The organism is Bradyrhizobium sp. URHA0013 (genome assembly GCF_000518345.1).
Lineage (GTDB): Bacteria > Pseudomonadota > Alphaproteobacteria > Rhizobiales > Xanthobacteraceae > Bradyrhizobium.
The window spans coordinates 888,924-945,812 of sequence record NZ_KI912427.1 but is presented as its reverse complement, the minus strand read 5'-3'; the positions used below and the strand labels follow the sequence as shown (position 1 = coordinate 945,812).

General features: G+C 65.1%; 53 protein-coding genes and 1 other RNA gene (2 of these 54 running past the window's edge). 19 read left to right on the top strand and 35 right to left on the bottom strand.

Annotation, left to right across the window (positions count from 1 at the left end):
• The 11 genes from murB to rsmH form a co-directional block, all read right to left on the bottom strand.
• On the bottom strand, positions 1-193 hold the beginning of the coding sequence (gene murB, locus N551_RS0133915) for a UDP-N-acetylmuramate dehydrogenase (RefSeq protein WP_027570705.1). It extends 728 nt beyond the left edge of the window; 193 of the gene's 921 nt are visible here — the first part of the coding sequence; the start codon lies at positions 191-193; its stop codon lies off the left edge, out of view.
• Positions 194-197: 4 nt separating this feature from the next.
• Positions 198-1,601, bottom strand: a complete 1,404-nt coding sequence (gene murC / locus N551_RS0133910) for a UDP-N-acetylmuramate--L-alanine ligase (RefSeq protein ID WP_027570704.1) — start codon at positions 1,599-1,601, stop codon at positions 198-200.
• 137 nt (positions 1,602-1,738) lie between these two features.
• Positions 1,739-2,839, bottom strand: coding sequence for an undecaprenyldiphospho-muramoylpentapeptide beta-N-acetylglucosaminyltransferase (gene murG, locus N551_RS0133905; protein ID WP_027570703.1), 1,101 nt, complete (start codon positions 2,837-2,839; stop codon positions 1,739-1,741).
• A 109-nt stretch (positions 2,840-2,948) separates the two neighbouring features.
• Positions 2,949-4,100, bottom strand: coding sequence for a putative lipid II flippase FtsW (ftsW, locus tag N551_RS0133900; protein WP_027570702.1), 1,152 nt, complete (start codon positions 4,098-4,100; stop codon positions 2,949-2,951).
• 87 nt (positions 4,101-4,187) lie between these two features.
• On the bottom strand, positions 4,188-5,588 hold the full coding sequence (gene murD / locus N551_RS0133895; RefSeq protein ID WP_027570701.1) for a UDP-N-acetylmuramoyl-L-alanine--D-glutamate ligase: 1,401 nt from the start codon (positions 5,586-5,588) through the stop codon (positions 4,188-4,190).
• A gap of 7 nt (positions 5,589-5,595) precedes the next feature.
• Complete coding sequence (mraY, locus tag N551_RS0133890; RefSeq protein ID WP_027570700.1) at positions 5,596-6,699, bottom strand: phospho-N-acetylmuramoyl-pentapeptide-transferase; 1,104 nt, start codon at positions 6,697-6,699, stop codon at positions 5,596-5,598.
• A 163-nt stretch (positions 6,700-6,862) separates the two neighbouring features.
• Entirely contained in the window at positions 6,863-8,242 is a 1,380-nt protein-coding gene (gene murF, locus N551_RS0133885; RefSeq protein WP_027570699.1) for a UDP-N-acetylmuramoyl-tripeptide--D-alanyl-D-alanine ligase, read from the bottom strand.
• The gene (locus N551_RS0133880; RefSeq protein WP_027570698.1) at positions 8,239-9,711 is read right to left on the bottom strand and encodes a UDP-N-acetylmuramoyl-L-alanyl-D-glutamate--2,6-diaminopimelate ligase; all 1,473 of its coding nucleotides are present in this window, start codon (positions 9,709-9,711) and stop codon (positions 8,239-8,241) included. The genes murF and N551_RS0133880 overlap by 4 nt, the downstream gene beginning before the upstream one ends.
• Positions 9,712-9,795: 84 nt before the next feature.
• Positions 9,796-11,550: a penicillin-binding protein 2 gene (locus tag N551_RS0133875; protein ID WP_027570697.1), complete on the bottom strand. Its 1,755-nt coding sequence runs from the start codon at positions 11,548-11,550 to the stop codon at positions 9,796-9,798.
• A complete protein-coding gene (locus N551_RS0133870) occupies positions 11,547-11,939 on the bottom strand; it encodes a hypothetical protein (protein ID WP_027570696.1) in 393 nt (130 codons plus the stop codon). Before N551_RS0133870 ends, N551_RS0133875 begins: the two co-directional genes overlap by 4 nt.
• A gap of 3 nt (positions 11,940-11,942) precedes the next feature.
• Positions 11,943-12,932: a 16S rRNA (cytosine(1402)-N(4))-methyltransferase RsmH gene (gene rsmH, locus N551_RS0133865; protein ID WP_027570695.1), complete on the bottom strand. Its 990-nt coding sequence runs from the start codon at positions 12,930-12,932 to the stop codon at positions 11,943-11,945.
• A 523-nt stretch (positions 12,933-13,455) separates the two neighbouring features.
• On the opposite strand from rsmH, the gene N551_RS0133860 reads away from it, so the two are divergent.
• Positions 13,456-14,238 carry an N-acetylmuramoyl-L-alanine amidase gene (locus tag N551_RS0133860; RefSeq protein ID WP_035963407.1) on the top strand — a complete coding sequence of 261 codons (783 nt, stop codon included), beginning with the start codon at positions 13,456-13,458 and terminating at the stop codon, positions 14,236-14,238.
• A gap of 122 nt (positions 14,239-14,360) precedes the next feature.
• Here N551_RS0133860 and N551_RS0133855 read toward each other — a convergent pair whose 3' ends face one another.
• Positions 14,361-15,593, bottom strand: a complete 1,233-nt coding sequence (locus tag N551_RS0133855; protein ID WP_027570693.1) for an RNA polymerase sigma factor — start codon at positions 15,591-15,593, stop codon at positions 14,361-14,363.
• A gap of 22 nt (positions 15,594-15,615) precedes the next feature.
• A complete protein-coding gene (locus tag N551_RS0133850) occupies positions 15,616-15,969 on the bottom strand; it encodes a YciI family protein (protein WP_007600836.1) in 354 nt (117 codons plus the stop codon).
• Between the two features lie 149 nt (positions 15,970-16,118).
• Between N551_RS0133850 and rnpB the strand changes: the two genes are divergently transcribed.
• An RNA gene (gene rnpB / locus N551_RS36725) (RNase P RNA component class A) lies at positions 16,119-16,549 on the top strand.
• 114 nt (positions 16,550-16,663) lie between these two features.
• Here rnpB and N551_RS0133845 read toward each other — a convergent pair.
• A complete protein-coding gene (locus tag N551_RS0133845; RefSeq protein WP_027570692.1) occupies positions 16,664-17,377 on the bottom strand; it encodes an alpha/beta fold hydrolase in 714 nt (237 codons plus the stop codon).
• 72 nt (positions 17,378-17,449) lie between these two features.
• Complete coding sequence (locus N551_RS0133840; protein WP_081747981.1) at positions 17,450-17,914, bottom strand: DUF983 domain-containing protein; 465 nt, start codon at positions 17,912-17,914, stop codon at positions 17,450-17,452.
• A gap of 49 nt (positions 17,915-17,963) precedes the next feature.
• Here N551_RS0133840 and N551_RS0133835 point away from each other — a divergent pair, with 49 nt between their 5' ends.
• Positions 17,964-19,334, top strand: a complete 1,371-nt coding sequence (locus tag N551_RS0133835) for a PLP-dependent aminotransferase family protein (RefSeq protein ID WP_027570690.1) — start codon at positions 17,964-17,966, stop codon at positions 19,332-19,334.
• Between the two features lie 7 nt (positions 19,335-19,341).
• On the opposite strand, the gene N551_RS0133830 is transcribed toward N551_RS0133835, so the two are convergent.
• Entirely contained in the window at positions 19,342-19,602 is a 261-nt protein-coding gene (locus tag N551_RS0133830) for a hypothetical protein (RefSeq protein WP_027570689.1), read from the bottom strand.
• A 230-nt stretch (positions 19,603-19,832) separates the two neighbouring features.
• Between N551_RS0133830 and N551_RS0133825 the strand changes: the two genes are divergently transcribed.
• Complete coding sequence (locus N551_RS0133825; protein WP_027570688.1) at positions 19,833-20,576, top strand: sulfite exporter TauE/SafE family protein; 744 nt, start codon at positions 19,833-19,835, stop codon at positions 20,574-20,576.
• Here N551_RS0133825 and N551_RS0133820 read toward each other — a convergent pair.
• From N551_RS0133820 to N551_RS0133800, 5 genes are all read right to left on the bottom strand, one after another.
• Positions 20,573-21,841 carry an O-antigen ligase gene (locus N551_RS0133820; RefSeq protein WP_027570687.1) on the bottom strand — a complete coding sequence of 423 codons (1,269 nt, stop codon included), beginning with the start codon at positions 21,839-21,841 and terminating at the stop codon, positions 20,573-20,575. The two genes, N551_RS0133825 and N551_RS0133820, sit on opposite strands and share 4 nt — an antisense overlap.
• A 69-nt stretch (positions 21,842-21,910) precedes the next feature.
• Positions 21,911-23,317, bottom strand: coding sequence for an MATE family efflux transporter (locus N551_RS0133815; protein ID WP_027570686.1), 1,407 nt, complete (start codon positions 23,315-23,317; stop codon positions 21,911-21,913).
• A 64-nt stretch (positions 23,318-23,381) separates the two neighbouring features.
• A complete protein-coding gene (locus N551_RS0133810; RefSeq protein ID WP_027570685.1) occupies positions 23,382-25,181 on the bottom strand; it encodes an ABC transporter ATP-binding protein in 1,800 nt (599 codons plus the stop codon).
• A 473-nt stretch (positions 25,182-25,654) separates the two neighbouring features.
• On the bottom strand, positions 25,655-27,241 hold the full coding sequence (locus N551_RS0133805; RefSeq protein WP_027570684.1) for a DHA2 family efflux MFS transporter permease subunit: 1,587 nt from the start codon (positions 27,239-27,241) through the stop codon (positions 25,655-25,657).
• A 25-nt stretch (positions 27,242-27,266) separates the two neighbouring features.
• Complete coding sequence (locus N551_RS0133800; protein WP_027570683.1) at positions 27,267-28,577, bottom strand: HlyD family secretion protein; 1,311 nt, start codon at positions 28,575-28,577, stop codon at positions 27,267-27,269.
• Between the two features lie 195 nt (positions 28,578-28,772).
• Between N551_RS0133800 and N551_RS0133795 the strand changes: the two genes are divergently transcribed.
• From N551_RS0133795 to N551_RS0133780, 4 genes are all read left to right on the top strand, one after another.
• Positions 28,773-29,408 (top strand): TetR/AcrR family transcriptional regulator, encoded by a 636-nt coding sequence (locus tag N551_RS0133795; protein WP_027519641.1) that lies wholly within the window; start codon positions 28,773-28,775, stop codon positions 29,406-29,408.
• 52 nt (positions 29,409-29,460) lie between these two features.
• Positions 29,461-29,802: a DUF6665 family protein gene (locus N551_RS0133790; RefSeq protein WP_027570682.1), complete on the top strand. Its 342-nt coding sequence runs from the start codon at positions 29,461-29,463 to the stop codon at positions 29,800-29,802.
• Between the two features lie 342 nt (positions 29,803-30,144).
• Positions 30,145-30,543, top strand: coding sequence for a response regulator (locus tag N551_RS0133785; protein WP_027570681.1), 399 nt, complete (start codon positions 30,145-30,147; stop codon positions 30,541-30,543).
• 15 nt (positions 30,544-30,558) lie between these two features.
• On the top strand, positions 30,559-30,936 hold the full coding sequence (locus N551_RS0133780) for a response regulator (RefSeq protein ID WP_027570680.1): 378 nt from the start codon (positions 30,559-30,561) through the stop codon (positions 30,934-30,936).
• A 132-nt stretch (positions 30,937-31,068) separates the two neighbouring features.
• On the opposite strand, the gene N551_RS0133775 is transcribed toward N551_RS0133780, so the two are convergent.
• The 7 genes from N551_RS0133775 to N551_RS0133745 all read right to left on the bottom strand — a co-directional run bounded on the left by N551_RS0133775 (position 31,069) and on the right by N551_RS0133745 (position 39,122).
• On the bottom strand, positions 31,069-31,797 hold the full coding sequence (locus tag N551_RS0133775; protein WP_027570679.1) for a Crp/Fnr family transcriptional regulator: 729 nt from the start codon (positions 31,795-31,797) through the stop codon (positions 31,069-31,071).
• Positions 31,798-31,844: 47 nt separating this feature from the next.
• On the bottom strand, positions 31,845-33,224 hold the full coding sequence (locus N551_RS0133770) for an amidase family protein (protein WP_051462978.1): 1,380 nt from the start codon (positions 33,222-33,224) through the stop codon (positions 31,845-31,847).
• Between the two features lie 62 nt (positions 33,225-33,286).
• Positions 33,287-34,294, bottom strand: coding sequence for an ABC transporter substrate-binding protein (locus N551_RS0133765; RefSeq protein WP_027570677.1), 1,008 nt, complete (start codon positions 34,292-34,294; stop codon positions 33,287-33,289).
• Between the two features lie 29 nt (positions 34,295-34,323).
• On the bottom strand, positions 34,324-35,163 hold the full coding sequence (locus N551_RS0133760) for an ABC transporter permease (protein ID WP_027570676.1): 840 nt from the start codon (positions 35,161-35,163) through the stop codon (positions 34,324-34,326).
• Positions 35,160-36,458: a M20 family metallopeptidase gene (locus N551_RS0133755; protein ID WP_027570675.1), complete on the bottom strand. Its 1,299-nt coding sequence runs from the start codon at positions 36,456-36,458 to the stop codon at positions 35,160-35,162. The genes N551_RS0133760 and N551_RS0133755 overlap by 4 nt, the downstream gene beginning before the upstream one ends.
• Before the next feature lie 318 nt (positions 36,459-36,776).
• The gene (locus N551_RS0133750; RefSeq protein WP_027570674.1) at positions 36,777-37,967 is read right to left on the bottom strand and encodes an extensin family protein; all 1,191 of its coding nucleotides are present in this window, start codon (positions 37,965-37,967) and stop codon (positions 36,777-36,779) included.
• A gap of 306 nt (positions 37,968-38,273) precedes the next feature.
• A complete protein-coding gene (locus tag N551_RS0133745) occupies positions 38,274-39,122 on the bottom strand; it encodes a DUF2147 domain-containing protein (protein WP_027570673.1) in 849 nt (282 codons plus the stop codon).
• Positions 39,123-39,317: 195 nt separating this feature from the next.
• Here N551_RS0133745 and N551_RS0133740 point away from each other — a divergent pair, with 195 nt between their 5' ends.
• Together N551_RS0133740 and N551_RS0133735 are read left to right on the top strand one after the other, a co-directional pair.
• Positions 39,318-40,079 (top strand): DUF2147 domain-containing protein, encoded by a 762-nt coding sequence (locus tag N551_RS0133740; protein WP_027570672.1) that lies wholly within the window; start codon positions 39,318-39,320, stop codon positions 40,077-40,079.
• A gap of 317 nt (positions 40,080-40,396) precedes the next feature.
• Positions 40,397-41,860 (top strand): FecR domain-containing protein, encoded by a 1,464-nt coding sequence (locus N551_RS0133735; protein ID WP_027570671.1) that lies wholly within the window; start codon positions 40,397-40,399, stop codon positions 41,858-41,860.
• A 155-nt stretch (positions 41,861-42,015) separates the two neighbouring features.
• Here the strand turns inward: N551_RS0133735 and N551_RS0133730 are convergent, their stop codons facing one another.
• Positions 42,016-42,582, bottom strand: coding sequence for an NUDIX hydrolase (locus N551_RS0133730; protein ID WP_027570670.1), 567 nt, complete (start codon positions 42,580-42,582; stop codon positions 42,016-42,018).
• Between the two features lie 67 nt (positions 42,583-42,649).
• A complete protein-coding gene (gene asd / locus N551_RS0133725; RefSeq protein ID WP_027570669.1) occupies positions 42,650-43,513 on the bottom strand; it encodes an archaetidylserine decarboxylase in 864 nt (287 codons plus the stop codon).
• 35 nt (positions 43,514-43,548) lie between these two features.
• On the opposite strand from asd, the gene N551_RS0133720 reads away from it, so the two are divergent.
• Entirely contained in the window at positions 43,549-45,213 is a 1,665-nt protein-coding gene (locus N551_RS0133720; protein ID WP_027570668.1) for an aminotransferase class III-fold pyridoxal phosphate-dependent enzyme, read from the top strand.
• A gap of 146 nt (positions 45,214-45,359) precedes the next feature.
• On the opposite strand, the gene N551_RS0133715 is transcribed toward N551_RS0133720, so the two are convergent.
• The 3 genes from N551_RS0133715 to N551_RS0133705 form a co-directional block, all read right to left on the bottom strand.
• Complete coding sequence (locus N551_RS0133715) at positions 45,360-46,019, bottom strand: hypothetical protein (RefSeq protein ID WP_027570667.1); 660 nt, start codon at positions 46,017-46,019, stop codon at positions 45,360-45,362.
• Positions 46,020-46,138: 119 nt separating this feature from the next.
• The gene (locus tag N551_RS0133710) at positions 46,139-46,828 is read right to left on the bottom strand and encodes a methyltransferase domain-containing protein (protein WP_027570666.1); all 690 of its coding nucleotides are present in this window, start codon (positions 46,826-46,828) and stop codon (positions 46,139-46,141) included.
• 35 nt (positions 46,829-46,863) lie between these two features.
• Complete coding sequence (locus N551_RS0133705) at positions 46,864-47,916, bottom strand: glycosyltransferase family 1 protein (protein ID WP_027570665.1); 1,053 nt, start codon at positions 47,914-47,916, stop codon at positions 46,864-46,866.
• Between the two features lie 273 nt (positions 47,917-48,189).
• On the opposite strand from N551_RS0133705, the gene N551_RS0133700 reads away from it, so the two are divergent.
• Together N551_RS0133700 and N551_RS0133695 are read left to right on the top strand one after the other, a co-directional pair.
• Positions 48,190-48,897, top strand: coding sequence for a L,D-transpeptidase (locus N551_RS0133700; protein ID WP_027570664.1), 708 nt, complete (start codon positions 48,190-48,192; stop codon positions 48,895-48,897).
• 113 nt (positions 48,898-49,010) lie between these two features.
• The gene (locus N551_RS0133695; protein ID WP_035963502.1) at positions 49,011-49,421 is read left to right on the top strand and encodes a cytochrome c family protein; all 411 of its coding nucleotides are present in this window, start codon (positions 49,011-49,013) and stop codon (positions 49,419-49,421) included.
• Between the two features lie 11 nt (positions 49,422-49,432).
• Here N551_RS0133695 and N551_RS0133690 read toward each other — a convergent pair whose 3' ends face one another.
• Both N551_RS0133690 and N551_RS0133685 read right to left on the bottom strand, forming a co-directional pair.
• Complete coding sequence (locus tag N551_RS0133690) at positions 49,433-49,690, bottom strand: hypothetical protein (protein ID WP_027570662.1); 258 nt, start codon at positions 49,688-49,690, stop codon at positions 49,433-49,435.
• A complete protein-coding gene (locus N551_RS0133685) occupies positions 49,683-50,477 on the bottom strand; it encodes a DUF899 domain-containing protein (protein ID WP_027570661.1) in 795 nt (264 codons plus the stop codon). The genes N551_RS0133690 and N551_RS0133685 overlap by 8 nt, the downstream gene beginning before the upstream one ends.
• A gap of 147 nt (positions 50,478-50,624) precedes the next feature.
• Here N551_RS0133685 and N551_RS0133680 point away from each other — a divergent pair, with 147 nt between their 5' ends.
• The 6 genes from N551_RS0133680 to N551_RS0133655 form a co-directional block, all read left to right on the top strand.
• Positions 50,625-51,857, top strand: coding sequence for a hypothetical protein (locus N551_RS0133680; protein WP_027570660.1), 1,233 nt, complete (start codon positions 50,625-50,627; stop codon positions 51,855-51,857).
• Between the two features lie 30 nt (positions 51,858-51,887).
• Positions 51,888-52,526, top strand: a complete 639-nt coding sequence (locus tag N551_RS0133675) for a PQQ-binding-like beta-propeller repeat protein (protein ID WP_027570659.1) — start codon at positions 51,888-51,890, stop codon at positions 52,524-52,526.
• 216 nt (positions 52,527-52,742) lie between these two features.
• A complete protein-coding gene (locus N551_RS0133670; protein WP_027570658.1) occupies positions 52,743-53,393 on the top strand; it encodes a LysE family translocator in 651 nt (216 codons plus the stop codon).
• 57 nt (positions 53,394-53,450) lie between these two features.
• Positions 53,451-55,019, top strand: a complete 1,569-nt coding sequence (locus N551_RS0133665) for a DUF4403 family protein (protein WP_027570657.1) — start codon at positions 53,451-53,453, stop codon at positions 55,017-55,019.
• Positions 55,020-55,153: 134 nt separating this feature from the next.
• Complete coding sequence (locus tag N551_RS0133660; protein WP_027570656.1) at positions 55,154-56,278, top strand: ABC transporter ATP-binding protein; 1,125 nt, start codon at positions 55,154-55,156, stop codon at positions 56,276-56,278.
• Positions 56,279-56,365: 87 nt separating this feature from the next.
• Positions 56,366-56,889 carry the start of an ABC transporter substrate-binding protein gene (locus N551_RS0133655; RefSeq protein ID WP_027570655.1) on the top strand. 526 nt of this gene lie beyond the right edge of the window, so 524 of the gene's 1,050 nt are visible here — the first part of the coding sequence; the start codon lies at positions 56,366-56,368; its stop codon lies beyond the right edge, outside the window.

Genomic DNA, 56,889 nt, shown 5'->3' with positions numbered 1-56,889 from the left:
AGACGGGAATGTCGCTTGCGAGATGCGCGAGGAAATAAGCGAGATCGTCCTCGTCCGCCGGCGTGAACAGCACCTGCGCGGGCCCCCCGACGCGAAACCAGGTGAGCTCGGCGAGCGACTGGTTCGCCAGCAACCGGCCGCGAAGATCCGGCATCGCGGCTTGGAGGTCGGGTGTGATGTCGGGGAAGCTCACTGCCCTACCCCAGCGCCTTCAACTCATCCGGCAAGGCATACGCCCATTGCGTGATGTTGCCGGCGCCCAGGCACACGACGAGATCGCCCGACTTCGCCACGCCCTTGACGATGCCGGCGAGATCGGACGCCGCCGGCAGCGGGATCACTTCGCGGTGGCCGTGGGCGCGCAGGCCGGCGGCGAAATGGTCGCGGTCGATACCCTCGATCGGCGTCTCGCCTGCGGCATAGACCTCGGCGACGATCACCGCATCGGCATCGTTGAAACAGGTGCAGAATTCCTCGAACAGCGACTGCAGGCGGGTATAGCGATGCGGCTGCACGACCGCGACGATCTTGCCGCTGGTGGATTCCCGCGCCGCTTTCAGCACCGCCGCGATCTCGACCGGATGATGGCCGTAATCGTCGATGACGGTGACACCATTCCACTCGCCGGTCTTGGTGAAGCGGCGCTTGACGCCGCCGAAGCCGGCGATCGCCTTGCGGATCGCCTCGTCCGAGATGCCGAGCTCGCGCGCGACCGCAATCGCGGCCGTCGCGTTGGAGGCATTGTGGCGCCCCGGCATCGGCAGCATGAGATCGGCAATCTCGTGCACGGCGCCCGTCTTGCGATCGCGGAACGCAACCTTGAACTTCGATCCGCCGCCCGTCGGGGCCAGGTCGACGAAGCGCACATCGGCCTGCGGATTCTCGCCATAGGTGATGATGCGCCGATCCTCGATCTTGCCGACAAGAGTCTGCACCACGGGATGATCGATGCACATCACGGCGAAGCCATAGAACGGCAGGTTCTCGACGAAGTTTCGGAACGCGTCTTGCACCGCCTCGAAGGTCTTGAAGTGATCGAGGTGCTCGGGATCGACATTGGTGACGATCGCGACTTCGGTCGGCAGCTTCAGGAACGTGCCGTCGCTCTCGTCGGCTTCGACCACCATCCAGTCACCCGCACCGAGACGCGCATTCGAGCCATAGGCGTTGATGATGCCCCCGTTGATGACGGTGGGATCGAGGCCGCCGGCGTCGAGCAGCGTCGCGACCATCGTAGTCGTGGTGGTCTTGCCGTGGGTGCCGGCGATGGCGACGCAGCTCTTCAGCCGCATCAGCTCGGCCAGCATCTCGGCGCGGCGCACCACCGGGATACGCCGTTCGCGCGCCGCCGTCAGTTCCGGATTGTCACGCTTGATCGCGGTGGAGACCACGACGACGTCGGCGCCGTCGACGTTCTCCGCCTTGTGGCCGACCGAGACTTTCGCGCCGTTCTTGCGCAGACGGTCGAGATTGTAATTGTCGGAGGCGTCCGAGCCCTGCACGGAATAGCCGAGATTGAGCAGCACCTCGGCGATGCCGCTCATGCCGATCCCGCCGATCCCGACGAAGTGGATGGGTCCGATCTCGCGCGGCAGTCTCATGGCGTATCCCGCAGTTCCCTCGTCATGCCCGGGCTTGTCCCGGGCATCCACGAATCCTTACCACTTCTTGCAAGACGTGGATGGCCGGGACAAGCCCGGCCATGACGGCAAAAGTAGGAATTCTGGCTGATTTCGCGTCAGATTCCCGCGATTTTGGCCACCAGATCGGCCAGCCGCTCCGCTGCGTCGAGCCGGCCGGCGCCACGGGCGGCCTGCGCCATGGCGGCAAGACGCGCGGGCTCGGCGGCGAAGGCGGAGATCTCGGCGGCGAGGCGATCGGAGGAAAACTCGGTTTGCGGAATGCGGATCGCACCGTCGACCTTGGCCAGCACGCCGGCATTGGCGAACTGGTCCTGGTCGATCGCACCCGGCAGCGGCACCAGGATCGAGGGCCGCCCGATCGCGGCGAGCTCGGCCACGGTGCCGGCGCCTGAGCGCGACACCACCAGATGGTTGGAGGCGAGCCGCGCGGGCAGATCGGTGAAAAACGGCGCAAGCTCGGCCTTGATCTTCAGCCTGTCGTAGACCGCACGCACGCGCGCCATGTCCTCGTCGCGCACCTGCTGGGTAAGGACGAGCCGGCTCCACAGCGCGGGCTCGAGGCGCTCGATCGCGCCCGGCACGATGTCGGCCATGATGCGCGCGCCCTGGCTGCCGCCGACGACGAGCAGGCGCAGCGGGCCATTCATTTCAGGCGCAGCATAGGGCACGCCGGCTGCGGCGAGGATCGCCGGACGCATCGGCGTGCCGACCGTCGTGGTCTTGCCCGATAGCGCCGGATCGCGGTCGAGCACGCCGGGCAATGACGTCGCGATGGCGCGGACGCGGCTCGACAGAAACCGGTTGGCGCGGCCGAGCACGGCATTGGCGTCATGGATGATGCCGGGCACGCCCGCGAATTTTGCCGCGACCAGCGGCGGCAGCGTCGGATAACCGCCAAAGCCGACGACGGCGACCGGCTTCAATCGCTTGATCAGGCTGTAGGCGGACAACGTGCCGGCTGCGAGCGTCAGGCCGGCATAGGCGAGCTGCAGCGGATTGCGGCCACGCGCAGTCTCGCTCGAGACGACGTCGATCATGTCCTTGGTGAACAGGCCGCTGTAGCGCAGCGCGCGCTCGTCCGTGACAAGGCGGACGCGGAAGCCGCGCCGGATCAACTCGACGCCGAGCGCCTCGGCCGGAAACAGATGGCCGCCGGTGCCGCCCGCGGCGAGAAGAATCAGGGGAGAGGTGTCCATGGGCACGAGTTTTACAGTGTCTCCCACGTCATTGCGAGCGAAGCGAAGCAATCCAGACTGCCACCGCGGAGGGATTCTGGATTGCTTCGCTGCTCGCAGTGACGAAAAACTACGCGTAGCTGCGCATCGCCTCGGCGTGGCCGCTCGCCTCGACTTCGGTGCGCGGACGCAGCCGCGTCAGCGCCAGCATCATGCCGACACCATAGGCCAGCGACACGATCGAGGAACCGCCATAGGAGATGAAGGGCAGCGTCATGCCCTTGGCCGGGATGAGCTGGAGATTGACCGACATGTTGATCGCGGCCTGCACGCCGAACAGGATCGCAAGACCCGAGGCCGCGAAGCGCGAGAACATGTCCTCGTTGGCATAGGCGCGCGACAGCGTGCGGATGACGACGAAAGCAAACAGGGCCAGCATCGCGAGGCACAGGATGATGCCGAACTCTTCGGCGGCAACCGCGAACACGAAATCGGTGTGGCTGTCCGGCAAGCTGCGCTTGGCAATGCCCTCGCCCGGTCCGAGCCCGAACCAGCCGCCATTGTAGAAGGCCTCCATGGCGGTATCGACCTGGAAGGTGTCACCAGAGGCCGGATTCATGAAGCGCTTGATGCGACCAGCGACGTGCGGAACAAAAAGATAGGCGCTGAACAATCCGGCGGCGCCGAGGCCGGCGAGCCCGAACACCCAGATCATCCGCATCCCCGCGATGAAGAACAGCGAGCCCCACACCATCAGGATCAGCATGGTCTGGCCGAAGTCGGGCTCCATGACGAGAAGCGAGACCAGCATCAGGAGCAGCGCGAGCGCCATCGAGGTCGCCGGCATCTCCGGCCGCTTGGTCGATTCCGCGAACAGCCAGGCGGCGATGACGACGAACGACGGCTTTGCGATTTCGGAGGCCTGGATGTTGACGCCGAGTAGCGTGATCCAGCGCCGCGAGCCCTTCACCTCAGGACCGATCGCGAGCGTCAGCACGATCAGGACGATGCTGGCCGCGAAGATGATCAGCGCCGAGCGACGGATCGCCCGCGGCGACAGAAAGGACACCCCGAGCAGCACCAGGCCGGACGGCGCCAGGAACATCACGTGGCGGCTGAAAAAATGGAAGGGATCGAGCCCGATGCGGGTCGCAACCGGCGGGCTCGCTGCCAGCGACAGGATCACGCCGGTCAGCATCAGCGCCAGGATGGCTCCCATCAGCGGCTTGTCGACGGTCCACCACCACTCGGAAAAGGGGGTGCGTTCTTCACGGGAGAGCATGGCGGCCGCTTTCGGACAGAGGTCGGTCCATTGGTCGCCGAGGTTGGTTACCGGGAGGTTAAGAAATCGCGGATGATTGGAATTGCCTCACACCACCGGCTTCACACCCGGCAGCGCCTGCACCAGCTCGCGGAACCTGGTGCCGCGAATTTCGAAATTGCGGTACTGGTCGAAGGAGGCGCAGGCGGGTGACAGCAAGACGACCGCGTCGGTGATGCCCGACGCCTCCGCATCGCGTGCGGCTTGCTCGACCGCGACGTCGAGGGTCTGGCTGATCTCGTGCGGCACCTGCGTGCCGAGCGTGCCGGAAAACTCCTGCGCGGCCTCGCCGATCAGATAGGCTTTTCGGATGCGCGGGAAGTAGCCGGTGAGGCCAGTTATTCCGCCGGCCTTCGGCTTGCCGCCCGCGATCCAGAAGATGTCCGAAAAGGACGACAGTGCATGCGCGGTGGCGTCCGCATTGGTGCCCTTGGAATCGTTGACGAACAGCACGTTGCCGCGGCGGCCGACCTGCTCCATGCGATGCGCAAGGCCGGGAAAGCTGCGCAGGCCGTTCTGAAGCATATCGAGGCCGATGCCCATCGCGAGCGCGGCGGCTGCCGCGCACGCCGCGTTCTGCGCATTGTGCAGGCCACGCAGAGAACCGATGCCGCCGAGCGCCGCGATTTCACTGCGTGCGCCGCCGGAATTGCGCACGATATTGCCATGCTCGACATGGATGCCGCTGGCCAGCGGATTTTTGACGGAGATGCGCACCACATTCTTGCCGGCACGGTCGAGCCGGTCGGCGATGTCGCGACAAAAACCGTCGTCGACGCCGACGATCGCGGTACCGCCAGCCTGCACGCCGGCAACGAGGCGTTCCTTCACCGCAGCGTAATGCACGATGGTGCCGTGACGATCGATGTGGTCCTCGCTGACATTGAGCAGAATGCCGACGGAGGGATCGAGCGAGGGCGTGAGGTCGATCTGGTAGGACGACATCTCGATGACGTGGACGCGCCCCATGCCCGGCGGCTCCAGCGACAGGATCGCGGTGCCGATATTGCCGCCCATCTGGGTGTCGTATCCGGCGACCTTGGTCAGATGCGCGATCAAAGCCGTCGTTGTCGACTTGCCGTTGGTGCCGGTGATGGCGACGAACGGCGCATCCGGCGCGTGCCGGCGCCGCTCGCGGCAGAACAGCTCGATGTCGCCGATCACCTCGATAGCTGCCTCGCGCGCCTTCAACACGCTCCAATGCGGCACCGGGTGGGTCAGGGGAACGCCGGGCGCGAGCACCAGCGCGGCGAAATTGGCCCAGGAGACGTTGCGCAAATCAGCCGTGATGAAGCCGGCTTGCGCCGCCTTGGCGACGTTCTCGGCATTGTCGTCGGCGGCGATCACCTCGGCGCCGCCCGCTTTCAAGGCATGGCAGGACGCGAGCCCCGAGCCGCCGAGGCCGAATACCGCGACCGTCTTGCCGGCAAAGGACGTGACGGGGATCATCGACCGATCACCGCAGCTTCAGCGTGGACAGGCCGGCCAGCGCCAGCATCACCGAGATGATCCAGAAACGGATCACGATCTGCGGCTCGGTCCAGCCGAGCTGCTCGAAATGGTGATGGATCGGCGCCATCCGGAAGATGCGCTTTCCCGTCATCTTGAACGACACCACCTGCACGATGACGGAGACCGCCTCCAGCACGAACAGGCCACCGATCACCGCGAGCACGATCTCGTGCTTCACCGCGACCGCGATCGCACCCAGCATGCCGCCGAGCGCGAGCGAGCCGGTGTCGCCCATGAAGATCGAGGCCGGCGGCGCGTTGAACCAGAGGAAGCCGAGACCGGCGCCCAGCAGCGCGCCGCAGAGCACGGCGAGCTCGCCGGTTCCGGCGACATATTTGATCTGGAGATAATCGGCGAACACCGCGTTGCCGGCGAGATAGGCGATCATCGCAAAGCTCGCGGTCGCGATCATCACGGGCACGATGGCAAGACCGTCGAGACCGTCGGTCAGGTTCACCGCATTGCCGGCGCCGACGATGACGAAGGCGCCGAACCCGACGAAGAACCAGCCGAAATGCAGCACGGTGTCCTTCAGGAAAGGAATCGTCAGCGCGGTCGACGCAGGATCGCGGTTCAGCCGCACCAGCGCGTAGCAGGCAACCAGCGCAATCGCCGCCTCGATCAGCAGGCGAAGCTTGCTGCCGAACCCGGTCGTGGTCTGCTTGGTCACCTTGAGATAATCGTCATAGAAGCCCACGAAGCCGAAGCCGAGCGTCACCGCCAGCACGATCCAGACGTAAGGGTTGAGCGGATTGGCCCACAGCACCGTGCCCACCGTGAGCCCGGACAGGATCATCAGCCCGCCCATGGTGGGCGTGCCTTTCTTGGCGAGATGCGATTGCGGACCGTCGGCCCGGATCGGCTGGCCCTTGCCTTGCCGGATGCGCAGATGGTCGATGATCCAGGGGCCGAACAGGAACACGAACAGCGCGCCGGTGACGACGGCGCCGCCGGTGCGGAAGGTGATGTAGCGGAAGACGTTCAGGAAGGTGCGAACGGCACCGAAGCCCGGAAATGTGTTGGAGAGCTCGATCAGCCAGTAAAACATTCAGACGGTCCTATGGCGCCTTTGCACGCGCCTTGATCTTGGCCTTATCAACCTGTCTCACGCGCATTCGCTGGTCTTCATCCTGGGGTCGGGCGACCTCTAAGAAAACGAACGGCTTCGCGCCGGAAAGGGTGGGATTCGGGAACAGCGCCTTCCAAGCAGTTTACGCCCTTGCCTGCAAGGCGGCCACTAGGCCCGGCACAAACTTGTTGACCCAGAACATCTTCTTGCTGCCCTTGACAACCACGACATCGCCTGCCCTCAGCAGATTTGCGACCTCGCCCGGCTTCAGCGTGACGGGGTCGTCGTGCCAGCCGAGACCCTTGCCGGCTGGAAGCACTTCGAACAGGTGACGCATCAGGGGCCCGACGCAATAGACGCCGTCGATGCCGTCGAGATGCCTGGCGAGGTCGGTGTGATAGCCGGGCGCACCATCGCCCAGCTCCAGCATGTCGCCCAGCACGGCAATGCGGCGGCCGCCGGTCGTGTTGCGCGCCTGCAGGCTTTGCAGCGCGGCAGCCACGCTGGCCGGATTGCCGTTGAAGCTGTCGTCGATCACGGTGACGCCGCCGACCGCTTGCTCGACGCCACGGCCGGTCATGATGCCGACGCGGTCGAGCTTGATCGCAAGCGTCGCCGCATCGAGGTTCGCCGCACGGATCGATGCGAGCGCGGCGAGCGCATTCTGAACGCGGTGCGGCGCGCCCGGCGTCAGGCTGAACGCAATCTCCTTCTTACCAAGCGCGGCCACGACCTGCCAGCTGTCGCCGTGCGGCGCGTGCGCGACCTCGTGCACCTCGGCTTTGTCGCCGAAGCGTATGACCTTGCCCTTCCAGTCCGGCGCCTTGATCCCGGCGGGCAGCACCAGCACGCCTTCCGCGGGCAGGCCGAGTGCAATCGATACCTTCTCGCGGCGGATGGCTTCGAGCGAACCGAGCTTCTCCAGATGCACCGGCTGGACGTTGACGACCAGCGCGACCGTCGGCCGCGTCAGTTCGCTGAGCCGCGCGATTTCGCCGGTCTGGTTCATGCCCATCTCGACGACCCAGAGACTGGCATCGGGCCGCGCATTGCACAGCGTCAGCGGCACGCCCCAGAAATTGTTGAAGCTCGACGGGCTGGCATAGGCATTGGGGTAGGCCGCGAGGAATTCCTTGGTGCTGGTCTTGCCCGCGCTGCCGGTGAGCCCGATCACCGGCCCGTTGAAGCGCGCGCGTGCCGCGCGCGCTAGACCCCAGAGACCGTCGATCAGCGTGTCCTTGACGACGATCTGGGGAATGCGGACGCCCGCGATCTCGTGCGGCACGATCATCGCGACCGCGCCCGAGGCTTCCGCCTTGTCCGCGAACTCCCAACCGTCACGCGCGCTGGCGAAGGCCGAGATGAAGCCGCCGCTCGGGGTGCCGCTCAGCGCCACGAACAGGCTGCCCGGTTTCACCAGCCGGCTGTCCTGGGTGACGAAGTCGATCGGCGTGTCCGGGAACGATCCGGCAGCGCCCAGCGCGCGCGCCACTTCGGCCACCGTCCATATGGGCGCGCTCATGTAATCCTCGACGCTAATGCGGCGGCGACCGCCTCGTGATCACTGAAGGGCAAAACCTCTCCGCCGACGATCTGCCCGGTCTCGTGGCCCTTGCCGGCGATGAGCAGCGCATCGCCATCTTCCAATTCCGCGATCGCGGTGCGGATCGCAACGGCGCGGTCGCCGATTTCGCGGGCACCCTTGGCGGCAGCGAGGATTTCGGCGCGAATGGATTCCGGCTTCTCGCTTCGCGGATTGTCGTCGGTGACGATGATGCCGTCGGCATTGCCAGCCGCGATCTCGCCCATGATCGGACGCTTGCCGGCATCGCGGTCGCCACCGGCGCCGAACACGACGACCAGCCTGCGCCTGGCGTAGGGACGCAGCGCCTGCAGCGCCTTGGCCAGCGCGTCGGGCTTATGCGCATAGTCGACGAAGATCGGCGCACCGTTGCGCTCGCCGACGCGCTCCAACCGGCCTTTGGCGCCTTCGAGATGTTCGAGGCTCGCGAACACATTTGCGGCGTCGCTGCCGGTGCCGATGGCGAGGCCGGCCGACACCAGCGCATTCTCGATCTGGAATTCGCCGACCAGCGGCAGCCGGATCGCATATTGCTTGCCGCGATGTTCGAGCGCGAGCATTTGCGAAAACCCTTCGACCTCCGCACCGGCGAGACGAATGCCCTCGCCCGCCCCGTCGCCGTTGCGACCGACCGCCATCACGCGCAAGCCGCGCGATGTCGCAGCACTGATTGCCTCCGCCGAGCAATCATGATCGGCGGAGATCACGGCCGCGCCCCCCGGCGGGACCAGTTCGCGAAACAGCCTGAGCTTGGCCGCAAGATAATGCGCGACGGTCGGATGATAATCCATGTGGTCGCGCGAGAGATTGGTGAAGCCGCCGGCCGAGACGCGCACGCCGTCGAGGCGATACTGGTCGAGCCCGTGCGAGGAGGCCTCGAAGGCGAGATGCGTGACGCCCTCGCGCGCGATCTCGTCGAGCTGCCGGTGCAGCGCGACCGGGTCGGGCGTCGTCAGCGAGCCGTAGACGGTACGCTTCGGCGAGACCAGGCCGATGGTTCCGATGCTGGCGGAGGCGTGCCCGAGCCGCTCCCAGATCTGCCGGGTGAAAGCGGCGACCGAGGTCTTGCCGCTGGTGCCGGTCACCGCGGCAATTGTCGCGGGCTGAGCGGGGTAGAATCTTGCCGCGGCCAGCGCCAGCGCGCGGCGCGAATTGGCAACCGTAATGAACGGCACCTTGCAGCCATCAGGCGCATGGTCGCCGACAACCGCCACCGCGCCTGCGGCAATCGCGGCATCGATGAAGCGCGCACCGTCGGTCTTGCTGCCCGCAAGTGCGAAGAAGAGATCGCCTGGCTTGACCGCGCGGCTGTCGAGGGCAACGCCGCTCACGTCGAGCGCCGCGACCGCGGGCTCGATTGCGGCGTCATTGCCCTGAACGTCCTGATCGAGGAGGTCGCGCAGCTTCATGGTCTTCCAGTCGACATGCCGGACCGGATCGCCGAATCTTCAGGGAAATCCCGACTCAGCAGCGGCAACGGCCCACCCGGTTGATTACTGGGTTGTCCTGGATGCTGCAAGAATAAGGCGCTCGGACGGCGGCAGGTCGAACCGCGGCTCGACGCCCAGAAGCGGCGCGATCCGCTCGATCACCTTGCCGCCGGTCGGCACCGCGTTCCAGCCCGAGGTGATGAAACCCTTCGTTTCGGGAATCGCCTGGGGCTCGTCCAGCATGATCAGGATCTGATATTTCGGATCGTCGCAGGGCATGATCGCGGTGAAGGAGTTGAGCACGCGCTTTTTGGCATAGCGGCCGTTGATGACCTTCTCGGACGTGCCGGTCTTGCCGCCGACATAGTAACCCTTGACGTCGGCGGTCTTGGCGGTGCCGATTTCGGCATTGAGCCGCATCAGGAACCGCATCTTGTCGCTGGTCTCCGTCTTGATGACGCGCTTGGCCATGGACGCCGCTTCGGACTCGGTGCGCTTCATGAAGGTCGGCGGAATCAGATAGCCGCCGTTCACCAGCGCGTTGATGCCCATCACCGCCTGCAGCGGCGCCACCGACATGCCCTGGCCGAATGCGATGGTCACCGTATTCAGCTCGCCCCAGCGGCGCGGTATCAGCGGAGCCGCGCTTTCCGGCAGTTCGGTGCGCAGCCGCGTCAACTGGCCCATTTTGGCGAGGAACGCCTTGTGCGCCTCGACGCCCTGCCCGAGCGCGATCCGCGCGGCGCCGATGTTGGACGAGAAGGTGAACACTTCCTTGGTATTGATGAAACGTCCGAGCGCGTGGCTGTCATGGATGGTGAACTTGCCGTAGTGCAGGTTTCCCCGTGCATCCCACATCGAGTTCAGGTTGATCTTGCCGGAATCGAGCGCCATCGCCAGCGTGAACGCCTTGAACGTCGAGCCCATCTCGTAGACGCCGGTAGTCAGGCGATTGATGCGGTCGGGGTCGTGCGCTTCCTTCGGATTGTTGGGATCGAAGTCCGGCAGGGAGACCATCGCCACGATCTCGCCGGTCTTGACGTTGGAGACGATGCCGGAGGCGGCCTTGGTGTGGTATTTCTCCTTGGCCTTCAGAAGTTCGTCCCGCAGTGCGTGCTCGACGCGCAGATCGACCGAGAGCTCGATCGGCTTTTGCAGCCGGTCGGTGGCAAAGCCCGCGCGGTGGAGATCGGCGAGCCCTTGATTGTCGAGCCACTTCTCCATGCCGGCGATGCCCTGGTTGTCGATGTTGACCAGACCGATGAGGTGGGCGACCTCGTTGCCGGTCGGATAGACGCGCTTGTTCTCGCGCAGGAAGCCGATGCCGGGAATGCCGAGCTTGTGGATGTCCTGCTGCTGCTTCGCCGTAATCTCGCGCTTGAGCCAGACGAAGCCCTTGCGCGTCTTCAGGCGCTCGCGCACTTCGGCCTCGTCGAGGTCGGGCACGGTGGCGGTCAGAAGTTCGATTGCCTCGTCCTTGTCGATGATGCGGCGCGGCTCGCCGAACAGGCTCGACGCCTTGACGTCGGTCGCGAGGATCGCGCCGTTGCGATCGACGATGTCGGGCCGCGCGGTCGCGACCACCTCCTGCGCCGCGGCGCGACGCGCGCCGTGGGCGTCGGCGCCGATCGCGAACATCACGAGCCGGCCGCCGATCAGGGCGTAGACCGCGCCAAAGGCGAGCATCGCCAGGCCGACGCGCGCCCGCGCCTTGGCCGCGCGATCGACGTTGCGCCCGTACAGCAGGCTGCGGATCAACCGTTGGCGCCAAGGCTCGGTCGGCTTTTCTGTGGGTTTGGCCGGGGTCACAGCACTCATGGCTTGTCCTCGGGCTGAGGCACGGAGCCCGTCACATTATCGGGATCGCTCGCGGCTTCGATGGTGTTGAGCATGGCGCCGATCGGATCCGGCTCGCCCGGCCTGAACATCCGTGGCGGACGCTCGGGCAAATTCTTCAGTGAGTCATACTGCGTGCCGTTGACCGGCTTGAGCTGCAGATGCCGGTCGGACAGGCCTTGCAGGCGCAGGGGCGCATCGAGCTTGGCCCATTCGGAGCGCAGCGCCGCAATCGCATCGCGCTGCTCGCGGATCTCCGCATGCAAACGCAATACCTTTTCGGTGCGCGCCGTGGAGTCCATCTTGATCCGGTAGACATGAGCCGCCGCGAAGATCAGCGCGCCGATGACGAGGAGGTGGATGAAGCGCATGCGCTAGCCACCTCTCATGACGTCGGAGAGTTTTGGCCAGGACGATTGCTCGCGATCGTCCTGCGCAGGCGCCGAGGTGCGCTCGGCCGCGCGCAGTTTTGCCGACCGGGCGCGCGGGTTATGCGCGACTTCGTCCTCGCCTGCGACCACCGGCCGCCGCGTCAGCAGCTGAAAGCTCGGCACCGCCTGAGACACTTCCGGCAGATGGCGTGAGCCGCCACCCGTCTTGCTACGCTCAGCGAAGAAATTCTTGACGATGCGGTCTTCCAGCGAATGGAACGAGACGACCACGAGACGACCACCGGGCTTGAGCACACGCTCGGCAGCGATGAGCGCGCTCTGGAGTTCCTCGAGCTCTTCGTTGACGAAGATGCGCAGGGCCTGGAACGTCCGCGTCGCCGGGTGAATATCGCCAGGCTTGGAACGAACCACCCTGCCGACGAGATCGGCGAGCGCGCGCGTGGTCGTGAACGGCGTCTCCTGACGGTCCGCGACGATGGCGCGGGCAATCCGGCGCGACTGCCGCTCTTCGCCGAGGAGATAAACGATGTCGGCGAGATCGCCTTCCGACGCGCGCGCGACGATGTCGGCCGCAGTCGGGCCTGCCTGCCCCATCCGCATGTCGAGCGGACCATCGAGGCGGAACGAGAAGCCACGGCCGCCCTGGTCGAGTTGCATCGAGGACACCCCGACGTCCATCACGACGCCGTTGACGCCTGCGAGGCCTTGCGCCGCACAGACATCGGCGAGGTTGGAGAAACGATCTTCAACGAGGGTCAGCCTGCCTGCGGAGCGTTCGACCAGGTCGGCGCCGCCCTCGATCGCAGTACGGTCGCGATCAATGGCGATCACTCGGGTTCCCGGCACGTCGAGAATCGCGCGGCTGTAGCCGCCGGCACCAAAGGTCGCGTCGATATAAAGGCCGCCTTCGCGTGGGGCGAGGTGGTCGATGGCCTCGCGGCCAAGAACGGGGATGTGCGGAACCGAGCTCATGCACCAAGCCTGCCGATCGCCCCGCCGGACTCCCAAGTGAGATCGGGGACGAACAAGCTCATAACGCCTCGAATGATTCCGCGTCGCGGCGGTTCCACGACCCAACCCCCGTCCAACATAGTTACCGAGCCCGGTCGTCCCGGGCCACCAACCCAGTATTCCCCTTGGAATTTGTCGGGCAGCCATGGGATTTCGAGCCAAAATACGCTTTGGCCGCCTCCGGACGCGGGTCGGCTCTTCATCCCTCAGTAACGGCCCTTAGCGTTAAGAAAGCGTTGATCGGCTCGCGACAAGTCGAAAAGCTGACGCGGCGGTGATGCTTCATCCACACACATGCGCCAAAATGCATCCGTTAACCTCGTCGCGCGGTTGCGCACGGTGGAGGGTAAAGGAATAGTAAAGAGAAGGGCTTGGCCCACTCTCTGTCTGTCTCGAGCTGTTTATGTCGTCCGGTTCGTCCACGCCGTCTGGATCTGATTCGAAGCGTCAACGTGTTCTCCCGGTTCCCAAGGCCGCCGCGAACATGCGGACGTTCGAGCCGGATTCCTCGATCGTCTCCGACATCATCCCCTCACCGAACCATGGCGACCGTAACAAGGGCCGGCAGCCCGACATGATCGTGCTGCATTACACCGGCATGCCCGACGTCGAAGGTGCGCTGGCGCGGCTCTGCTCGGCGGGCACCGAGGTGTCGGCACATTATGTCGTGCTGGAAGACGGCCGCATCGTGCAATGCGTGCCCGAGGCCAGGCGCGCCTGGCATGCCGGCGTGTCCGCCTGGGCCGGCGAGGACGACATCAATTCCTGCTCGATCGGGATCGAGATCGTCAATCGCGGCCACGACTGGGGTTATCCGGAGTTTCCGCTGCGCCAGATCGCCGCCGTGATCGCGCTGTGCCGCGGCATCATGCTTCGCCGCAAGGTGCCCGCGCACCGGGTGCTCGGCCACTCCGACGTGGCGCCCGCGCGCAAGAAGGATCCCGGCGAAAAATTTCCGTGGCATTCGCTGGCCAATTCCGGCGTCGGCCATTGGGTCACGCCCGCGCCGGTCGTGCGCGGCGAGAGCCTGATGCTCGGCACCATCAGCGACGAGGTGCTGAGCCTGCAGCAGGCGCTCGCCAGATACGGCTACGGCGTTCCCCTCACCGGCAAATACGACGCCGCGACCATGGAAGTCGTCACCGCGTTCCAGCGCCATTTCCGCCCGGCGCGACTGGATGGGGTCGCGGATCACTCGACGCTGTCGACCTTGCAGGCGCTGTTGGGGAGTCTCCCTCAGGAGACAACGGCCGTCGCGACGAAGTGACGACGACTGCCACACACCCCGTCATTGCGAGCAAAGCGAAGCAATCCAGGCTGCCTCCGCAGAAGCAGTCTGGATTGCTTCGTCGCAAGTGCTCCCCGCAATGACGGAGTATGAGGCAGCAACTACTCCATCTCCCTCATCCTTCGCGCATAAAGTCGTCGCAGCGGCTTCAACTGCGTCGCCTCCGTCGCAGCGCGATAGGCCTCGCGCGCCTCCTCATTCCGGCCGAGCCGCCGCAATAGATCGGCCCGCACCGCCGGCAACAGCTCGTAGCCACGAAGCCCGCCGCGCGCAGTAGTCGCATCCACGAGATCGAGCGCACGTGCCGGCCCATCGACCATCGACACCGCCGCCGCATGGTTGAGCTCGATCACCGGCGACGGGTTGATGCGCAATAGTACTTCGTAGAGCCCGGCAATCTGCGGCCAGTCTGTCTGCTCATAGCTCGGTGCGCGCGCATGCAGCGCGGCGATCGCGGCTTGGACTGCATAGGGCTGCGGCCGGCCGGGCACGCGCAGTGCGTCGTCCACCAGACGGAGACCCTCCTCGATCTGTGCATGGTCCCACCGCGAACGATCCTGCTCTTCCAGCAGCACGATGTCGCCGGCGGCGGTCTGGCGCCCTGCGCGGCGCGCATCGTGCAGCAGCATCAGCGCCAGCAGGCCCTTGATCCCCGCGCGATCGGGTAACAGCCGGTCGAGCAAGCGGCCAAGCCGGATCGCCTCGGCCGCAAGATCGGGCCGCATCAAATCCGCACCTGACGTCGCCACATAGCCTTCGGTGAAGACCAGATAGATCACGGCAAGCACACCCTCGAGCCGCGGCACCAGCGTGTCGCGCTCGGGAACCTCATAGGGAATGCCGGCGAGCCGGATCTTCTGCTTGGCGCGGACGAGACGCTGCCCCATCGCCTCCTCAGTGACGAGGAAGGCGCGCGCAACCTGCGCCGTGGAGAGCCCGCAGACGGTGCGCAGCGTCAGCGCGACCTGGACTTCGGGCGCAAACGCCGGATGGCAGCAGGTGAAGATCAGCCGCAGCATGTCGTCGTCGACCATCGCCGGCGGCTCGACGGGCGCCTGCGCGTTCAGCTCGAGCTCGTGCACGAGCGCCTGCTCCTTGCCGCGGAAAACGGCCTGGCGCCTGATACGGTCGATCGCCTTGTGCCTGGCGACATTGACCAGCCAGGCACGCGCATTGTCGGGGACCTCGCACGCCGGCCAGCGCTCCAGTGCCACCGCAAAGGCGTCCTGGAGCGCGTCCTCGGCAAGATCGAAATCGCCGACGAGGCGGATCAGCGTGGCCAGCGCCCGCCCCGCCTCGTCGCGGAAGATCTTGTCGATCTCGGACAATGTCATATGTCGATGCGCGACTGCGCCTTCACTTGTCGTAGACCCAGATCGGCCGCACCTCGATCGAGCCGATGCGCGCCGACGGAATCCGCGACGCGATCTCGATCGCGGTATCGAGATCCTTGGCCTCCACGAGGTAATAGCCGCCGAGCTGCTCGCGCGTTTCGGCAAACGGGCCGTCGGTCGTCAGCGTCTTGCCATCGCGCACGCGCACGGTCGTCGCGGTCGTGGTCGGCTGCAGCCGGTCGCCGGCCTTGAAATTGCCGCTCTGGATGATGCCTTGCGTGAAGGTCTGATATTCCGCCGTCATCTGCTGGCCGGCCGCCGGACGCATATTCGCGTACTCGGCTTCGTTCTGGTAGATCATCAGCAAATATTGCATCGCTTAACTCCTGTTGCACGGCTGGATCGCCGACATCCAGTCGAACGGGACACGCACCCAACGACATCTTCAGGATAAATTATTTCGGGCGAACCGTGCATGGCGTTATCGGCTTGCGGAACCGACACAAATGCTTCATGCGTAAGCCGTCAGTCGGCCGGACGGCCGCTCCGGCAAGTGCCGAAAGGCCGCCGGGGAGGAAAGTCCGGGCTCCCTTGACATACGGTGCCGGATAACGTCCGGCGGGGGCGACCCCAGGGAAAGTGCCACAGAGAACGAACCGCCCGCCGTAGCAGCGCAAGCTGCGCAGGCAGGTAAGGGTGAAAAGGTGCGGTAAGAGCGCACCGCGGCTGCGGCAACGGAGCCGGCATGGTAAACCCCACCGGGAGCAAAACCGAATAGGGACGGCGTAGCGGGCTGTTCGCGAAAGCGATAACGCCGCGGGGCGATGTCAGGCCCGCCGTCCGGGTAGGTTGCTCGAGGCCCTGTGCAAACATGGTCCCAGAGGAATGGCCGTCACGTATCGTTCGCGCAAGCGGACGGTGCCTTACAGAACCCGGCTTACAGGCCGGCTGATATTCTAAAGCGTTTTCGAGCGAAGTGGTTTTCCGGTTCGCGTGAAGAAAACGTGTCTTACCAAGAAGTGACGAGGGGCTCGGTGTTAATGCATCGGGCCCCTCACCATTTTGGCTCTCTATCCGACGATCTTCTCCAGGACCGCCATCAACGCCTCCGGCGCCGTGACATTCGATGCATGGCTCGCGTCGAGTTCGAAAGTGCGCCAGCCATCCTCGCTCTTGGTGCGCTTCGCAAACTGCCCGAACACGTCGCCCGGCGGAATGCGCGTGCAATAGATGTAGCTGCGCGGCATCACCGGCTCGCCATGTTCGAGCTTCAGCTTCGTCTCGAAACATTTCATCGGCATGTTGATCCGGCGCGCATTGAGCCAGTCGAGATCGGCCTGCGGCGTGTCCGGCGGCGGCGGGTTCGGCGGGATGCGGTAGCCGTCGCCTGAGCTTGCAGCCTTGCGCATCGGCTCGCGCCCGCCCTCATGGAGATCGAACAGCGATTGGCCGTCACGCGGCACGAAGGCGTCGAGGTAGATCAATTGCGTCACCCGCTCGCGCGCGCGATCGGCGACGCCGGTGGCGACCATGCCGCCATAGCTGTGGCCGAGCAGCACGATGTCCTCGAGGTCCTCGAACCTGATGACATTGAGAATGTCCTGGATATGCGTATCGAGATCGATCGCGGGACTGGCCAGATGCGCGCGCTCGCCGAGGCCGGTATAGGTCGGCGCAATCAGGCGATGCCCGGCCTGCGCCATCAGCGGATGCATCTTCTTCCAGGCCCACCCGCCGGACCACGCGCCGTGACAAAGCAGGAAGGTTTTTGAGCGTGCGGCCATCGGCGTTTCCATCGTTCTTGTTTGTACGATGGAGTGTAGCGGCCGGTCTCGCGATGTAAACGCTACGGCCCCTTAAGCCGCGCGCGTGTTCACCTTGACGAAAACGGGTGCACCCTGACCAGCTTCGCGCCGCAGCTTGCCCGCCTCAAAACCGTGCATGCCGATCTGCCATTGCAGCCCGACGATGGCGCCCTTGGTCGGCTGCAGCAGCGCAAGCGAAGCGAACAAGGTCACCGGCAGCCACACCGCCAGTTGCAGCCAGACGGCCGGCGCATAGGCGGTCTCGACCGCGAGGATTGCCGGCACCACGAGATGGCCGACCACGACCATCACGAGATAGGCCGGGAAATCGTCGGCGCGCTGGTGAAACAGCTCCTCGCCGCAATGGTCGCAGGTATCCGCCACCTTCAGGAAACGGCCGAACGCGTGCCCCTCGCCGCAGTTGGGGCATTTGCCCAAGAAACCGCGCCACATCGCTTTCGTGAGAGAGACTGAAACGGTCGCCATGACCCCACCTCTTCCTTTTCTACGATCCATACAATAATATCTTGCATCCATACATTCAAAGGATATAGGCCTTAATTGCATGGATTGGACCCCTACAATCTCGGAGCTGAGCGGGCCGCGCTATCAGCGCATCGTCGAGGCCATGGAGGCCGACATCGCCGCCGGCCGGCTGGTGCGCGGCCAACAATTGCCGACGCAGCGGGCGCTGGCAAAGGCGCTCGGCATCGACCTCACCACGGTGACGCGCGCCTACACCGAGGCGCGGCGCCGCGGCATCATGGAGGCCCGGGTCGGCCAGGGCTCGTTCGTGTCGGAGACCAGCGCGCGCCGCGCGGTCGATCTGCCGCATCCCGTCGCGATCGACCTCTCGATGAACGTGCCGCCGCAACCTCTCGAAGCGCAGCTCGACGAGCGCATCATCGCCGGGATGGAAGCCATCCGCGCGCAATCGGGCCTGACGGCGCATCTCAACTACCAGCCGCCCGGCGGCAGCGCACACGAGCGCGAGGTCGCCGCGCGATGGATGCGCGCACGCGTGCCGCATGCGCATGCCGATAGGCTCATGATCTTTCCCGGCGCGCAGACGATCCTGTTCAACCTGCTCGCCCACTTCGCCCGGCCCGGCGACGTGGTGCTGACGGAGGCGCTCACCTTTCCCGGCATCAAGGCCGCCGCGGCGCGGCTCGGCGTCAAGCTCGTCGGCGTCGCCATGGACGACGGCGGCATCCTGCCCGACGCGCTGGCAAAGGCCTGTCGCACGCATAAGCCGAAAGCGGTCTATCTCATTCCGACGCTGCACAATCCGACCACTGCGACGCTTCTCCCCGAGCGCCGCAGCGCCATCGCAAGGATCATCAACGATTCCGATACGATTCTGATCGAGGACGACGCCTACGGGCTGCTCGATCGGTCGGCATCGCCGATCGCCAATCTCATTCCGGATCGGACATATCTCGCGACCACGCTGTCGAAATGCATCGCGCCCGCGCTGCGGGTCGCCTATCTGGTGACGCCCGACAGCAGCTCGCAGCGGGAGATGCGCAACTCTTTGCAGGCGACGGTGCAGATGCCGGCGCCGCTGATGGTCGCGCTGGTGACGCATTGGATCAAGACCGGCATCGCCGACCGCATCATCACCGCGATCAGGAGCGAGGCCGTCGGCCGGCAGCAGCTCGTGCAACGCGCGCTCAAAGGCTTCGAGTTCCAGGCCAAGTCCGCCGCTCACCATCTATGGCTGCGGCTGCCGGAGGACCGTCCCGACGTCGCGGCACATCTGCTGCGGAATGGACTGGCAGTCGTCGCCGGCGAGGCCTTCACCGTCGACGGGACCGCGCCACACGCGGCACGCGTTTCGCTAGGCGCGGCGCGCAACAGGGCGGAATTGACGGAGGCGCTGCGCATCCTGGTCGGCGCGCTGCACAGGCCCGCCGACACCAGACAGATCGTCTAGCAACAGCCTATTGATGCTGGCGGCGATGCCGCGAGCGCACGACCGGCGCGACGGGGGACGGATAGGCCGCATAGGCTTCGCTCGGCGCGAGGGACTCGCCGCGGGCCCCGCGCGCGGCGGGCGTGAGCTGGCCGCCATTCAGAACGTCGCGGTCCGGATGAGCAGCCTGATAGGCCGCAGGCTCGGAAAACTGGGCCTGCGCCATTGTCGGCATCAAGGCCGCCGCCGCCACTAGCGCGGCCGCGACGGCAATCTTCGTGCGGGTCATCGTCCTTCTCCATACGCTTATTCGGGAAATCACCGATCGAACCGCATGATGGCGTCGAGCGGCCCCCCAGGTTGAAGTACGAGCATCATCTAGGCCTGTCTTTCGCGAACGCCCGCCGCTGGGGATCACGCTTGCGTGCGGTTTTGAAATTGACCTGCACGGCCGCAGCTGTGCTATGCGAGCGACGGCGATCAACAGTTCGGGATCGCACAGGCGACAGGGACAATCTGTTGGAAATACTCACCTACGCGCTGCTGCTGCTCGGCGCACTGGCCGGGGGCTTCGTCTCGGGCCTTGCCGGATTCGGCACGGCGCTGATGGCACTCGGCATCTGGCTCTACGTGCTGCCGCCCTCGCTCGCGGTGCCGCTGGTGCTGATCTGCTCGGTGATCGCGCAGAGCTCGACGCTGCCCTCGATGTGGAAAAGTTTTGATCTCTCGCTGGTCTGGCCGTTCCTGATTGGAGGACTGATCGGCGTGCCGCTGGGCACCATGCTGGTCGCCTCCGCCGATCCGAAAGTGTTCAAGCTGAGCGTCGGCGTGCTGATCCTGGTGTTTTCAACCGCTCTCTATCTGAACAAGCAGCCGCTCGCCGTCACCTTCGGCGGCCGCATTGCCGACGGCGCGATCGGCCTTGCCGGCGGCGTATTAGGTGGCCTTGCCGGACTGTCGGGGCCGCTTCCGATCCTGTGGGCCAACATCCGCGGCTGGAACAAGCACGAGCGGCGCGGCATCTTCCAGCTGTTCAATTTCACCGTGCTGGCCGCCGCTTTGGTGTTGCAGACGGCCTCGGGCCTCGTCGCGTTCAAGGTGATCTGGCTCGCGGTGATCGCATTTCCGGGCACGCTGATCGGCGCATGGGCCGGCGCGCGCGTCTACCACGCATTGAGCGACAAGCATTTTGGCGATGTCGTGCTCGGGCTGTTGTTCCTGTCGGGCCTGGGCCTGGTCTGGAACAGTTTGGGCACGCACTAGCTCCGTATCGTCTTCGCGGCGAGCGCCATGCCGCCGGCAACGCCGACTCCAAGCACGTAGATCCAGCCCTCGGCGAAATCGAACAGATGCGAGTTGAGCAGCGAGGACAGCATGTTCTGCACCACGACCAGGAGGCCGACCCAGCAAGCCAGCCCCTCGCCGCGAAACAGCGAGAGGTGCGCGAACCAGAGCGCGTAGAGGACCACGACGCCCAACGCGCCCCATTGCACGGCGACATTGAGCGTCTGGTTGTGGGGATCACCGACGATTTCCGCCCGAACCCCGCTCTCGCCGACAGCCGCGCGCGCGAACAGGCCGCGGATCGCGCCGGTGCCGTGACCGAGCAGCGGCGCGTCCGCGGTGAATGCCAGCGATTTGCGCCAGAACTCCAGTCGCGATCCCATGCCGCTGACGTCGTTGCCGACGATGCTGACCTCGTAGTCTCCGCTGAATTTGGCGACGGTCGTGCGCAGATGCGGCGAGGCGCTCCACAACGTCAAGGCCAACAGCCCCATCGCACCGACGGCGAGCAGCGCGGTGCGGCGGCGCAAATGCAAGAGCGCGAAGACCACGATCAGGATCGGCAGCGTCACCAGCGCCGTGCGCGAGACCACGACGAACATCATGTTGGCGAGGAATCCAATCGCGAGCGCCACGAACAGCGCCGCGCTACGGTAGCGGCCTCGTCGTAGCAGCGACACGGTGGGATAAACCAGCGCGATCGCACAGAGCGCGAATTCCTGGCTCTGGTCGATATAATTGCGCACCGCGATCCCGCTTTCGACCTTGTAAGGCCCGCGCGACAGATAGAGTTTCAGCGACAGTGCGGGATCGGCGGCGACGGCAAAGGAATAGAGCATCAGCGCCGTGCAGGACACCAGGAACGCGGAAAACACCCAGTTGCCATAGGGCCAGCGCTCGAACTGGTAGATCAGGAGCGGAATCACCAGCAGCTTCGCTGCCGGGCCGATCGCATGGATTCGGTCCGGCCACGGCGCATCCGACCAGAGCGTGCCGATGGCGGCGAGTGCGACCAGCGCAATCGGCAGCAGGCACATCGGCCGAAGCAGCGAACGCGGAAATTCGCGAAGGTCGAGGAACGCGAACGCGATCAGCCAGGGAATGAGCGCGAAAATGAGCCCGGTCGTGGTCCATGGCAACAGCAACGCGATCAGCGCGACGAAGCGGGCTGGCGTGCGATAGCGTGCCGCCCAGATCGCGGAGAGCCAGGAATTGGGCCGCTGCTCGTACAACACTCCGGTCATTTGGCCCCTGCAGGCGATCCCCACGGCGCGGCAAGTTTGCCGGAGCCGTGGGGCTGGGACAAGCGCTCGCTACGCGGGCGCGCGTACAGGAGACGCCACGGGCTCGGGCGCAGCCTGCTCCGGGGACTCCTCATGTCGGAGCATGACAAGGCGCTTCCTGAATTCACGCCGTAGCAGCCACAAGCTCAGGGCCGCCTGCAGCGTGGTTGCCGCGATCGACAGGTACCAGACGTGCTCGATCCGGAAGCCCGGCCGCGTCGACAACCAGATCGCCGGCAGCGAATAGGTGAGTACGCGCGTTGCCGAACTCCACAGCACCGGCTTGGTATTGCCGAGGCCCTGGAACATGCTCGAGCAGGTGAAGATCACGCCCTGCGCCACCATGTTGATCGAGATGATCCGCAGGAACAGGAACGCGATCTCCATGGTTTCCCGGTCGTTCGAGAACCCCGCGAGCAGGAGCTGCGGCTTCGACTGCGCGAGGCACATGAAGCCGATCATCACGACACTGGTGATCAGCGCCGCCTTGACGAAGGTTTCGCGCACGCGCTCGCCTTTTCCGGCACCCATGTTCTGGCCGGCGATCGGCCCGGCGGCGAGCGCAACCGCAAGCGCCGGCATCTGGATCAGGCCCAGGACCCGTTGTCCGATCCCGAAACCCGCCTGCGCCGCCGCACCGAAATCGCGCAGCACGAAATAGACCACCGCCATCAAGATGAACATCATCGCGAACTCGCCGCCGGCAGGCAGACCGACATTGAGGATGCGCTTCAGATGCTGCGCCTGCGGACGCCACTGCGCCGGATTGAAGGCGACATAGCGTTCGACCTTGCGAAAATAGGCAAGCAGCATCACGACGCCGATCAACACCGCGATCGAGCTCGCCAGCCCCGCACCGGCAACGCCGAGCGCATGGCCCGTGCCCAAGCCCGCGATCAGAACCGGCGCCAGCGCGATGTTGATGGCCACCGCAAGCGCCTGCACCAGCATCGTGGGACGCACGATGCCGGTGGCGCGCAGCGCGGATCCCATCACCTGGCTCGCGAATTGCAACGCGAGCGCCGGCATGAACCACAGCAGATACGTGGTCCCCGCCTCGATCGTGGCTTCGTCCGCGGCGATCGCATGCATGTAGGCGCGCGACAGCGCCGCGCCTGCGACCAGCGTCAACAGTCCGAACAGCACCGACAGCACGATCGCCTGATTGAAGATCAAATTGGCATCCGGCCGATCCTTGCGTCCCACGGCATGCGCGATCAACGACACCGCGCCGACCCCGAGCACCTGCATCAGCGCGCTGATGAGAAAGCCGGCATTGCCGGCCGCCGCCACGCCCGCGACCGCGGCATCGCCCAAGCCCGAGACGAAGTACAGATCGACCAGCTGGCAAAGCATGATCGTGACCATACCGACCATGATCGGCGGCGCCATGCCCAGAATGTGCTTCGCGATAGAGCCGTTGGTCAGGTCTTTCATGTCACCCATCCTTGACCGATTCTTCGGCGACGCGGCCGACATTGGTCCATCGGCCGCGCGTCACTCATTCCGCTGCTGCGATCTGTCCGAGCTCCACCACCTGGCGCTCGAACAGCCCGCGATAGATGCCGCCGGGCTTGGCTGCGAGCTTGGCATGGGTGCCTTGCTCGACGATCTCGCCGCGGTCGAACACCAGGATGCGATCGAGGCTCTTCACCGTCGACAGCCGGTGCGCGATCACGATCGAGGTCCGGCCTCTCATCAGCCGCTCCATCGCCTGCTGGATCAGCGCCTCGGATTCCGAATCGAGGCTCGAGGTCGCTTCGTCCAGGATCAGCACCGGCGCATCGGCCAGGAAGGCGCGCGCCAGCGCCACGCGCTGCCGCTCGCCGCCGGAGAGCTTGACGCCGCGCTCGCCAACCAGCGTGCCGTAGCCCTTGGGCAGGCGCACGATGAAGTCGTGCGCGTTGGCCAGCCGTGCCGCCTGCTCGACCGCCTCGAGGCTGGCGCCGGGCCGGCCATAGGCGATGTTCTCGGCGAGCGAGCGGTGGAACAGGATCGGGTCCTGCTGCACGATCGCGATCTGGCTGCGCAGCGAATGCTGAGTGGCCTTGGCGATGTCTTGCCCATCGATCAGAACGCGGCCGCCGGTGACGTCGTAGAGCCGCTGCACCAGCTTGACGAACGTGGTCTTGCCGGAGCCGGAGCGGCCGACGAGACCGACGCGTTCGCCGGCGCGGATCGTGACCGACAGTCCGTCATAGAGCGGCGCGTGGTGGCCGCCGTAATGGAACGTGACATCGTCGAACACGAGCTCGCCGCGCTCGATCGTGATCGGCCGCGCGTCCGTCGCATCCGCAATCCCTATCGGCTCGTCGTGGATCGCCACCAGCTCTTCCATGTCGTTGACCGAGCGCTGCAGGTTGTTGATGTGCATTCCGACGTCGCGCAAATAGGCATGGATGACGTAGTAGCTCGTCAGCACATAGGTGACGTCGCCGGGCGAGGCCTGCCCCGACATCCACAGCAGCACGGCACCGCCGATCACGGAGGCGCGCAGGGCCAGCAACACCGAGAGCTGCGCCAGATTGGTGTAGTTGTAGCGCAGCCAGGTCCGCCGCACGCGCACGCGCCAGCGGTTGACGACACGGGCAAGCCGCGCATCCTCGCGCGCCTCCGCGCCGAAAGACTTCACCACGGCGTTGCAGGTCAGCGCATCCGCCAGTGTGCCGCCGACCTTGGTGTCCCAGGCATTGGAGACGCGCGCGGCCGGCGCGATGTAGCGCGTCGAGAACAGCACCGTCATCGTGACATAGGCCAGCGCGCCGAGCGCGATCACCGCGCCAAGCGAGGCCCAGTGCACGCCGAGCAGGATCATCGACCCGATCAGCACCAGCAGCGACGGCGCCAGCGCCATCAAGATGGTGTCGTTCAACAGGTCGAGCGCCCACATGCCGCGGGTGACCTTGCGCACCGTGGATCCCGCGAAGGAGTTGGCGTGCCAGTCGGTCGAGAACCGTTGCACGCGCATGAAGGCTTCCTGCGCGACCTCGGACATGATCTTCAGCGAGAACGGCACGATGGCCTGGAGGCCGGTCAGCCGCAGCACCATGGAGGCTGCGCCCAGCGCCACGATACCGCCCAATGCCATCAGCGCCGCGTGACGCGCGGCGGGATCGGATGGGCCGCGCGTCAGGGCGTCGACCAGATGTCCGGAGAAGACCGGCATGAACAGGTCGGCGATGGTCGCACCCAACAAGCCGCCGGCCACGACGAGCGTACGCCCCGGCTGCTTCAGCCAGTGCCGGAACACGAAGGGCAGCACCACGCGTATCGCCGCGGGCCTTTTTGACAGAGCGGTCATGGCATCATCCGGCCGCTTATGCCGCGGGCCGGCTCCATTGATGGACGCAGGTCGGCCGCGAGGGCCGAGACGGCGTCACTTGAAGTTGGTTTTGGACTTGGGGAGCGGAGCGATCGGGACTGGAAGCCCAATCGAAGCTGGCGGAAGAGGCCTCTAGGAGGCCGAGCAGATACCGAGCCAGAACATCATCGAGCGCGGGCGTGCGATCTGCGAATGCGACGAAATCATGCAAATCCTCCCGGTTCGATGGAATGAGGTGCGCTTTATAGATGTGTCATTGGTGATTTGCAACGGGGCTCGCGCGAGATCACGCACGAGTGTTGCAAATTAGTACGCGTCGCCGCGCTCTCCTCCGTCATGCCCCGCGAAGGCGGGGCATCCAGTACGCCGCGGCGCCTAGGCTCTATTATAGGCTTTTCGGAATACTGGATCGCCCGGTCAAGCCGGGCGATGACACCGAATGAGTGGCTGGCTTAGTGCGCGTCGCCGCTGGCGCCGAACGGCGAGGCCGGCCTCTTCAACAGTGTGACGAGCAGGGTGAGGCCGAGATAGAACAGCGTCAGGATGAAAAAGGCATCGCCGAAGCCCATCACCACGGCCTGGCGATGCACGAGCTGCGACAGCTGCTTCATCGCCATCAGCGTGGAATCGCCGAGCCCCTGGAACTTCTGCATGAACATGGTCAGGGTTTCGGTCGCGGTCGCGTTGCCCCAGGTGACGCGCTCCTGCAGGCGCCTGATGTGCAGGTCCGTGCGGTCGTTGAGCACGGTGTTGATGACGGCAAGACCGACCGCGCCGCCGAGATTGCGCATCAGGTTGAAGAGGCCCGAGGCGTTCTTCACCCGGTCAGGTGCGAGCGTGCCGAGCGCGATGTTGTTGGTCGGCACCATCGCGAACATCATGCCGATGCCGCGCAGGATCTGCGGAATCAACAGCTCGTAGAAATCGTAGTCGCGCGTGATCCAGGTCATCTGGTAGGAGCCGAGCGCGAACACGACGAGCCCGAACGCGATCATGTAGCGCATGTCGTACTTCGCCATGAGACGGCCGACCACCGGCGCGACCAGGAACATGGTGATGCCCGAGACGAACATGGTCTCGCCGATCATCAGCGCGCTATAGCCGCGCACTTCGGCGAGATAGCGCGGATAGATGTAGGTGAGGCCGTAGAGGCCGATGCCGATGCAGAACTGAAGGACGCAGCCGATCGCAAAATTGCGGTTGGAAAAGGTGCGTAGATTGACGATCGGCTCGGCCGCCGTGAAGACGCGCCAGAAGAAGGCAATCGCGGAGATGCCGCAGATCCAGGCGCAGATCGCGACCGAGGGGTCCTGCATCCATTCATATTGCGGGCCTTCCTCCAGCACGTATTCCAGCGTGCCGAGGAAGCCGGCCATGAACAGCAGCCCCCACCAGTCGAAGCGATCGAGCAATTCGAAATGCGGCTCGTCGAAATCGACCAGCGCCAGCACACCGATGGTGATCCCGATGCCGGGCACGATGTTGATGAAGAACAGCCAGTTCCAGGACATCAGGTCGGTGATGTAGCCGCCGACGGTCGGCCCGATGGTCGGAGCCAGCGTCGCGACGAGCCCGATGATGGGACCGACGATGTGGAATTTGGTGCGTGGGAAGACGGTGTAGGCCGAAGCGAACACCGTCGGGATCATGCCGGCGCCGAGAAAACCTTGCAGCGCGCGCCAGAGGATCATCTCCTCGATGGTGGTGGCGAAGCCGCAGAGCAGGCTCGATGCGGTAAAGCCGGCCGCCGAGATCGCAAACAACAGCCGCGTGCCGAAGGCGCGCGACAAGAATCCCGACAGCGGAATCGCGATCACTTCGGCGATCAGATAGGCGGTCTGGACCCAGGAGACTTCACTGGAGCTTGCCGACAGGCCGGCCTGGATTTCACTCAGGGACGCCGAGACGATCTGGATGTCCAGGATCGACATGAACATCCCGAACACCATGATGATGAAAGCGAACAGCCGCTTCGGCGCGATGCGCTCCGAAGCGGGGTCCGCCATCATGGCAGGTGAAGCGATCGTGGCGTTCGCCATGGTCTGACCTCGCGGCGCAGGCGCGCTACTGCGGATGGATCATGGTGGCGTCGTCGAGATCGACCTCGCTGTCGGCGTCGGCCGCGCCCTTGTTGGTGTCGACGGTCGCAGTGACCGACATGCCGGCGCGGAGCAGGTTTTGCTTTGCGACCGACTTCGGCACGCGGATGCGGACCGGCACGCGCTGCACGATCTTGGTGAAGTTGCCGGTGGCGTTGTCAGGCGGCAGCAGCGTGAACACCGAGCCCGACCCCGCCGCGATGCTGTCGACGACACCGGAGAACTTGCGCATGCCGTAGGCGTCGACCTTGATCGTCACCGGCTGGCCGGGGCGGATGCGCTTGAGCTGGGTCTCCTTGAAATTGGCGTCGATATAGACGTTGTCGAGCGGCACGACATTGCCGAGCCGCTGGCCCACCGCGACGAAGTCGCCGGCGCTGACGAGGCGGTTCGAGAACGTGCCGTCGACCGGCGCGCGCACCGCGGTGAAGGCGAGATCGCGCTCGGCCTTGGCCAGCGTGGTCTTGAGCTCGGCGAGCTGCGCCTGCGCTTCGGCCTGCTGCGCCTTGGCGACGTCGACATTGCTGAGTGCGACGTCGTAGGCGGCCTGCGCAGCCTTGACCGCGGCGGCGCCCTGGTCGCGTCCGGCTTCGGAGCTCTCGAAGGTGGCGCGCGAGGCAAACCCCTTGTTGCTCAGCGCCTGCTGGCGATCATAATCGAGGTCGGCGCGCTTGAGGCCGGCTTCGGCGGAGACGAGCTGCGCCTTGGCCTGCGCGACCTGGCTGTCGAGTGCCGCGACCTGGCGGCCGATGCGATCGATGGTGGCTTGCTGGGTCGCGATCCTGGTCGCGGCGGCGTCGACCGCGATCTTGTAGTCGCCGTCGTCGATGCGGAAGACGATGTCACCGGCGCGCACCGTCGTGTTGTCGCCGGCGAGGATCGAGGAGACGTGGCCGGCAACGCGCGCGCCCAGCATGGTGTTATTGGCGCGGACATAGGCGTCGTCGGTCGCGACGTAGAAGCGGCCGACCAGCGTGTAATAGCCGGCATAGCTCGCGGCCGCGAGCGCCAGCACCAGCCCTACTCCCATCATCACGAACTTGCGCTTGCCGGACTTCGGCGCGCCGGCGGCGTCGGGAGCTGCGGCCGGCTTGTCGGTCACGGGCGTCTCCGGCGCCTCGCTGGGGCGGCGCTTGGTTTCCTCGGCCACATGAGAGCGCAACTGCTCGGCGAGAGCTACAGACGTCTCGGTGGCAGCGTCACCACCCGCGGGCGTCGGCGTCTCCACGGCGTCCGGGCGAAGGACGCGCGCAGCATGGTCTCTCACTACGGCCATGGAGGCCTCCCCCAAAAAAGCGCAATGAGGGACGGCCGCCGTGCGGCCGGGTCCCTCTCGCCGATCCCAAATATCATTGACCGAACGGTTCGGTCAATATAGATAATATTCCCGGGCAGACCCTACTGGCCCGAATCCTTTATTTCGGTTTCATGACCCTCGACCGAAGCAAAAACTTTCCGAGACCCTGAACCAATGGTTGTAGCCGGCCGCGAACATCTGCACGTCATCCAAGAGGAGGACAGCTCCAAACGCCGCCAGATCCTGGACGGGGCCCGCAAGGTGTTCATGGATCTCGGGTTTGACGGTGCCAGCATGGGCGAAATCGCCCGCGCGGCGCAGGTCTCCAAAGGCACGCTTTACGTCTACTTCGCCGACAAATGCGCGCTGTTCGAAGCCATCCTCGAGCAGGAGGCGCTCCAGCACGGGCAGGTCGCGTTCAATTTCGATCCGGCACGCGATGTTGAAACCACGCTGAAGGATTTCGGCCGGGCCTACAATCGTTTGCTGTGCCGGCCCGGCGGCGGATCGGCGATCCGTACCGTGATGGCGATCGCCGAGCGCATGCCCGATCTCGGCCGCCGCTATTATGCGCGCGTGCTGGACAAATCCATCAACCGCCTCTCCGACTATCTCAACACCCATGTCGCCTCCGGCGATCTCGAGATCGACGATTGCGATCTGGCGGCGTCGCAGTTCATGGAACTGTGCAAGGCCTCGCTCTTCCTGCCCTTCGTCTTTCAGGCCGCGCCCGCACCGTCGGAAGAACGCATGAGCGAGGTCGTCGACAGCGCGACGCGGATGTTCCTGGCGGCTTATCGGGCGAAGTAGCGCCAGGCGGGCATGCGTTGCAGGCCGTTCCGGCGCTCCTATATTGGGCCTCATGTCCCGTGATCTTCGGCCGCCGGTCGATATCCTCCATTATGAGATCGTTCAGGAACAGGCCTCCGCGCTTGGACGGATGGGCCGCACGCTCGAGCAGGCGCTCGCGCGCTTGCGCGAGTTCGACGCCGCCCATGCCCTCCCCGAGGTGCCGGACTCGATGCAACCAGCAAGGCGCAAGCTGGTGATGGAAGCCGGTCACGCGCTCTGGATGTTCGTGGTGCAGCGTGAGGCATCCGGCTTGCGCGACAGCCGCCACATCATGCGGACCTACAATGTCCCGGCCGAGGTGCAGCTGTGTATGGGGCTGGTCCCAGCACCGTCGAAGTCGGCCCGAAAATGATTTGCTACGGCGCCCGGCGCTCGGGCCTGCACTCCTTTGACAAGAAGCGGTTGTGCTTCCCGATGTCAGCTCAATCGTCCGGGAAAAAGAGGCCCCAGCTCGCGGGGGGGCATTGAGCTGGGGCCATTGGGGTCACCCTTGGGGAAGGGTATCGGGAAAACTTGGCAATGGCAGGAATGTTCCTCCATTAATTTTGAAGAGGAATTGGCGCCGCGGGAGGAATGGCACGTACTGGTCTCTAAGTGCCCGGCGTAGCTTGAACTGCTTCGCTTTGTTCGTTCCACCGATGGAACAAAGAACCTTATGTGCACTTTGTAACGTTGGGCGAAGCAGGGGGAAGATGTGAATACGGCGGAACTTCCAACCATTCTGTTGATCGAAGACGAGGATGCGCTCCAGCTCATCGTCGAAGACGCTCTCTCGGAGGGAGGCTTTCAGATCGCGACCGTGAAGACGGGCGAGGAAGCCGTCACGCTCCTGAAGGGTGGTCAGCCCTACCGGGCGCTCGTCACTGACGTCAATCTGCTGGGGCGCCTCGACGGCTGGGAGGTCGCAAGGGCCGCCCGTGAGATCGATCCGCATTTTCCCGTGGTTTACATGACCGGCGGCGCGGCCGATAAATGGCCCATCTTCGGTGTACCGAACAGCGTTCTGCTTCAGAAACCATTTGCGCCCGCGCAAGTCGTTTCGGCTGTTTCCCAGCTCCTGAACGCGGCCTCGCAGCAGACGGGTCCCGCCTGAGAAACGGCGAGATCCGTGTCTGCATCAGTCCTCCTCATCGAAGATGAAGCGCTCATCCGAATGATGCTGGTCGAGATGATCGAGGAAGCGGGTCATTCAGTTGTTGCAGAAGCGGGAAACGTCACCAAGGGTGCCGTTCTTGCGACGGATGCCGAGTTCGATCTCGCGATCCTGGACATCAATCTCGGCGGCGACACCATCGAGCCAATCGCCACAGCAGTTGCGGGACGCGGCAAGCCCTTTTTCTTCGTGAGCGGCTACGGATCGTCGGGTGTGCCTGATGCCTTCAGGGGCACCCCGGTCGTGAGAAAGCCTTGCTTGCTGGCAGAGTTGCAAACCGCCATCGATGCCGCACTGGCGCAAGTGCCGAGTAAAAATCTTGGGCCGATCTAGCCGATTGCCTCGGCCTGGTATCGTAGTCGATGTGCATTGCTGCGATCGTCCGCAACGGGTCACAAGCCGTCCATCATGCTCAACGCGGAAGACTTCCGTTTGCAACGGTGGGCTGACCTTATAAGACCACACCTAGTCCGCCACCTGCTTCCTGAGCGCAGCGAGATCGTTGACGACCATCTTGGTCGGGCCAGTCCAGATGATGCCGTCGTCCTGGAGGCGGCTGAGGATCAGGCTGATCGACTGGCGCGTCGCACCGATCATGCGCGCGAGATTGGCCTGCGTGATGCGGCCGAGCGAGATCGGGCCGCTCTCGTCCTGGGCTGCGTTCTCGCACAGCTTGACCAGCAGCAGCACCAACCGTTCCGCCGCCTTCTGTCCCGCCAGCGTCTGCGCCAGCATCGAATAGGTCTCGCCCTTGAAGCCGAGACACTCGATCAGCGCGACTGCGAACGACGGCGACTGCGCGATCAACCGGCGGACCGCGTCCTGGTCGAGATGCAGTGCCTCGACGCGCCCAAGCGCGCGGGCCGACCAACTGTGGCGGTGATCGCCGAGGATATAGGGCGCCCCGACGAAGTCGCCTGCCTCCCAGGTCGACAGCATCAATTCGCGCCCCTGCGTGCCGGCATGGGTGCTTTCGACGATTCCGTTCAGGATGATGTGGACGCCGTTTGCGGGCTCGCCCTCCCGCAGCAGATATTCGCGGTTCTGGTAGGTCGCGAGCCGGCCGGTTCGCATCACCAGCTCCAGATCGGGCTTGTCCAACGCCTTCAGCACATAACGTCCGGTCCCGGGCCGTGACAGTTCGGCGCGCGGCTCAGCGGGATCGGCCACCTCATGCGCATCGCTGCGCTCCACGATCGGTCTCCCTTCGAGTGACGGCTCGAAGGCTAGGAGGTCTCCGCTCAGATTGCAACGCGGCGCAGATGGTCGGGCCCGACTGAAGCCTCCACGAAAGCGCAGGCCAGATCGGTGAGCAGACGCTCCCGGCCAGCCGGCGCCAGGAACGTGACGCCATAGGGCACGCCGGCTGCGGTGACGGCGTTCGGAACGGCGATGGCGGCCAGGCCCAGCGGGTTTGCGTAGTTGGTGTAATAGCCGTTGTTGAAGTTGGCCGTCAGCGGATCGCGCGCGACGTCGTCGATGCTCAGCACGGTGCCGACGGTCGGCACGACCAGCGCGTCGTGATCTTGCCAGAAATCGCGCAGCGATCGCTGGACCTCCTTGACCTTGTAGAGCGCGCGATAAGCGTCGGCCGCCGTGAACTTCCGGCTGCCGATGACGAGGTCGCGCACGATCTTCACGCCCGCGTCCGGGTTGGCGTCGAGGAATGCGCCGACCGAGACGTCCCGTTCGGCGAGGAAGGGTCCGAAGAACATCAGATCGTTGACCGAAATGAACGGCGAGAAATCGACCGACGCCACCGACAGATCGAGTTGCCGCAGCTTGCGCAGCCCATCGCCGAACAGCGCCTCCGTCTCCGCATTGCCGAAGAACCTGAGCTGATCCGGACGCGGCGTTGCGATGTTGAGCGGCCGCGCTGGAGGAGCCTGCTCCGTCCATCCGGCGAAAGCTTCCGGTGAAAAGCAGTCCCCGGCATCGCACCGCGCCAACACGCGATAGATCTCGTGGCCATCGCGGGCGTCGCGCGTATAGAGCGAGATGGTATCAAAACTACGGCACGCGTAGACCATGCCGCGCTGACTGAAGGCGCCGGGCGCCGGCTTGAAGCCGGTCACGCCACAATAGGACGCCGGCACCCTGCCCGATCCGCCAGTATCGGTGCCGAACGCAAAGGACGAGGTGCCCGTCGCGACCGACACCGCTGCGCCCGAGCTGGAGCCGCCGGGGATGTAGTCGGGGTTGTGCGGGTTGCGGGCGATGCCATAGGGCGAGCGCACGCCGACGAGGCCGGTCGCGAACTGATCCATATTGGTTTTGCCGAGATAGATCGCGCCGGCGGCGATGGCGTCGGCGACGACCGGGCTGGTGTCTTTCGCGGTGTAGGCGAATTCCGGGCAGGCCGAGGTGGTCTGCTCGCCGGCGACGTCGATACAATCCTTGACCGAGAACACGAGACCGTAGAGCGGCAGCTCGCCGATCTCGCCAATGCGCGCATCGAGCGCGCGGGCCCTTGCCATGATGCTGTCGGGATTCGCCGTCGAGATCCAGACGCCGCTCTGGTCGGCGTCCTCGAGGCGCGACAACACATGCGCGGCGACATCGGACGGCTTGAGCTCACCGCTGCGATAGGCGGCACGGAGATGGCCAGGTGCGAGATTCATATCGGTCACGTGCTTGCGGGAATTGGCAATGTGCCGGCGAGGCAGACACGCCGGCGCCGATCCTAGCGGCCGATCACCTTCTCCAGATAGGCGGGCTGGATGAAGGCTTCGAAGTCGGCGCGCGGCAGCAGCTTCGGCAGGCGCTCCTGCTTCACCAAGAAATCGGCGGTCGAGATCAGCGTGTCGACGAACTTACCCTTTTTCGCGGATGTGCCGAGATACTCCTCCGTGAGCTGCGTGCTGCAGGGAATCATCCCGGTGCCCTTCATCATTCGCTGCGCGTCCTCGATGGGCAGCGAAAGCTCTTCCGCGATGATTTCGGCGGTCTTCTCCGGGTTCTTCAGCCAGAAGTCGATGCCTTCGCATTCGGCCTTGATGAACTTGTCGACGTAGGACGGATACTTCTCCGCGAACGCGTTCATGACGACGCCGATGTCCCAGGTCGGGTAGCCGCGCTTGGCCATCTCGCCCGAGGTGACGAGGATCTTGCCGCCGTTCTTCACAGCCTTGCCGAGATTCGGCTCCCAGAACCAGGCCGCGTCGATGTCGCCGCGAAGCCAGGCCGCCGCGATGTCCGACGGCGCGAGGTCCAGAATCTTCATCGAGGCGGGATCGACACCCTCGTCCTTGAGCGCCTGGAGCAGGAGGTAGTGCGTCGTTGAGCCGAACGGCGCCGCCACGGCCTTGCCCTTGAGGTCCTTGAGCGAGGTGATGTTCTTGTCGGCGCGAACCACCATCGACTCGACGTAGTCGAGCATGTTGATCACCAGGATGCCCTTGATCGGCAGGGCGCGCGTCGCGCCGATGGCAGTCGGCGGGTTGCCGAGGCCGCCGAAATCGACGTCGTTGCCAGCGATCGCGCGCAGCATGTCGCCACCGCCGCCGATCTTGACGTATTTGATGTCGACGCCCGGCATCTCCTTGGCGAGCAGGCCAAGATGCTTGGTGACCAGCTGCGCGTTGACGAGGTTCAGATAGCCGACGGTCACCTTCGCCGGCTTGTCCTCGGCGCGGACTGCACCCGTGAGCGCCAACGTGGTAACCGCGAGCGTCGCAATCAGTCTCTTCATGGAGGTCTCCCCTACGATCAGAATTGGATTCAGGCCCACGGCATCAACAGTTTCGCGATGCCGCGCATCATGAGGTCGAGCACGACGCCGGTGAGACCGAGCACGATCAGCCCCATGATCACGACGTCGGACAGCAGGAATTTTGCGGCGTCCCAGATCATCCAGCCGATGCCGGCGGATGCCGCGACGATTTCGGCGGCGACGAGAACGGTGTAGGTGAATCCGAGCGAGATGCGCATGCCGGCCAGAATCAGCGGTCCCGCCGCCGGCAAATAGACGTGAAACAGCAGGTGTCGCCGGGTCGCGCCGAGCGACTGGGCGGCGCGCACATAGACCGGGTCCACGCTGGTGACGGCCTGGATCGTCGAGATGACGATGCCCGGAAGACCGGCAAGAAACAGCAGCGACAGCTTCGAGCTCTCACCGATGCCGAGCCACATCACCAGCAGCGTATAAAGTCCGAGCGGCGGCAATGGCCGGTAGAACTCGATCAACGGATTGAGCAGCGCGCGTGCGTTGCGCGACACGCCCATGAGGACACCGAGCGGAATGCCGATCAAGCAGGCCAGCGTGAAGGCGGTGAGGATGCGATAGAGGCTTGCGCCGAGATGCTGAAGCAGGGTCGCGCCCTGATATCCCTTCGTCATCGTCTTGACGAACGCGGCCCAAACCGCCTGCGGCTTCGGCAGGAACAGCTCGTTGGCCCAGCCTCTCTCCGTGACAATGGCCCAGCCGGCCAGCAGCACGGCGACGGTCAACGTCGAGAGCAGCACCGATCGCGAGACCTTCGGAAGCCGCAGCCGCAAGCTGCCGCGTCGCGTGCGATCCGGCGAGATTGGAATCGTCATGTGGGTCGCCTCGACGCTCATGTCCGCACTCCCAGGATCTGCATGATGGTCAGCGCGTAGATCCGCGTCGCCATCACCGACTTGGTGATCGAGATGTTCTCGTTGTCGACGGCCCAGCCGTCTTCTCCGGGACCGAACGTCACCGCATTGATGCCGGCTTCGCGGAAGCGGATCGTGTCGTTGAAGGCGTTCTTGCGGTTGACCCCGGGCTCGCGGCCCATCAGACGCCGGTAAACCGCGCGCAGGGAGCGGCAGGGCTCCTCCTCGACCGGCACCGGTTCGGTCGCGTTGACGAAGAGCGAGCCGGGCACCTGGCGCACCTCCACCTTGACGTCGTTCGCGCCGGCAAAAGTGTCCCGTCCGAGACGCTCGATGTCCGCAATCACGCTCGACAACGTCATGCCGGGGACGATGCCGACCACGGCGAGCGTGATGGTGCAGGCATCCGGCGAGAACTGCATCTCGCCAGGCAGGCCGGACCGAATGCGCACCACGGCGCAGCAGGGCGGCGTATGTCCCATGAACTTGCTGGGGACATGCGTGAACGCCATGTCCTTCAACTTAGGCAACAGCTTTGCCGCTTCCATAATGGCGTTGACGCTGATGTCCGGTCGCCAGATGTGCGACTTGATCCCGTGAACGGTGAGCTCGATCAGGCAGTGGCCGGAATTGGCCACCGACAGGTTCATGCCCCAATCCTTGTTGACGTCACCCCAGGCGGTCGGCTCGGCGGTGATCTCGTAGTCGGCGGTCAGGCCGACCTTGTTGAGCATGTAGATGGAGCCCTCGGTGCCGTTCCGCTCCTCATCGACGGTGTAGCAGCACATCAAGGTGCCATCGAACTTCACACCCGCTTCGGTCAAGGCCTGCACTGCGAGCAACGATGCAGCGAGATTTCCGCGCGTGTCGGACGTGCCGCGCGCGTAGAGCAGATCGCCGTGGCGCGTCGCCTTGAACGGATCGAAATTCGTCATGTGCCATTTCTCCGGCTCGACGGCTGGATAGGTGTCGAGATGGTCGTTGAGAATGAGCGAAGGCGCGCCGTCGCGTCCCTTGAGCACGCCGAGCACGTTCGGCCGATGCGGCTGCGCGCTGTGCTTGGTGACCTCCATGCCGAGCGCTTCGAGCTTGCCCGCGACCAGCATCGAGATCGCCTCTTCCTCGGCAGGCGGCAAATCGGGATCCAGCGGATTGCCGGAACGGGGCTGGCCGGTGCGGATCAGCTCGGACGCGAGCTCAAGCCAGCGCTCCTCCGTGATGCGCGACAGCACGCGCTGTTCGAGATCCGAATAAGGAGGGGTGACAGGCATCTGCATGACGGGATCCGCTGGCTCACGGCGCCGGCAGCGCCGCTTCGTGGCAGCTTCCTCATTGCAGCGACCGTGCCAACTGCTGGAAAACCCCGAGGCGGCAGAATTGTCTTCCTGACTTCAATGGCTTAGGCGAGATTTGCGCATGCGCAAATTTTTGCGCCCGAGATGCGCTCTGCCGAAGACGCGACGCCGGCTGAACAGGCTGGGGTCAGCGCGAAGCCGGCCGGCGTGGGGTCGTAGCCCGCATCCAGCGAAGCGGAATGCGGGAACACCTTCCCTATTGCGCTGCCCGTAATCCAGGCTACGGGCCACGCGCAATCCTCAGTCGTCGGCGTACTCGTCCTCTTCGTGCTTTCGCGCCATGCTCTTGCGCGTCCCCAGCGAGCCGGTCACGGAGGGATCGCGTGCATTCGCATAGGGATTGCGCCCGCCCGCTCGCGCGGCAACCTCTTCGCCGGAGACGGCGGCGGGCTGGCAGATCAGGCGGCGGCTGGCGCGGCGCATCAGATCGACGTGGATGTGATCGTAATGATAGACGTTCGAGCCCGGCGCCAGCACCGTGGTGAAATGCACGCAGGCGCCCGACTGCACGTCGCGCAGGAATCCCTGCTCTTCCGGCATGCCGCGCCAGCCATCCTTCACGGTGACGCGGCGGCCGTCGGCGAGCACGAACGCGGCGATGTCGAGCGCATTGCCGAAGGCGTGCTCGGAAATATGGGCATGCGAATTACCGTTCATGCCGCGGCAGGAATAGGCGGAGATCTGCTTGATCTCCGCGACGCGGGTGCCGAACCAGCGCATCGCCGAGGGCTGCACGGTGTCGGCGAGCCAACGGTCGAGCTCGGACACGATCGGACAGGCCAGCGTCGCAACCGGCTTGATCGCAACAGGGCCGACGGCGGTGACGGGATCGCCCCGTGCCGGACCAAGACGCGGCGGCGGCTGCTGCGCGGGCGCCTGCGAGTACGGCGCCGGCCGCGCCGGATAGCTCGGCGCATTCATGTAGCGCGACGCGCCCGCGGCATCGGTGCCCTCGGGCGGCAGGTCGATCTCGTCCTCCTGCTGAGCCACGCCCGGCGCGTTCAACGGCATCGGGCCTGGCGAAGCGCCATAGCCGGAGGGCTGACGCACCGCGCTCTCGGGATAGTTTGAGCGTTGCGGATAGTTCTGGCTCTGCGGGTAATTCGATCGCGGCTGCGTCACCGGCCAGCGCGGCTGGTTGCCGATGCTCCCGGGCGGTCGCAATTCCTCATCGGCAAAGCCGTAGCTGCTCGAGCCTTCGCCGAGGGCGGCGACCTTGAGCGGAAACTCCGCGCCGCACATGCCCGGCCCGGAGATCGGGTCGATGCGGACGAGATCCGGCCCTTCTTTCACCGCGCCTGATTTCAGGCATGCGGCTTCGGCCTCGGCCCGCCACGGTTCACGTTCGGCCTGGAAGACGCCGCGTCCGCAACCCGCTAACGAAACAAGGACGATGGAGCCGACGAGATACAAACGAACTCCGCGCGTCATGCACGCACGTTCGATGAATTTACTTAAAGACTCTTCAACGTGTTGATTTCAGTGTTCTTTAACCATGTCAGCCCGCGCCAGCAGGAGCGCCTGCCGGTGACGAGCGACAGCAAGGCTGACTTTTTCGAAAAGAGACTCTCTGTTAACCATGATCCTCTCGCGCAGGGCGGCGCGACAGCGGGAGCGACCTCATGACGTTCGCCGGGAGACTGAGCGTTATCACCGCGTACCTCGCCATGGCTTTTGTCGGTGCCATCGTGCTCGGCATGATCTAGCGGCTTCAGCCGGAGGTATCGAACGCATCCCTTACGACCGCGCGCTCCACTGCCGCGACGTCGTGATCAGCTTCTCCGGCCGCTCTTCGGCTCGCGTCCAGTCGTTGCCGGAACACCAGAAATGGCCGACTGCGCAGGCTTCGACGTGAAGCTTGCCGGAGCTCTTCAGCGTCATCGTCGCATAATAGGTGCTGCCGCTGGAGCGGCTGTAGATGTTGCCGGTCCAGACGTCGTGCGTTTTCGGTTTCATGTTGACGAGCACGCTCTCGCCCCTGGTCGATGCTTCCGTCAGCGCGAAGCCGCACAGTGCCGGTCCGCAGCGTTCGATGCGAACCGTGCCCTTGGCGCCTGCGCTCTCCCATTCGCCGAGCGGCAAATAGGCGAGTTCGTCGTCGCTGCGCTCAGGGCTCGTCACCGCCTGCTCGAGCACCCGCCTCGGCGCAACGACCGGCGCCTCCATGCGCGGCGGATCGAGCGCGACGGTCTTCGGCCGATCCGTCCGCGGTAGCTCGACCCGTGGCGGATTGGAGCTTGGCGCCGGCGGCAGGACAACTGGCTGCGACGTCGTCGAGGCAAGGACAGGAGCCGCCGGCGCCGGTGGAGGCGCGACCGCAATGGCTGGCGCCGGCCTGACCGGAGCCACGGGATAGAGCGGCTGCGGCGGCGGTAGCACCGGCGTCGGCGCCGGTGTCGTATCGACGTCCGGCCGAAAGCTGCGATGGGAGGAAACCGCGACACAGGAAGCCGATCGGCAATTCCTGGGCGACTCGACCTGGAATCGATGACCGCCGATCGAGAACGCGTAGGATCCGGCCTCGGCTGCGGGCGCAATCGCCATCAGCGCGATCAAGGTGCCAAGCGAAGTCACAAGCCGCATCATCGGCGCCTCCCTCTGTGTGGCGACGACGTTACACAGATGGAATCGCGGCTGAATGTGCGCTGCCTCACCCAGCAAAGGTGAGCCGTTGTGACGTCTATCACAGAACGCCCGACCAGCCCGGCGTAGGGTCGAACCACGCTTCATCCACCCGCGACTTCAGTCCCATCGGGACCCACACATTCTTCGGAGGTTGTCATGAACAAGCTCACCATCGCCGCCACCGCTCTCTTCCTCGCGTCCACCGCCGCCGCGCATGCCGGCAATGCGATCTCGTTCCAGATCGAAGGCCAGAACATCCGCATCGAGACGCCGCGCAACTGCGCCTCGCTCAACTGCGTGACCATCGTGGCGCCGGGCTTGTCGGACAAGCCGATCAAGCTGAACAACATCAACCTCAAGGGCCTTGGCTCCAGCTCCAAGGACGACGACGTCGACACCACGCCGGCTCCGGCCACGACCGCGCAGCCGGCGCCGGCTCCGGTGCAGCAGGCCCCGGTGCAGGCGACCGCGCCGGCAGCGCCCGCTATCGCGGCACCGAGCACGACGGTTACCGCTGCTCCGTCCACCGGCTACGACGCCACGACGCAGACCGCGCCCGCAGCTGCGCCCGCGCCCGTCGCGGTTGCTCCGGCCCCCGCTCCGGCTCCGGTCGCCGCCGCGCCTGTTGCGGTTGCCAACACGCCGATCGGCGTCTGGGCCACCGAAGAGAACAAGGGCAATGTCCGCGTCGAACAGTGCGGCGTCAATCTCTGCGGCTACGCCGCGAAGACCAATGAGCGCATCCTGATCAACATGAAGCCCGACGGCACGAAGTGGAGCGGGCGCATCCACGATCCCGACTCCGGCCGCAATTACGACTCGACGATCGCGATGAAGGGCCCGAATGCAATGCGTGTGCAGGGCTGCGCCTTCGGCGGCATGTTCTGCGGCGGCCAGACCTGGAAGCGCGTGAGCTGACCACCATCGTCCTAGTCTATCGTCATCCCGGGCGATGCGAAGCATCGACCCGGGATCATGCGCGACAGTCTCAGTTTATCCCCTCACCCTGAGGAGCCTGCGAAGCAGGCGTCTCGAAGGGGCGAGGCCCGGATCGCGAGCGGGCCTGCATGGTTCGAGACGCGCGCAAGGGCGCGCTCCTCACCATGAGGGGAAAGAGTTGGGTTTGAACCTTCACCGCCCACGTGCGATAGACATTCATCCGCCGTTCACCTGCATCAGGATGATATCGGTCGATCTCGCCTCGCGTTTCTCACCGGGACCTCTTCGTGACATTTATCGTGGCCTGGCGCCGCTTCATGTTCGCGCTTGCGCTGCTGGCGTTGCCGCCGGCCGGGGCGAGCGTTGCGTTCGCATCCGATGCGATCGAGCTTGCGCAGGCGCAGCCAGAAGCGCAGCCGTCGCCCGCCCCCTCGCCGACGCCATCGGCTTCACCCGCTCCCCCGACCGACGCGCAGCCCGCCGCCGTCGAGCCGATCGGCAACGTCGCGACGGTGACGGGCATCGCGACCGTGATCCGCGACAAAAATTCCTATCCGCTGCGCGTGCGCGACGACATCTTTCTCAACGACGTCGTGCAGACTTCGTCGAACTCATCGCTCGGCATCACCTTCAACGACGCGACCACGTTCAACCTCTCGGCCAGCGCAAAAATCACCATCGACACTTACGTCTATGAGGACGGCGGCAAGCAGAACGCAGGCATCTTCGACATCGGCAAGGGCACGGTCGCCTTCGTCGCGGCGGCGGTGGCAAAGACCGGCAACATGAAGATCACGACGCCGACGGCGACGCTGGGCATCCGCGGCACCACGGGCGTCGTCGACGTGCCGGAAGGCGCGGCCGCGAACAAGACCAACAACGTCAACATCAAGCTCTATCCCGACGCCGACGGCCGGGTCGGACACATCGACGTCGACGACCGCACGAGCGGGACGCGGCTCGGCGCGCTGACGCAAGGCGCGAGCGGTTTTGCGATCCGGCCGGGCGCAGCCGCGGCCGGCGTCATGCGCTTTGCCGCGGTGCCGATCACGATCGCACCACAGCAGATCGCGCGCGACCGCGGCTTCGTCAGCCAGGTGCATCTGGCGCAGACCACGGGCCGGCAGATCGTCACCGAGCAGCGCGACTTCCGCCGCGCCAATCCGACCGCGAGCCCGCGCATTCCGCGGCCGTTCCAGCCGCCGCAACAGCAACAATTGCGGCCAAACACGGCGCCAGGACAACAGCCGCAACAGCCCCAGCGGCCGAACGGTCAGCCCGGTCAGAACAACCGTCCGGGGCAGCAACAGCCAGGCACGCCAGGCGGTCAAGGCAGCCAGCCGCCGCAGCGGCAGGGCCAAGCGCCGGGCCAAGGCGGCGCCGTGCAGCCCGGTACGCCGCGCGTGGGTCAGGGTCAGCAGCAACAAGGCCAGAAGCAAGGCGCGGGACGTCCGGCAGGCCTACCGCGCGCCGGTCAAGGCACGCAGCCTGACGGCAGGCCACAAAACCAGCCGCAGCGCGGTGGACAGATTCCGACGCAGCCCGGCGGAGTCGCGCCGCAGCAGCCGGCCGGAACGCAGCAGCAGCCCCACGTGCAGCCGCAACTTCCGCGCACCGGCATGCAGCCGGGGCAGCCGCCCGCCGCTCAACCTCCGGGCATGCAGCGCCCGGGCGGATTCCAGCAGCGCCTCCCCGCCGCGCAACGTCCCGTAGCGCCGCGAAGGCCAGCGCCAGTTCCGAAGGAGAAGGAGCGGCGATGACTTTCTTCCTTCTCCCCTTGTGGGAGAAGGTGGCGCGAAGCGCCGGATGAGGGGTTCTCACCGCGAATCCATTGCGACAGCTTCGCGCGTGGAGAGACACCCCTTGCCCCTTGTGGGAGAGGGTGCACCGTCAACGCGGGCGAGGTGAAGAAAACTCACGCCTCACCGCGCAGCCAGGCCTTCACCTTCTGCAACAGACCGTGCCGCAACTCGCCGACCGAAGCCGCTTCGGCTGGCGTCAGCGTCTGCAAGGCTGCATCGACATCCTCGGTCGCGAGCGGCGATCTGACGTCGGCCTCCCCCGGCGCAAGCCCAGCGGCCGCGAGCGCGATCGGGCCAACCTGGGTCAGGAACACGCGCTCGTCCTCGCGCGACAGGCGCCCGAGCGCGTCTTCCAGCGTCAGCCAGTCGACGGCCTTGATGTCGTTCATCAGCTTGCGGACCGGACCGTCCCCGGCCTCCATGCGCCAGAAATGCGCGACCTTTGAACGTCCGCCCGACTGGTAGACGAGTGTGCCCAAAAATTCGTGGATGGTGACGTCGTGACCGGTCTCTTCCAGCACTTCGCGATCCGCGGCTTCTCTCGGCGTTTCGCCGTCGTCGAGCTTGCCCTTGGGCAAGACCCATTCGTTGCGCTTGCGCTGGCGCACGACGGCAATCAGCGGCGGCGCACCTCGCCGCAGCACAATACCACCCGCCGCCATGACCGGCGCCCGTGCCATCACCCAATCCGTCGTCGCAGAAACGTCCTCACGAACGATATAGGCAGCCGACGCGGCAGATTGAAGGCTAGTTTTTTCTCAGCAGCGCTTGACCTGCGCGAATACGCGTGCCTTCGGCGATGCCGTCGCAGAAGGTGAAATCGCCGGGCGCGAGGATGATGATGGTCGAGCCATGCTCGAACCAGCCGAGCTCCTCGCCTTTGCTCACGTTGACGTCGCAGGGGAAATTGACCGGCCCCCTGGTCTGCGCATTCAGCACCATGTCGAGGAAGTGCAGACGGATGCTTGCGACCAGGATCGCGGCGACCGGTACCAGCGTCACGGCTTCGCCCGTCGGCAAATGCGTGCGGATCACCGCGCGCTCGTTCTTGCAAAACAGACGCTCGACCCGCTTCAGCGCGATCGGGTTGACGTTCCAGACATCGCCATGGATCAGCATGACGCGTTCGATATGCGCGTCAAAGGGCGCGTGGAAGCGGTGATACATGCTCGAGGTCAGCCGCAGCGTGACGAAGGAGCCGTTGCGGTGCTGGTCGACCAGCACGGAGTCTCCGAGCAAATCGAGCAGCGAGTACGGCGCGCCCTTGACCTGGAACAGCTCGGTGTCGGCGATCCGGCCATGGGCGCCGACGATGCCGTCGGACGGACTGGCGACAATGGAGGGGTCCGGATCAAAGGGCCGCAAGCCGGGCTTGAGCTCCCGGGTGAAGCAGTCGTGCAGACTCCTGAAATGGGTCTTGCGCGCCTCCGACAGATCGAGGTCGGAGAACAGCTTCCACAGCGCGATGGAGCCGTCCCGCACCAGCGGATTCTCGATCTTGGAGAACCAGCCCATGAAGCGGGTCAGCGCGGCGCGGGGGATGCGGTTGGTCAACAGGAAGTTGAGGTCTTCCTGCTGGGTGAAAGAGGCGATGAGGGCTTTGACTGTCATGAATCTGTCAGCTCGCAGTATTAGCGCTTGTTGTCATGGAAACGACACTCCCGATTCTTTCTTTGTCCGTGGCCGCCGCAGCGTCCGCTGCCGCCGCCTTCCCGAAAATCAAGGCGCGGCTCGAATTGTCCCGCGCCAAGCACCGCTCGCTCGCGGGACATTCCAAGATGTCCCGCCGGGTGGCGAGGCTGCTCCCGTTCTACGAATTCGAAGGCGATGCGTATTTCGCCTGCGACGGCGCGCCGGCGAACGTCGCAACGCAGCGCAAGGACGGCTTCTTCCGTCTCGCGTGTCTCTACGCCGAGCGCTACCCCAAGGGCCGCGCGATGACGAGGGAGGCGGCGGAGAAGATCTCCGACCTGCACTTCACCGAGAGCTACCGCGTGCCGTTCCAGTTCTCGCGCCTCGTTCGCGAGCATCTGGGCACCTCGACCTTCGTGGAGTCGTCGCGCGGCGTCACCGTCACGGATGTCGACGGCAACACCTCCTACGACCTCACGGGGTCCTACGGCGTCAACATCTTCGGCAACGACTTCTACAAGGAATGCATCGAGGGCTCCGAGAAGCGCGCACACGCGCTCGGACCGGTGCTCGGCCCCTACCATCCCGTCATCCTCGAGAACGTGGCGCGGCTGTGCCAGATCTCGGGCCTCGACGAAGTCTCCTTCCATATGTCCGGCACCGAAGCCGTGATGCAGGCGGTGCGGCTCGCGCGCTACCACACCAGGCGCACCCATCTCGTCCGCTTCGCGGGCGCCTATCACGGCTGGTGGGGCGACGTGCAGCCCGGAGTCGGCAATCCGATTCCCGCGCACGAGACCTACACCCTCGCCGAGATGTCGGAGAAGACGCTGCACGTGCTGCGGACGCGCAAGGACATCGCCTGCGTGCTGGTCAACCCGCTCCAGGGGCTGCATCCGAATGGCAACGCGCCCGGCGATTCCTCGCTGGTTGATTCCTCCCGCGGCGGCAATTTCGATCGCGCGGCTTATACGGAATGGCTCAAGAAGCTGCGCGAGGTCTGCGACCAACGCGGCATCGTGCTGATCTTCGACGAGGTCTTCGTCGGCTTCCGCCTCGCCGCAGGCGGCGCCCAGGAATACTTTGGCATCAAGGCCGACATGGTGACCTACGGCAAGAGCCTCGCCGGCGGCCTGCCGGTCGGCGTGGTCTGCGGCCGACGCGAGCTGATGCGCCGCTTCCGCGACGATCGCCCCGCCGACGTTTGCTTCGCCCGCGGCACCTTCAACTCGCACCCCTACGTCATGACGGCGATGGACGAATTTCTGAGCCGGCTCGCCAGCCCGAACTTCCGCGCCGTCTATGACGGGTTGGACGAGACCTGGAACGAGCGCGCGCAAAAGCTCAACCGGATGATGGAGGGCGCGGACCTGCCGGTGCGGTTCGCCAACTTCTCCTCGATCTGGACGGTGAAATACACCACGCCATCCCGCTACAACTGGATGCTGCAATACTACCTTCGCGCCGAAGGCCTGTCCTTGAGCTGGGTCGGCACTGGCCGGCTGATCTTCAGCCTCAACTACACAGATGCCGATTTCACCGAGGTCGCCGAGCGTTTCGTCCGCGCGGCCGAGAAAATGAAAGCCGACGGCTTCTGGTGGCACGATGGCGTCCTCACCAACAAGACTATCAAGCGGCAGATCCTGAAAGAGATGCTCGCCAAGCGCTTCCGGCGCTGAGGCCAAATCCGCCAATGCCGTCATTGCCGAGCCCGTCCCAGCCATCCACGCGCTTCCGCGCGAAAGCCGCAAGACGTGGATGCCCGGGACGAGCCCGGGCATGACGCAACCACCAGACATCGGAAGCCTTGGTGAGATCGCGGCGCTCAGGCGTGCTGCTCTTCGAGCGGGGGCTCGCCGATGAGGCCCAGCGTATGCTCGGGGTTGAGGTGCAGGCCGGGGTCCATCAACTCGCCGCGCATCAGCGCCAGCGGCGCGTTGCGGTAGAGCATCAGATCGTGGAAGGGGTCGGTCAGGATCTTCGTCATCCAGACGAGGCCGGTCTCGACGTCGCGAATGAAGAACAGGTGCACCGTGCGGAACATCAGACCGCCGCCGCCGACGACGAGCCAGACCTTGGCGACCTGCCGCATGAAATCGGTCGCGCCCGCCCAGGGCGTGAACAGTCCGAACAGCGTGGGGTCGACCAGCAGCACCAGCGGCGACAGCGCCCAGATCGACATCAGCACCACCTTGCGCCGAAGATTGTAGCCGACCTTGATCTCTTCCTTGTGCTCGTGCGTCGCCTGGTTGATCTGGTCGTAGCCGTGCGGCTCGAAGAAGAAGTGACCCGCCTGGCGCGAGGTCATCGAGACCAGCCAGCCGACTAGCGCCGAGATCATGGGATCGACGAACAGCCAGACATAGGCGAACAGGAAGCTCAGCGCGCTGACGAAGTGCAGGCTCTGATTGATGCGGCTGTGGTGATAGTAGCGATGGTCGTCCCAGCGCTGGATCCGCAGCTGCTCGAGATAGTTCTTGATCATGCTCTCCCCCAAATGCTTTCGGGTTCAGGATTTACAGAGATTCGATGTAGGCCGTGTGACATCATCATTTTGTCATGTGACGATGTGCACCGACGCGGTGACGCACGCGTGAGCTTGGGTTACGCCGCTTTTGCGACGTCGATCTTGCGGAAGCGCACCAGCGAGAAATGACCGAGCGGCGGAATCAGGCGACGCTCGGCGAGCTCGATGCCATTGGCGCCGGCCAACCATTTGGCGTAACGCGACCAGGCGAACTCGGCGGTGCGGAAGCCGAGCGGACGCACCACCGGCTGCAACTTCTGCTCGATGAAGCGGCGCATGCCGGTATCGGCGCTGACGCGAGTGAGGATGATCAACTCGCCGCCCGGACGCAGCACGCGGGCAAATTCGTCCAACGCGACTTCCGGATTCGGCACGGCCGTGACGACGTATTGCGCCATCACGACGTCGAAGGAATTGTCGGGGAATTCGAGCTTCTCGGCATCCATCACCGCGAGGCCCTCGACGTGCTCTAGGCCGCCCTCGGCGACGCGCTGGCGCGCCTTGTCGAGCATCGCCTCCGAGATGTCGGTGCCGAAGATGCGCAGATGCGGCGCGTAGAGCGGCAGCGAGATGCCCGTGCCGACGCCGACCTCGAGCACCCGGCCGCCGATCTTGTTGGTCGCCGCGATCGCGGCCTGCCGGCCTTTTGCGAACACGCCTCCGAACACGAGGTCATAGATCGGTGCCCAACGATCATAGGCCTGCTCGACCGTGCCACGGGTGAGGTCGAGCTGCTGGGTGCCGTCAAGGTTCATGATCTTAGCCATCGATGATGTTCTCGCTGTGGTTCAAGCGTTTGAGATCAACCGCGCACCGCACGCCGCGCCATGCGGGGCGAAGCGCGCAGGACGCGACTGGGCTGAAGTGAAGTGAGGTTGCCGACGAATTGGCGCGCGCTATTTTCCCAGGAGCGCTCCAGCGCGAAATTGCGGCAAGTCTCGCGCGACATGGTGAGCGCGCGCAGGCACGCGGCGCGCAAATCGTGGTCGATCGCGCCGATCGGATGATCGGCGATGACGTCCTTCGGACCCGTCACCGGAAATGCCGCAACCGGCGTGCCGCAGGCGAGCGCTTCGAGCTGAACCACGCCGAACGTGTCGGTCAGGCTCGGAAATACGAACACGTCGGCGGCGGCGAGATGCGCGGTCAGATCGGCGCCCTTCTTTTCGCCGAGAAACACAACGCCCGGATATTTCTTTTCGAGCGGAGCCTTCTGCGGCCCGTCGCCGACGACGACCTTGGTGCCGGGCAGGTCGAGCGAGAGGAACGCCTCGAGGTTCTTCTCCACCGCCACGCGGCCCATCGTCATGAAGATCGGCCCAGGCAGATCAAGCCTGGCCGGAGACTCAGGATGGAACAGTTCGGTGTTGACGCCGCGGGTCCAGAAGCCGAGCCGCTTGAAGCCGCGCTCGGAGAGCTCCTGCCGCAGCGAGGGCGTCGCCACCATCGTCATCGCGGCGGCATCGTGGAAGTGGCGCAGCACGGCATAACCAACGCTCGCGGGAATGCCGGTTCGCACCGAGACATATTCCGGAAACCGCGTCGTGTAGGAGGTGGTGAAGGCGAGCCGGTTGCGGCGGCAATACGCCCGCGCCGCCCAGCCGATCGGCCCTTCGGTTGCAATGTGCAGGGCTTCCGGCGCCGCCTTCTCGATCCGCCGCGCAATCTCCTTGCCGCTCGGCAGCGCAACGCGCAGCCCCGGATAGGTCGGCAACGGCCATGACCGAAAGCCGTCCGGCGTCAGGAAGTCGATCTCGACATCCAATGCCTTGGCCGCGCCAGCCAGCGAGGTCAGCGTCCGCACCACACCGTTGACCTGCGGATGCCAGGCGTCAGTCGCGATTAATACCCGCATGGGGAAATCCCGAGATTTTTATGATTCTCGGCTTAGGACCATCAACCACGGATATTTCAGGCGTGTGACGTCATGGAAGTGTCGGCCCGCTGTTTTGTTCGTTAACGGGTCCGCTCAGCCACGAAACCGTCATGAAACAATCCTTTCCGCCATGAAACCGTTTTCGGTTTTCCGCGCAAACGTCCCGAAACTTCTTGTCGTTAGTGATCTAGGCAACAGAGCACCGAAACGGTGCCGGGCGACCAAGAAACACGGCGCAAACAGGGGCGACCAATGATCAATCTGGAGACGTTGAAGACTTATTCGCGCGCCGTTGCGTTTGGTGCAGTGGCTGTGACCGCGATCGCGTTCGCCGGCCCGGCAAAGGCCGCGCCCGTGCAGCTCTTCCCGTTCTTCCAGCCGCTGCCGCCGATCGCGGCGCCGCAGCCGTATCAGCCTTATCAAGCCACGCCCTATCAGGCCGCGCCGTCCGAAGATCAGGACGCCGTCGAAACGCCGGCCCGCTTCCGCCGCCAGACCGTCTCCTACGCGACGCGTGAGGCGCCGGGCACCATCATCATCGATACACCCAACACCTACCTCTATCTCGTACTCGGCAACGGCCAGGCGATGCGCTACGGCATCGGCGTCGGCCGCGACGGCTTCACCTGGTCCGGCACCCAGTCGGTGACCAAGAAGGCCGAGTGGCCGGATTGGACCCCGCCGCCGGAAATGATCGCCCGCCAGCCCTATCTGCCGCGCCATATGGCCGGCGGCCCCGGCAATCCGCTCGGCGCCCGCGCCATGTATCTCGGCGGCACCATCTACCGCATCCACGGCACCAACGCGCCCGACACCATTGGCAAGCACGTCTCCTCCGGCTGCATCCGCCTGACCAATGACGACGTCGCGGATCTCTACTCCCGCGTCAACGTGGGCACCAAGGTGATCGTGCTGCCGATGACGGAACGCCGCGCGGATCTCGGAGCCGCAACGCGGTAAGCGACAGGACATTGTGACGCAAACGGCCCCGGAACCCACCGGGGCCGTTTTCGTTTGCCCTCGGCATCCCGACGCGCGCGCGTGCTGCGGCGCGATCCCCGATGGAGGCGCGAATGCAATCACGTCCGCAATCGCCGCAAGGCACATGGCTGCGCGCGTTCGCCGGCGCAGTGGCACTGCTGTTGACCGCGCCCGCCTCGCTCGCACAGCAGCCTGGGAGTGACGACGCAGCCCAGCAAGCCTTCAACAATTCCTGCCGCACCTGCCACTCGGTGAAAGAGGGCGACAATCGTCTGGGCCCCAACCTCAATAAAATCGTCGGACGCAAGGCCGGCTCGCTGCCGAACTACAACTATTCCTCGTCGATGAAGGAAGCCGGCTTCGTCTGGGACCAGGACAAACTGACCCGCTTCATGGTCAAGCCGGACGAAGTCGTATCCGGCAACAAGATGCAGCCCTATGGCGGCGTCTCGGCGGAGGAAGCGGCGAAGGTCGTTGCCTATTTGCAGGCGGCTTCGCGGTAGAGCTACCGACTTCACCGCTCTGCAATCAGCCTCAGCCATGCCGCCGAGTGAAACGCGCTCATCAAGAGATACATCGGCACCATCCCTCCGAGCATCGCCCCATGTCCGGAGCCGCACAGCATGTCGGCCGGGCCATCGAGCATGACCGTCAGCACGGCCATGATGGCGAAGGTCGGGGTCGCCACCAGCCCCAGCCATCTGGCGAGGTGGCGCGCGGCCACCATGCCGTTGCGGCTCGGGCCGGCAGTTGCGCTGACGGGACTAGTCACGTCCTTCCGCGGCCTCCTCGCGAAAAGCCTTCTCGCCGGCGGTCGAGATCTCGACCCATTTCTTGTCGGGTGCCGCACCTTCGGTGTAGCTGTCGTGCCAGTTCCACCATTTGTAGGTCGGCGTTTGCGGATAGCCCTTCGGCGAATCTTCCCAGACCTCCTGCCGTCCCAGCGGCGTGATGTCGAGGTAATTCCAGGTGCCGCCCATCTGCTCGTCGCCGCGGCTCTTGACGAAGTAGGTGCGGAAGATGCGGTCGCCATCGCGGAAGAGCACGTTGGTCCCGTGCCATTCGTCGACGCCGAAATCGGCATCGAAACTGTCGGTGACGGTGACCCATGGCATGGTCCAGCCCATCCGCTGCTTCAGCCTGATGATGTCGGCCTGCGGTGCGCGCGAGGCGAACACCAGCGTGGTGTCGCGGGCATTGAGATGCGCGACATGGGCGACCTGGTCGGCCACCATGGAGCAGCCGCGGCAGGCATGATCCGGCCAGCCGAACACGCCCGGCTCGAAGAAGGCGCGGTAGACGATCAGCTGCCGCCGGCCCTGGAACAGGTCGTGCAGACTGACCTTGCCGCCGGGCCCCTCGAAAGCATAGGTTTTCGTCACTTCCATCCACGGCATGCGCCGGCGCTCGGCGGCCAGGGCGTCGCGGGCACGGGTATGCGCCTTTTCCTTTACGAGCAGTTGCTGACGGGCGGCCTCCCAGTCCTGCGGCGACACCACCGGCGGTGTTTGCATGGCGGCCTGTCCGTTGTTTTCTGCGTTGTCAGCTGATGTCATCATGGCTCTCCAACTTTTCCCGGGCGGCCGTTCCGTATCTCGCGATGCGAGATCCGGAACCGCTCGTCCCTCGCCGCACATTGTCGGCCGTCAACGATCTCTCGCACCGGACGGTTGCGTGGTGGGAGTAACAAGTGTGGCGGGATTTGAATGGAGTCGCTGATCACGGCGGCGGCCCGCGCGCTCCAAGCCGGCGATCCGCTGGGCGCGCTGAACCGCGTCGCACTGCGCAACGATGCACCTTCGCTGGCGCTGCGCGGTATCGCGATGGCGCAGCTCGGCGATCTCGCAAAGGCAAAGACATTGCTGCGCAGCGCCGCACGCGCCTTCGGCCCGAGAGAGGCGGTCGCGCGCGCCAGGTGCGTGGTCGCGGAAACCGAGATCGCACTCGTCTCGCGCGACCTGAATTGGCCGGCCAACACGCTCGCGGCCGCGCGAGCGACGCTCGCAAGCCACGGTGACCTCGCCAACGCCGCCCATGCGGGTCACATCGAGGCGCGCCGACTTCTCCTTCTCGGGCGCCTCGATGAGGCCGAACGCACGCTGGCCGATATCAACTCCACGCCGCTGTCCCCGGCTTCGCAGGTCGCCCGTGAGCTCGTGATCGCCGGCATCGCCATCAGGCGGCTCCGAACCAAAGACGCGCGCGCGGCGCTCGGGCGCGCGGCGAGCGCAGCACGGCAGGCCGGCATTCCAGCGCTTGCAGCCGAGGTCGAAAGCGCGAGCCACGTGCTCGACACGCCCGCAGCGCGCCTGATCACGCGCGGGCACGAACGGCCGTTGCGGCTCGAGGAGGTCGAGGACCTCGCGACATCGGAGGCGCTCGTGGTGGACACGTTCCATCACGCGGTTCGCAGACGAGGCATCCTCGTGCCGCTCGGAAGGCGGCCGGTGCTGTTCGCGCTCGCCCGCATCCTGGCGCAGGCCTGGCCCGCGGACGTTTCGCGGGAAGCGTTGATCACGGGAGCGTTTCAGGCAAGGCACGTCGATGAATCGCATCGCGCCCGGCTGCGCGTCGAAATCGGGCGGCTCCGCACCAAGCTCAAGCCTCTCGCCGATGTCAGCGCGACCAGGCAAGGTTTTGCGCTGACGCCGCGCAAGACACCGGGCAAGACGCGCGACGTCCTCGTGCTCGCACGCCCCGTCGAGGAGAAGCACGCCACCGTGCTCGCCTTCCTCTCCGACGGCGAGCCCTGGTCGAGCTCGGCGCTCGCGCTGGCGCTGGGAACGAGCGCGCGCACCGTGCAGCGGGCCCTCGAAGAGCTGGCGCGATCGAACAAGGTGCAGTCCTTCGGACACGGAAGGGCGCGGCGCTGGATGACGCCGCCCGTCCCGGGTTTCCCGACAGGCTTGTTACTCCCCGGACCGCTCCTGAAGACGTAAAGTGGGATTCACGCCACAGGGACCGCGCAGATGAAACGTTCAGCCGCCGAGATCGTCAGGGAATACGGGCCCTTTGCGGGCGTCGAAGCCGTGCACGGCGTCACCTATGACGGCACCCATGTCTGGTTCGCGTCCGGCGACAGATTGAACGCGGTCGATCCGGCCGATGGCAAGATCACCCGCTCCATCGATGTCGCCGCGCATGCGGGAACGGCGTTCGACGGCCGTCACCTGTTCCAGATCGCCGAGGACCGCATCCAGAAGATTGACACTGCGACCGGCAAGGTGCTCGCCACCATCCCCGCACCCGGCGGCGGCGGCGACTCTGGATTGGCTTGGGCCGAGGGCTCGCTCTGGGTCGGACAGTATCGGGAACGCAAGATCCATCAGGTCGATCCCCAGACGGGAAAAATTCTCCGCACCATCGAAAGCAAGCGCTTCGTCACCGGCGTGACCTGGGTCGACGGCGAACTCTGGCACGGCACCTGGGAAGGCGAGGACAGCGACATCAGGCGGATCGACCCCGAGACGGGCAAGGTGCTGGAGCAGCTCGACCTGCCTTCAGGTACCATGGTCTCAGGGCTCGAGTACGACGGCGGCGATCACTTGTTCTGCGGCGGGGGAAATCGCGGCAATGTGAGAGCCGTCCGCCGTCCCCGGCGCGGCTAATCTCAGGATGGGCCCCACAGCTTTATTCAAGATGGCTTGCCGACACTTGGCTGTTGCGCTCGCTGCGATCATGCGGACGTGAGTGCCTAGCCACATTCCTAAGGGGCGTACGAAAGACGCTCGCCCCAATGCGGGTTGAACCGATGAATGGATTGACAGTCGGCCTCCGCACTACTTATCTCATACTGCTCATTCCTTTTCACGGTATCCCTTTCTATGTTCAACGCTCACGTTCTGCTCGCGTTCACCCTTGCATCGCTGGTGCTGAACATTACTCCAGGTCCGGACATGATGTTGACGCTCACGCGCGGCATGACGCAAGGCTTTAGAGCTGCCTTCATGAGCGTCTTGGGGACATTCTTCGCCGGATTCATCCAAATACCGCTTGTTGTTCTAGGTCTCGCCGAAATCTTCCAGCATTCACCGGAACTGTTCTCCGCCGTGAGATTGCTCGGTGCGGCTTACCTAGCATACCTTGGTGTTCGCGCTTTTTGGCGGAGTATTCGCCTCGATAAGAATACAGCACGCGCGGCGCCGGCAGGCGCACACCGAGCTGCTTTCATACAGGGCTTCACTACGAACCTGCTCAACCCGAAGGTCTTCCTGTTTATGACGGCGTTCCTGCCCCAATTCACTGATCACACTGTTGGCCCGGTCTGGGAACAACTGTTGATTCTTGCAGTAGTCTCGAAGACCCTTGGCTGCGTCGTCTATGTCGGCATCGCCGCTGGCGCTTCCAGCATTGGCGGCTGGCTTACCCGCAACGCCTGGTTTGCCAAGCTACAAGAAGGCATCCTTGGCGCTGTCATGCTGGCCATTGCAGGGTTGCTTTTCGTTGATCGTAGCGCCCCGGCGCCCACGCGCTAGGCTAGCGCCCTCCTCGCCTGCCCTGTAGACTTCCGCTCCGGGCGGCCTGGGGGATTGATGCGACTAACGCTGAACTTGAAGACTATCCTGATCGCCATCGCGGTGCTCGCGGCGTCGTTCTTCATCAGCCTGAAGGCGATGGACTGGCTGTCGCCGCGCGCGACCAATTCCGCGCCTCCGGTCGCGCAACTGCCGCCGCTGCCGCCGGCCTCCAAGAGCTCGATCGTGATCGCACCGGTCGCCATCGCGGTGTCGGCGATCCGCGAGCAGGCCGAGAAGGCCGCGCCGCGTAATTTCGCGGGGAAGGCCGAGAACCCGATCTCGCAGATCCTGGAGAACGCCGACATCGGCTGGTCCGCCGTACGCGGGCCGATGGCGGCTGCCGGCGACAAGGACGTGCTGACGATCTCGACGCCACTCAGCGGCAAGCTGAACGTGACGGGATCGCTGTCCTCGAAGGCCACCGGCGCGCTCGGCGACGCGCTCAGCGGCGTGCTCGGCGGTGACGCGGCGAAACGAATCGGCGCGGTCAACATCAAGAACCTGAATGCCAGCGCCGAGATCAAGGGTAACGTGGTCATCACCTCGCGCCCGAAGCTCGCCGCGAACTGGCATCTCGAGCCCAATCTCGGCGCCCAGGTCAATCTCGGCGACACCAACCTCAACGTCGCCGGCGCCAAGGTCAACGTGCCGGCGCAGGTGAAGCCGCTGATCGACAAGAACGTCGGCGAGCAGATCAACATCGTCTCCGAGCGCATCCGCAACGATCCGTCGCTGCGGGAGAATGCGAAGCTACAATGGGCCAAGGCCTGCCGCTCGATTCCGCTGCAAGGCTCGGGGTCTTCCGCCGCGCTTCCGCCGCTCTGGCTCGAGGTGAAGCCGACCCGCGCCATCGCGGCGCAGCCGCGCGTCGACGCACAGAACGTGACGCTGCTGCTTGGCCTCGAGCTCGAGACGCGCGTGATCTCGACACCGTCCAAGCCGGATTGTCCGTTCCCCGACAAGATCTCGATCGTGCCGCCGACCGGCACCGGCGTAAACATCGGCGTGCCGATTGACGTGCCCTTCACCGAGATCAACAAGCTGATCGCGGCGCAGATGGTCGGCCACACCTATCCCGAGGACGGCTCCGGTCCGGTCGATGTCACCGTGAAAAGCGTCAACGTGGTCCCGTCGGGCGAGCGGTTGCTGATCTCGCTCCTGGTCCGCGCCAAGGAGAAGAAGAGCTGGCTCGGTCTCGGCGCGGAGGCGACCGTGCATATCTGGGGCCGGCCGATGCTCGACCAGGCGCAGCAGACGCTGCGACTCGCCGATATCCAGCTCGCGGTGGAATCCGAGGCGGCCTTCGGCCTGCTCGGCGCGGCGGCGCGCGCGGTCGTGCCGCAGATGCAGCAGGCGCTGGTGCAGAAGGCGTCTCTCGACCTGAAGCCGATCGCCGCCAACGCCCGTGAGAAGATCGCGGCCGCGATCGCCGACTACCAGAAGAACGAGGACGGCCTCAAGGTCGATGCCAAGATCGACAGCCTCACTCTCGCCGACATCGCCTTCGATTCCAAGACGCTGCGCATCGTCGCCGAAGCCGGCGGCTCGCTCAATGTGTACGTCACCAAGCTGTCGGGAATGTAGCGCGCGCCTTTCCTCAACGGATCCGTTCGTGCCGTCGCTTGCGCCGCTGGCATTCTGGTCGGAGGATGCTAAGCTGCTCTTCACAACCTCAGACGAGGTCCTGACAGCATCGTAGCTGATAACGCGAGGACGACATGGAAGCCGGCATGGTCACGCCTGCGCCGGCGCTGGTGCGCTTTTCCGGCATTCAGAAAACCTACGATGGCGAGCACCTCGTGGTGAAGAACCTCGATCTCGACATCAGGAAGGGTGAGTTCGTCACCCTGCTTGGTCCGTCGGGCTCGGGCAAGACGACCACGCTGATGATGCTGGCCGGCTTCGAGGTTCCGACTCATGGCGAGATATACCTCGCGGACCGGCCGATCAAGAACGTGCCGCCACACAAGCGCGACATCGGCATGGTGTTCCAGAACTATGCCCTGTTTCCGCACCTGACGATTGCGGAAAATATCGCCTTCCCGCTATCCGTCCGCAACACGAACAAAGCCGAAGCGCAGGAGCGCGTGAGAGCGGCGTTGCGCATGATCAAGATGGAAACCCTGGCGCAGCGGCGGCCCGGGCAGCTGTCCGGCGGCCAGCAGCAGCGCGTGGCGCTGGCCCGCGCGCTGGTTTTCAATCCGCAACTCGTGCTGATGGACGAGCCCCTGGGCGCCCTGGACAAACGCCTGCGCGAGCAGATGCAGCTGGAGATCAAGCAGCTGCACGAGACGATGGGCATCACCGTCGTCTATGTCACCCACGATCAGAGTGAAGCGCTCACGATGTCGGACCGCATCGCCGTGTTCAACGACGGCATCGTGCAGCAGATCGACAGGCCCGACGCGCTGTATGAGCATCCGGTGAACAGCTTCGTCGCCCATTTCATCGGCGAGAACAACGTGCTTTCCGGCACCGTCGAGACGGTCGAGAAACAATATTGCCGCGTTGCGCTGGCGGGCGGCGGCGCCGTGACCGCACGCGCGGTCAACGTATCGGGCACGGGCGCATCGACCTCGCTGTCGGTGCGGCCGGAGCGGATCGCCATTATCCCTGATGGCACCTCCAGCGACGAACCCAACCGACTGCCAGCCAAGGTGCAGAACACCATCTATCTCGGCGACCACGCGCTGGCCGTGCTCGACGTCGCCGACAACAAGGAGTTCATGGTCAAGCTTCAGCCGGGGACGCATGGCAGCCTGAGAGCTGGCAGCCTTACACCCGGCGATGACGTGTTCATCACCTTCCGCGCGGAGGACTGCCTGGCCCTCGATCCCGTCTGATCCAAACATGCAGCATCTCGCCAACGCGGGCGGGCCTGCACCGACCAAGCTCAAAGCAATTCACGTGAAGAAGAAGGAACAAAGACCATGCTGAAGCGCAAGATTGTCCTGGGGTTCGCCGCGGCACTCACCGCCAGCGCGGCGCTGGCCACGGTCGCGCAGGCGCGTGACCTCACCGTCGTGTCGTGGGGCGGCGCGTATCAGGATGCCCAGAAGAAGGTCTATTTCGAGCCGTTCAAGAAAGCGGCCGGTGTGCCCATGAACGACGAGTCCTGGGACGGCGGCGTCGGCGTGTTGCGCGCCAAGGTGCAGGGTGGCGCCGCCACCTGGGACGTCGTCCAGGTCGAGAGCGACGAACTGGCGGTTGGCTGCGAGGAAGGCCTGTTCGAAAAGCTCGACTATTCGAAGATCGGCGGCGAGACCGCCTATATCCCGCCGTCGGTCAACGCTTGCGGCGTCGGCGCCATCCTCTACGATTTCGTTCTCGGCTACGACAAGGACAAGCTCAAGGAGGCCCCGAAGGGCTGGGCCGACTTCTTCGACACCAAGAAGATCCCGGGCAAGCGCGCCTTGCGTCAGGGCCCGAAGACCACGCTGGAGATCGCCCTCAT

Coding starts and splice junctions, on each gene's coding strand:
- murC (WP_027570704.1), bottom strand. CDS start 1,601: ATGAGACTGCCGCGCGAGATCGGACCCATCCACTTCGTCGGGATCGGC.
- murG (WP_027570703.1), bottom strand. CDS start 2,839: ATGGACACCTCTCCCCTGATTCTTCTCGCCGCGGGCGGCACCGGCGGC.
- ftsW (WP_027570702.1), bottom strand. CDS start 4,100: ATGCTCTCCCGTGAAGAACGCACCCCCTTTTCCGAGTGGTGGTGGACC.
- murD (WP_027570701.1), bottom strand. CDS start 5,588: ATGATCCCCGTCACGTCCTTTGCCGGCAAGACGGTCGCGGTATTCGGC.
- mraY (WP_027570700.1), bottom strand. CDS start 6,699: ATGTTTTACTGGCTGATCGAGCTCTCCAACACATTTCCGGGCTTCGGT.
- murF (WP_027570699.1), bottom strand. CDS start 8,242: ATGAGCGCGCCCATATGGACGGTGGCCGAAGTGGCGCGCGCGCTGGGC.
- N551_RS0133880 (WP_027570698.1), bottom strand. CDS start 9,711: ATGAAGCTGCGCGACCTCCTCGATCAGGACGTTCAGGGCAATGACGCC.
- N551_RS0133875 (WP_027570697.1), bottom strand. CDS start 11,550: ATGAGTGCTGTGACCCCGGCCAAACCCACAGAAAAGCCGACCGAGCCT.
- N551_RS0133870 (WP_027570696.1), bottom strand. CDS start 11,939: ATGCGCTTCATCCACCTCCTCGTCATCGGCGCGCTGATCTTCGCGGCG.
- rsmH (WP_027570695.1), bottom strand. CDS start 12,932: ATGAGCTCGGTTCCGCACATCCCCGTTCTTGGCCGCGAGGCCATCGAC.
- N551_RS0133860 (WP_035963407.1), top strand. CDS start 13,456: ATGCGGACGTTCGAGCCGGATTCCTCGATCGTCTCCGACATCATCCCC.
- N551_RS0133855 (WP_027570693.1), bottom strand. CDS start 15,593: ATGACATTGTCCGAGATCGACAAGATCTTCCGCGACGAGGCGGGGCGG.
- N551_RS0133850 (WP_007600836.1), bottom strand. CDS start 15,969: ATGCAATATTTGCTGATGATCTACCAGAACGAAGCCGAGTACGCGAAT.
- N551_RS0133845 (WP_027570692.1), bottom strand. CDS start 17,377: ATGGCCGCACGCTCAAAAACCTTCCTGCTTTGTCACGGCGCGTGGTCC.
- N551_RS0133840 (WP_081747981.1), bottom strand. CDS start 17,914: ATGGATCGTAGAAAAGGAAGAGGTGGGGTCATGGCGACCGTTTCAGTC.
- N551_RS0133835 (WP_027570690.1), top strand. CDS start 17,964: ATGGATTGGACCCCTACAATCTCGGAGCTGAGCGGGCCGCGCTATCAG.
- N551_RS0133830 (WP_027570689.1), bottom strand. CDS start 19,602: ATGACCCGCACGAAGATTGCCGTCGCGGCCGCGCTAGTGGCGGCGGCG.
- N551_RS0133820 (WP_027570687.1), bottom strand. CDS start 21,841: ATGACCGGAGTGTTGTACGAGCAGCGGCCCAATTCCTGGCTCTCCGCG.
- N551_RS0133815 (WP_027570686.1), bottom strand. CDS start 23,317: ATGAAAGACCTGACCAACGGCTCTATCGCGAAGCACATTCTGGGCATG.
- N551_RS0133810 (WP_027570685.1), bottom strand. CDS start 25,181: ATGACCGCTCTGTCAAAAAGGCCCGCGGCGATACGCGTGGTGCTGCCC.
- N551_RS0133805 (WP_027570684.1), bottom strand. CDS start 27,241: ATGGCGAACGCCACGATCGCTTCACCTGCCATGATGGCGGACCCCGCT.
- N551_RS0133800 (WP_027570683.1), bottom strand. CDS start 28,577: ATGGCCGTAGTGAGAGACCATGCTGCGCGCGTCCTTCGCCCGGACGCC.
- N551_RS0133795 (WP_027519641.1), top strand. CDS start 28,773: ATGGTTGTAGCCGGCCGCGAACATCTGCACGTCATCCAAGAGGAGGAC.
- N551_RS0133790 (WP_027570682.1), top strand. CDS start 29,461: ATGTCCCGTGATCTTCGGCCGCCGGTCGATATCCTCCATTATGAGATC.
- N551_RS0133770 (WP_051462978.1), bottom strand. CDS start 33,224: ATGAATCTCGCACCTGGCCATCTCCGTGCCGCCTATCGCAGCGGTGAG.
- N551_RS0133765 (WP_027570677.1), bottom strand. CDS start 34,294: ATGAAGAGACTGATTGCGACGCTCGCGGTTACCACGTTGGCGCTCACG.
- N551_RS0133760 (WP_027570676.1), bottom strand. CDS start 35,163: ATGAGCGTCGAGGCGACCCACATGACGATTCCAATCTCGCCGGATCGC.
- N551_RS0133755 (WP_027570675.1), bottom strand. CDS start 36,458: ATGCAGATGCCTGTCACCCCTCCTTATTCGGATCTCGAACAGCGCGTG.
- N551_RS0133750 (WP_027570674.1), bottom strand. CDS start 37,967: ATGACGCGCGGAGTTCGTTTGTATCTCGTCGGCTCCATCGTCCTTGTT.
- N551_RS0133745 (WP_027570673.1), bottom strand. CDS start 39,122: ATGATGCGGCTTGTGACTTCGCTTGGCACCTTGATCGCGCTGATGGCG.
- N551_RS0133740 (WP_027570672.1), top strand. CDS start 39,318: ATGAACAAGCTCACCATCGCCGCCACCGCTCTCTTCCTCGCGTCCACC.
- N551_RS0133730 (WP_027570670.1), bottom strand. CDS start 42,582: ATGGCACGGGCGCCGGTCATGGCGGCGGGTGGTATTGTGCTGCGGCGA.
- asd (WP_027570669.1), bottom strand. CDS start 43,513: ATGACAGTCAAAGCCCTCATCGCCTCTTTCACCCAGCAGGAAGACCTC.
- N551_RS0133720 (WP_027570668.1), top strand. CDS start 43,549: ATGGAAACGACACTCCCGATTCTTTCTTTGTCCGTGGCCGCCGCAGCG.
- N551_RS0133715 (WP_027570667.1), bottom strand. CDS start 46,019: ATGATCAAGAACTATCTCGAGCAGCTGCGGATCCAGCGCTGGGACGAC.
- N551_RS0133710 (WP_027570666.1), bottom strand. CDS start 46,828: ATGGCTAAGATCATGAACCTTGACGGCACCCAGCAGCTCGACCTCACC.
- N551_RS0133705 (WP_027570665.1), bottom strand. CDS start 47,916: ATGCGGGTATTAATCGCGACTGACGCCTGGCATCCGCAGGTCAACGGT.
- N551_RS0133700 (WP_027570664.1), top strand. CDS start 48,190: ATGATCAATCTGGAGACGTTGAAGACTTATTCGCGCGCCGTTGCGTTT.
- N551_RS0133695 (WP_035963502.1), top strand. CDS start 49,011: ATGCAATCACGTCCGCAATCGCCGCAAGGCACATGGCTGCGCGCGTTC.
- N551_RS0133685 (WP_027570661.1), bottom strand. CDS start 50,477: ATGATGACATCAGCTGACAACGCAGAAAACAACGGACAGGCCGCCATG.
- N551_RS0133680 (WP_027570660.1), top strand. CDS start 50,625: ATGGAGTCGCTGATCACGGCGGCGGCCCGCGCGCTCCAAGCCGGCGAT.
- N551_RS0133675 (WP_027570659.1), top strand. CDS start 51,888: ATGAAACGTTCAGCCGCCGAGATCGTCAGGGAATACGGGCCCTTTGCG.
- N551_RS0133670 (WP_027570658.1), top strand. CDS start 52,743: ATGTTCAACGCTCACGTTCTGCTCGCGTTCACCCTTGCATCGCTGGTG.
- N551_RS0133665 (WP_027570657.1), top strand. CDS start 53,451: ATGCGACTAACGCTGAACTTGAAGACTATCCTGATCGCCATCGCGGTG.
- N551_RS0133660 (WP_027570656.1), top strand. CDS start 55,154: ATGGAAGCCGGCATGGTCACGCCTGCGCCGGCGCTGGTGCGCTTTTCC.